The organism is Arcicella rosea, assembly GCF_014204325.1.
Classification (GTDB): Bacteria; Bacteroidota; Bacteroidia; order Cytophagales; family Spirosomataceae; genus Arcicella; species Arcicella rosea_A.
In genome coordinates, this window is sequence record NZ_JACHKT010000007.1 from 1 (window position 1) to 57,671 (window position 57,671).

The window sequence follows — 57,671 nt, forward strand, 5'->3', positions numbered from 1 at the left end:
AAGGCAAAAAGTAAGGACGAGAACCAATCCAAAAAACATTGAAATCTTTTAAAATTCACTTTTTCAAGAGAAAATTCGGGATGACTCATGTTTTTGTTGTATTTACTTTGCAGTTTTTCTGATTTGAATCACATTCACTAAAAACGAAAATGCCATTGAGAAATAAATATACTGTTTAGGAATATGGAAAGCTAAACCTTCTGCGATGAGCGTAATACCAATCATCATCAAAAAACAAAGTGCTAGAATTTTTAAAGATGGATGTTTACTGATAAAATCACTGATTGCACCTGCAACCATCATCATGATTGAAATCGACACAATTACTGCCGTGTACATTACCCAAAGTTCATCGACTAAACCAACCGCAGTGATGATACTATCAATGGAAAAAACTAAATCTAAGATGATAATTTGCCCAATAATTTTTGAAAAAGATTTATAAATAAAAGGCTTTTCAGGGTGTTCATCTTCAGTCTTTTCGAAAATCTCTTTGTTACTCTTGTACAATAAAAATAAGCCTCCAACAATCAGAATCAAGTCTTTTCCTGAAAAATCAATTCCTGAAACTGTAAATAGTGTTTTGTCGAGTTTCATAATCCAACTGATTCCAGCTAATAAAATTAAGCGAGTAACCAGTGCTAAACTTAGTCCAACTAAACGGGCTTTTTTACGTTTCTCTGCTGGTAATTTGTCAGATAGAATAGAAATAAAAATGATGTTGTCGATACCTAAAACGATTTCGAGAACGATAAGCGTGATGAGTGAAATTAGAATTTCTGTTGTCATGTTTTAATCTTTAATTGAGTTTTTAGGCTAAACCTACTTTTTGTTGAAATATTGTACCAGTCAACATATTTGTTTCTTTTCAATGAAAAATTCTATTTAATTCCGCATAAAAAAAGCCCAAGCTTCCAAATATACGTCTATATCATTTGGATAATCATGTTTTCCGCCGATTACTTTCAATAATGTAACTTCTGGTTTTTTCTTTGCTTTGAAAGTATATTTCTCAATGGTTTTATGGTCGTTCGGATCATTATCTGGCAGTTTTTCTAAAGTTGGCTCGCCTTTATAACCTGCAAGACTTGCCCAATAATCAAAAGTACGGTCGGTTGAACGAACGAAACCTAAATTGACGGTCGGACCCAGTTTTACTTCTCCGCCTTGATAGGGATTAATCGGATCTAAAGTACCGTTAATAATCATAACGGGTTTAGCGACGTGCTTTTCAGCACAATCAAGATTGTTAGTATCAGGTAAATTAGCAATGATTGCTGTGATGGCTCTAAACTTTTCGGGCATCGTTAGGGCTAATTTGTACGCCATGTGTCCACCGCCAGAAGTACCAACAGCGAATACTTTCTTTTCGTCAATTTGGTATTTTTCTTTAAAGTAAGTAATCATTTGTCCGAAAAAAGCTTCTTCGTTGATATTTTCTTGATTAGCAGCCGAATTCGCTGTTTTTCTGCATTCATTCCAATAGCGTTTGTAGCCATTAGGGTACACCAGAAGTACATTTTCTTTTTTTGCCAATTCCTCAATTCTTTTTGTATCCTTACCATTACCACTATTTCGAGTCATCAATCCATCGCCTTGCGAGCCATGTAAAATAAAAACTAAAGCGGCTTTTGGCTTCGTGGAAGGTATATAATGGTAACTTCGAGCATGGTTTTCAATCGTCAGCGAATCTGTAAGGATTTGTGCTGATGCTAGTTGAAAGGTACAGATAAAAAATAGCAGTGTAAGTGTTTTTTTCATAGTAAATGGAGATGTTTTGGATTGGGTAATAATATTTAGTGTTTGAAATTATTGATTTTCTTCAGAGAACTCCTGCTTCAAGCTCATCCAAATAAATAAATTCAGGGGATTTTACGCCTGCTTCTTTTCTAATCTGCACTAATTTTGGCGACTCAAAGAAGTTTTTGGCATTCTCAATAGAAGTCCAAACCGAAAAGTGTACGATTTTATTGGGTTCTTGCTCATATTTTAGAACTTGATATGAGATTTCTCCCGCCTCTTTTCTGATGCCAGCGGCATTGTCAAATACTTTTTTCCAAGCGGGATAATCCGCTACCTCATGAATAATTAAAACGTGTTTCATCGTTATTTAAGTTTTTTATCTATGTTCTAATTTTGCCAAAAGTAAACCAACCACCGCACCAGATAAAAACACAAAAAGAAGATACACCAAACCTAAATAGATATAAGATAAAATAATTTTTAGTATTCTTGATTTTAGCGGTAAGTAGTCGAAAAGCTGAATAAGTACCCAGAAAGTATATGCAATACCAATAACATCTGGAATCGTTAAAATGCCTAAGCCATTTTTTCTATCAAATATTAATACAAGAGGGAAAAAAAATAATCTCAAAGCAATATGAAAACCCGAAATAAAGGCATTAATAACAATATGTTGAATAAAATTATAGCGTTCCTTTTTGAAAGCCCAATATGTACTTAGCGAAGAAATTGGAATCAAAATTAAAGTTGATAAAGCATAATTAGCACTTATCCAGTCGATAATTTTGGAGACATCTACTACCTTTTTTGTATCAACATCAGGAATCGCTTTGAAAAACGAAGTAATATCAAAGTAATGAATAACAAAGCCGTAAATCCCAGCAACTACCAGCACAAATGAAATCGGCTTGAAATGCTGTACTCTTCGTCCAGCAATAAATTCTTTGATAGAATAGCCAGGACGAGTAGATAACTCTTTGAGTGTAAATAGAATACCTTTATCTAAATTCAAAAGACCTTGTTGGATATCATGCCAAAGAAAATGCGAATTAATCTCGTGTGTATCAGCAGCTTGTCCACATTCATTACAAAAATTTCCTTCAAAATGGCTATTACAGTTCTTACAGTTAGTCATAAATTAATGAGTTGATACTGAAAGATATGAATTTTACATTGATTTTGTAAAATAGGAAGTATAAGATTTGTGAGAAAAACCAAATACTCCGAAGGAGTTCAATATTTGTAAGTATGTATTATGATTTTCTAATGATATACTGTCTCTATCAGGATTTACGCACTACTTTAGATGAAATTTGGTTTTTGATGATTGGTGCGTTGCTTTCGCTCGTTTTGTTGGAGAACAAACTCCAACAGTGAAATTATCATCAATAAATGTCAAACCATATTTCTAATTCTAGTTCCGCAAGTTTTGAGAGTTGTTGTGGTGAAAGTGTTGGACCACCTTGTCCACTTTCTGACATCCAAACACAGCTAATATCAATTTCGACATCTTGTCTGGTAAGGTTTTTTATTTTTTCTTTAATTGGCAACAATTTGTCTGCGATATAATCAATGTGTCGTCTGCTGTCTTTTGAAGATATTATGTTCTTAGAAGTTAAGAACCAAGCATTAAAAGTTATATTTTCACCCATCAAAATATCTTTCTCTATGCTTTTGTCAATAATTTCAGATGGCTCTATTTCTAAATATTTGGTTATATCCTGAGGAGATAAACTCTCAGAGTATATTCTTAGGGTTGTATATGTAGTGTTACAAGTGTTGTAGTCGTCTTGATACATTGTTTTGTTTGTTTAATCAAAGTGGTTGCCAACTTCTAAATATTTAAGGCTGTTAGAGTGTTTAAACCTCCCAATCCCCTAAAGTATCACAATAACCTTAAACATAAAAATCCAAAACATCTTTCTGTTTAGAATTTATTATATGCTAATTCCTTTCCCACACCTTCCAAAACAAACCCTAATAAACCCAATAAAACTAAGACAGAATGTATAGAAGCTATTTTTTCCAGTTTAGATTTACGATATTGTAAGAAAATTCTTCAACAAATAATCCTTATAATTATGTTTCAGAAAATTTTATGTATCATCTTATTTTGTACTAGTTTTACCTATGCTCAAGAACATTTAATCGTCATCGGTGGTGGAAAGCGTCCAGCGGATGCCCTCAATAAACTGATTGAATTAAGTGGTAAAGAGCAAGGTGAAATCTTAATTATTCCTTGGGCAAGTGGCGAACAAGAAGTTGGTTTTGAATCTATCAAAAAAGATATTTCAGCGTTGTCGCCTATAAAAGTTGTTTCCGCACCTTTTGCTCCGCTGACTGCTGAATCGAAAATAGTACTTTTGAATCAACTAAAAACAGCCAAAGGTGTTTTCTTTACAGGTGGCGACCAAGTTAGAATCATGAAAGTGTTGGAAGATGAAACGATTTTTAAAGCTATGCACGAAAGGTATCATCACAATGTTGTTTTTTCGGGAACAAGTGCTGGAACAGCGATTATGTCTGAAAAAATGATTACTGGTAATGGAAAGCTAGACGTTATTGATGGCACGCAAGTTGAAACAAAAAAAGGTTTGGGTTTACTGCCTAATGTGATTGTAGATCAGCACTTTATCAAACGACAAAGGGAAAACCGTTTAATGGGTTTGATTCTCCAATATCCAACTTTGTTGGGTATTGGGATTGATGAAAATACTGCCGTTTATGTTCAAAATAATAAATCCGCTGAGGTTTTGGGAGAAAGCCAAGTCCTGATTTTTGATGCAGAGCAAAGTAAAGAAGCCATGAAACTTTATTTCTTGAAAAAAGGAGATAAATTTGATTTAGTTAAAAAGAAGAAAATAAAAATATAATATTTTTTCTGCTGATTCGCCTTTGAAAATGATTATTGGAATTTTCAAAGGCGTTATTTTGTAAAGTAATAGCAACACATTGAAATCATACATCTTTGTGTAATTAAAAGCATTCAATAATCTTAATTTCATGGGTAAAGCCGCTGCAACTCGATTAACAATACTTCAAAAAGCTTTTGAATTGATTTATATTAATGGTTATCAATCGACCAGTATTGACGATATTATTGCTACTACCAAAGTAACCAAAGGAGCTTTTTTCTATCATTTCAAAAATAAAGAAGAAATGGGTTTGGCTGTAATTAATGAAATGATGGAGCAGACAATGGGAAAAATGTTGCTTGAACCACTTTTATCTTCAGAAAATCCGCTCAATGCTATTTATGAAATGATGGAATATTTATTGATTCAAGATCCATATTTACAGATAAAATACGGTTGTCCAACCAATAATTTGATTCAAGAAATGGCTCCTTTAAATGAAAAATTTAGTGAAGCACTTTCTAAAATCATGAATCAAATGCTTTTGGCAATAGAAAATGCGATAGAAAGAGCAAAAAATTTAGGCTTAGTAAAAGCAGCAGTTAATAGTAAAGAAGTAGCCATTTTTGTTACTTCGGGCTACGGCGGAATCAGAAATCTTGGAAAATTGTATGGAACAAACGACTATTATCAAGCTTATTTAAAGGCTTTAAAGTCATATTTTGAAAGTTTAGAATAATTTTTTCTTCAAAAACATACTATTCGGTATGTTTTTGAAGTATCTTTGCATCATTAACATTCAAAAATAGATGCAGATACTTTTATTCATTCATTCACTGATGAGATGGTTTGTCTTAGTCAGTATTATTTATTCGCTTTTTAGGGCTTTCAGGGGTTTAAAAAATCAAACTTTTTTTAGTAAAACAGACAATGCTGTACGACATTGGACGGCAACGATTGCTCATATTCAATTGGCAGTTGGTATTAATCTTTACTTCAAAAGTCCGACGGTTCAATATTTTTTGAGTAATTTTAAAGAGGCTAGTAAAAACTTAGAATTTACTTTTTTCGGTTTGATACACATTTTTTTGATGTCGATTGCCATTATTGTTTTAACAATTGGCTCAGCTTTAGCAAAAAGAAGAAAAACAGATGAAGAAAAATTCAAAACGATTTTTGTTTGGTTTTCTTTAGCTTTCTTTATCATTTTTATTGCTATTCCTTGGCCATTTTCTCCTTTTGCACACAGAGTTTTATTTAGACATTTTTAAGATGAAAACATTATTTTCTACCAATATTGGGCGTTTACGCATCATTGCTTTTTTAGAAGGAGTATCGTTTATCCTTTTACTTTTTATCGCTACGCCAATGAAATATTATATGGATAGTCCGGCAGGAACAAAAATATTAGGACCAATTCACGGTGCATTATTCATTCTTTTTATCCTGAATGCTTTGAGTGTGAGCGTTGAAGAAAACTGGAAATTTACAAAGACAACTTGGAAAGTATTGTTAGCCAGTATTTTACCTTTTGGCACTTTTTATATTGACCATACAATTTTGAAGGAAATACAGAAAAGTAAAGAAGCTAATTAAATTATTAACTTTATTCATAAGATGAGCTTACTCTGTGTAGAAATAGCCTAAGCTCATTTCATTCTACCCATTTTCTGTCGGACAAATTAGTTTATATACAGTACTTTTTACCGATTATGACCAGTTTTTCAGTTTCATCGAATTTTTAGTTTGCACTATATGAAAATATTATCATATATTTGTATTGTAATTAATCAGAAGAAAATGGAAGTTTTAGAAAATAACCTCAAAGAAAGATTTCAAGAAAGCAGAAAGAAAATGGAGAAAGCTGCTTATATCCTGAAAACTGTTGCACATCCTGTTCGTTTGGCGATTATTGATTTATTGAGCCAAGAAGGACAAATGGGCGTAAATGACATTTGCAAAGTACTTGAATGTGAGCAATCCTTGGTTTCACATCATTTAATCAACATGAAATTAAGAGGAATTTTGAAATCTCAGAAAGATGGTCTGAATGTCTATTATGAATTAAAAGAAAAAGAAATCACTAAGCTTTTAGCTTGTATAGAAAACTGTGATTGCAACATGTAGTTTTTTTAGATTCACTATATGAAAAAAACAACATATATTAATTTTAAATTTATTCATAAATGATTACTAGGAAAACATATATTTCTTCATTCTCCTTTTCATTTGTTTCGGGAATCATCAATGTATTGGGAATTGTCCTTCTTGGCTTAGTCGTAACAAACGTAACGGGTCATTATAGTTCAAGTATCGTATCAAGTGGAACACTAACTACGAAGAATATACTGCTTACTTGTTCTTATATTTTTATGTATTGGATTGGTTCTTTTTGGGCTTCATCCTGTTTTTATTACGGGAAAAAAATAGATAAAGTATATGTAAAAGCTTTACCAGTTTTGTTGAACTTAATGATTCTATTGCTTGCTGTTTGGTCACAACATTTAATTGTTTGGTTACTCTTTTTTGTATCAAGTACACAAAATGCTTTTGGGGCGAATCATAGCGAAAACCAAGTTAGAGCTTCACAAATTACTGGGGTTGTTATGGCTTCTGGATTAGACATTGCCAAGTATTTTTTTGGTAATTTTTCAAGTGAATGTAAGCAGGATTTCTTGAAAGCCTTCGTAGTTAAAATGCTAAACATTGCAGGATTTATTGTAGGTGGAGTAACAGCCTTTTTTTACAGTACAATCAATATTTTATGGTTGCCAATTATATTTTATAGCGTTGTTTTAGTCCTTATTTTGAATAAAAAATTATAAGAATTTATATTTAACCCATTTAAAATCAATAAACTAAATCATTAAAACAGTTAGTTAAATTTTATCTTAAAATGATTGTAGAACAAATTTATACAGGATGTTTAGCACAAGGTGCTTATTATATCCAATCAGCAGGAGAAGTAGCTATTATTGATCCACTTCGTGAAGTACAACCTTATATTGCTAAGGCTGAAAGAAATGGAGCGAAAATTAAATATATTTTTGAAACCCATTTTCATGCAGATTTTGTTTCGGGACATTTAGATTTATCTCGTCAAACAGACGCAAAAATTGTTTATGGACCAAATGCCAATCCAAGTTTTGATTGTATCATCGCAACAGATAACCAAGTATTTCAAGTAGGTAAAGTAAGTATAAAAGTACTTCACACGCCAGGGCATACGATGGAATCTTCTTGTTACTTATTAATCGACGAAAATGGTCATGAACATTGTTTATTTTCTGGAGATACACTTTTTATTGGAGATGTTGGTCGTCCAGATTTAGCCCAAAAATTAGGAAGTATCACTACGAAAGATTTAGCAGGCTTTTTGTACGATTCGCTCAGAAATAAAATCATGACTTTGTCGGATGATTTAATTATTTATCCTGCTCATGGTGCTGGTTCAGCTTGTGGGAAAAACATGAGTAAAGAAACGTTTGATACTTTGGGTAATCAGAAAGCGACAAATTATGCTTTGAAAGAACAAACCAAAGAGGATTTCATTGCTGCCGTTACGGATGGACTTTTACCGCCACCTTATTATTTCCCGAAAAATGTAATGATGAATAAAACGGGCATTAAGAGTATTGACGACATTGTAAACAACGTTCAGGCATTATCGCCAGAGGCTTTTGAGGCGGCAGCGAATGAAACTGGAGCGTTGGTAATTGATACTCGCACAGCTCAAGTTTTCAAAGATGCTTTCATTCCGAATGCTATCAATATTGGTATCAAAGGCGATTTCGCTCCTTGGATTGGTACTTTAGTTACAGACATTGAACAAGAAATTCTTTTCGTGGCTGAGGAAGAAAACATTGATGAAGTAATCACTCGTTTATCTCGTGTTGGTTACGACAATGTGATTGGCTATTTGTCTGGTGGAATAAAAGCTTGGATTGAAGCAGGAAAAGAAACGGATAGTATTGAATCTATTTCAGCAACAGCATTTGCTAAAAGATTTGAAGAAGCTGAAGGGAAACTTGTTGTAAAAGACGTTCGCAAACAAACGGAATATACTGCCGAACACGTAGATGAAGCCATGAATATTCCTTTAGCAGTTTTGAGTGATAATATGGCAGAGTTTTCTAAAACAGAAACCAATTATATTCATTGTGCTGGCGGTTATCGTTCGATGATGGCAAGTTCAATTCTGAAAGCTCGTGGTTTTGATAATGTAGTTGATATTGCTGGTGGCTTCGCTGAAATCGCTAAAACTTCCGTACCAAAAACAGATTTTGTTTGTCCTTCTAAATTAAAATAAAGACATAATGTTAGAATTAATTCGTCAACCTTGGCACTGGGCAGTGGCAGGAGTATTGATTGGGCTGACCGTTCCAACTTTACTGATTATTGGGAATAAATCATTCGGGATTTCTTCATCCCTTCGTCATATTTGTGCAGCTTGTTTTCCTGCGGATATTCCATTTTTTAATTATAATTGGAAAAAGGAAATCTGGAATCTTTTCTTTGTGGCTGGTGTGTTGATAGGTGGTTTTATCGCTGGTCAGTTTTTATCGAACCCAAATATAATCGTCATCAGCGAAAGTACGATTACTGATTTAAAAGCTTTAGGCATTACCGATTTCTCAAATTTAATGCCTGCTGATTTATTCAGTGTCGATAATATTTTCACGCTTAAAGGTTTATTCTTTTTTGTAATTGGTGGATTTATGGTAGGTTTTGGTACTCGTTATGCGGGCGGTTGTACGTCAGGACATGCCATTATGGGTTTGTCAACTTTACAGTTACCTTCATTAATTGCTACAATTTCCTTCATGGTTGGTGGCTTTTTGATGACCCAATTACTTTTACCTTTAATCTTTAAACTGTTCTAAGAAAATGCAAAAATCAGAAGTTTTAATCAATGAAGAGTTTGTGTGTGATGCACCAAACGACCAAAAAAAGAAAGAACCTTTAGCGGGGAATTTTAAATATATGTTGATTGGGATAATTTTTGGAATTGTTTTTACGAAAGCTGAGATTATTTCATGGTTTAGAATTCAAGAAATGTTTCGATTACAATCATTTTTTATGTACGGCGTAATTGGTACGGCGGTTGTGGTAGGAATGATTTCAGTTTTTTTGATTAAAAAATTCAATATCAAAACCATTTCAGGAGAAAAAATCGTTTTTCACGATAAAGTATTTAACAAAGGACAAATCTATGGTGGTTTAATCTTTGGCTTAGGTTGGGCAATGACTGGTGCTTGTCCTGGTCCATTGTTTGCTCAAATTGGAAACGGATTTATCGTTGTTACCATTACTTTAGCAAGTGCCATCGCTGGTACTTGGACTTATGGCTATTTAAAAGATAAATTGCCGAGTTAAGATTTTTTATGGATTAAAGAAGCAAGAGGCAAGAAGCAAGACTTAATATTCAAGATACAAATTGTGTTGTTTCTAAGTCTTTTGTCTTGGGTCTTGTTTCTTTCATCTTATCTCTTTTGTCTAACATGAAAAAACCAATTCCCATCATCACCATCGAGCAACTTAATTGTTGCGACAAACATATTCTGATGACTATGGACATCAGGCGTTTGGAAATTCATGCCAAGACTTTAACGCCTGCTGATTTCCCTCATCGTCATGATTTCTACAATTTGATTTATATAAAAAGTGGCTCAGGAACACATGACATTGACTTTAGACATTATGAAGTAGTGCCGAATCAGCTTTTTATGATGAACGAAGGACAAGTACACGAATGGGAATTGAGCGACGATATTGAAGGATATTCTTTTTTCTTTAGGAAAGAATTTTACGAAACAGATGAAAAAAGCCTTGCTTTGAATGCTTTACCTTTTTTCAATAATAGCCCAAACGATGAGCCAATGGTTATTTTTGATGAAGCTCAGGGAAAAGCAATAGTAAACCTTTTTGAGGAAATCATTGAAGAGTATTCAAGGAAAAAAATAAATTATGAAGCCTATATCAAAACTATTTTAAAGCAAATTCTGATTCAAGCACTTCGGGTTTATCGACCTAATTATCGAGACGAAACTGCGATAGCAAGTATTTCTAAAATCAAAAATTTTGAAAATTTGATTGAAGAACAGCATCGAAATTATAAATCTGTGAAAGATTATGCCGACCAATTGAATATTACAGCTAATTATTTGAATGCCATTTGTAATAAAATTGTGGGAAGAACGGCTGGAGAATTGATTCGTGACCGCATTGTGCTAGAGGCAAAAAGGCTTTTATTGCACTCAAGTATGTCGATTTGCGAAATCGCCTATCATCTTGGTTATGAAGATTGTTCGTACTTCATCAGAGTTTTTAAGAAAGACGTTCATCAAACTCCTGAACAATTTCGGCTAATGAATCGGTAATTTTAATGGCTTCACTTATTCCATTAGCTAAACTATATTTCGAAAAGTTTAAACTGGTTTTGTGTAAATAATCTTAAAAATTATCAATAATTTTATAAAATTAAGATTTTTTTAATGGATTTAATCACAAACCGTTTAAGCATTCAATGGATAGACCAGAACTAATACCTATTCTTAGACCAGAAGATTTAAACGATTTTCATTACAAAACAATCGAATGGCAACCAACTGTTTCTGAAACAAAACATAAGTATTATCATGTAAACCGTATTGAAGATTTCTTTCAAAAATTATCTTTCCCATTGCCACCGCATCGCAAAACGGTACACGATATTATTTACCTCAAGAAAGGTTTTTCAAGAAGAAGTAAAGGATTGAATAAATATGATTTTCAAGCATCTCAGCTATTTTTCCTCCCAGCCTTTCAGATAACTGAACACGAAGTGATGTCTGAAGATGTGGAAGGTTACTTTTTGCATTTTGATGATCAATTATTCCCTTTTCTACCCAAAAATTATTTGAACGAAACCTTTCAATTTTTTCAACTTCAGTCAAATCCCGTCATCTCAATTAGTGAAAAAAGTAAAGTTTATATTGAGTACCTTTTAGAGCGCCTACTTGGTTTGTATGAAGATGAAAAGGAACTAAATCTGAATTTAGTAGCCACTTATCTTTTAACGCTTTTTGAAGAAATTAAGAAAGAGCTTCCAGCCGAGAGAAAGAAAACCAAAAATGCCTATTTCCAGATTACAGAACAATTCAAAAATGCTTTAGCACAGCACATTTACCAAAAACAACATGTAGCAGACTATTCTAAAATTTTAAATATAAGTCCCAATTACTTGAATAAATGTGTGAAAAATAGCACGAACAGAACCGCTCAAGACTTATTGAATGAAATGCTTACTTTAGAAGCCAAAACACTTCTAAAATTTTCTAACCTACAAATTTCAGAAATTGCTGTTAAGCTATTCGACCAAACGCCCAGTAATTTTTCCAGATTTTTTAAAAGTCAAACAGGCTTTACTCCGAAGCAATACTTAGAAATGTATTGATTTTGAATGTTATTAAATTGTTTTTGAATCACAGAAGGGTTTCTTTGCTGTTAAATTTGTAATGTTTTTTATTTGAATATTACAAAAATGGACATATTCAAATTATTGAAAATTTATAGATTGAATAACACTGTTCATGACAATTTCATCCTAACTTTTAAAATGAAAATATCTTTTTTTACTTCGGCAGTATTGCTTTGTGCTTCATTGTCCGTTTCTGCTCAGAAGAAGTGGAACGAAACATCTAAAGGCACGTTTAATCTTATTCAAAATCAAGGCGGACAAACGTTGGGTTATTCGCCTGTTTCTGGTGTTAAAATACTTACAGTCAATGGTTTGGCTTTTAAGGATTTAAACAAAAATGGAAAATTAGACAAGTTTGAAGACTGGCGTTTGCCTTATGATCCCAGAGCCAAAGATTTGGCAAGCAAGCTAAGTATTGAAGAAATTGCTGGCTTGATGTTGTATTCAGCTCATCAGTCGATTCCTGCTCGTGCTGGTGGTTATTTTGCGGGTACTTATAATGGTAAGCCTTTCAAAGAAGGCGAAGTAGATCCAAGTGATTTAACAGACCAACAAAAGAAATTTTTAAGAGAAGATAATCTTCGCCACGTGTTGATTACGACCGTGCAAAGTCCTGAAATTGCAGCACAGTGGAACAATAAATTACAAGCTTATTGCGAAAGTGTTGGTGCAGGGATTCCTGCCAACAACAGTACTGACCCTCGTCACGGAACAAAGGCAAGAGCAGAATATGATGCGGCATCAGGCGGTGAAATTTCGATGTGGCCAAGTTCATTGGGTTTGGCGGCTACTTTTGACCCTTCGGTAGTGCAGAAATTCGGTGAAGTGGCAGCAGCAGAGTATCGTGCTTTGGGTATCACTACGGCTCTTTCGCCACAAGTAGATATTGCTACTGAGCCACGTTGGGCAAGATTCAGCGGTACTTTTGGAGAAAGTCCTTTGTTATCAGCAGCAATGGCACAGGCTTATTGTGATGGATTCCAAACTTCACTGGGAAATAAATCAACCAGCAGTGGTTGGGGTTTAGGTAGCGTAAATGCGATGGTAAAACACTGGCCGGGCGGTGGCTCTGGCGAAGCAGGACGTGATGCACACTATGCAAACGGAAAGTTTGCGGTTTATCCGGGCAATAATTTTGACGCTCATTTGATTCCATTTATCAACGGAGCTTTCAAATTAAAAGGTAAAACTCAGATGGCTTCGGCTGTAATGCCCTATTATACCATTTCTTGGAATCAAGATAAAAAGAATGGTGAAAACGTAGCGAATAATTATAACAAGTATATTATCAACGATTTATTGAGAACAAAATATAAATACGATGGCGTTGTGTGTACTGACTGGTTGGTTACTGGCGACCACAAAGCGATGGATGTTTTTATTGATGGAAAATCGTGGGGAGTAGAAAACCTTACAATCGCTGAACGTCACTATAAAATTTTGATGGCTGGCGTTGACCAATTCGGAGGAAACAACGATGCGAAACCTGTGATTGAAGCTTATAAAATGGGCGTAAAAGAACATGGCGAAGCAAAAATGAGAGCAAGAATGGAACAATCTGCCGTTCGTTTGTTGCGTAATATTTTCAGAGTAGGTGTTTTTGAAAATCCATATTTAGCACCAGCAGAAACTAAAGCGATTGTTGGAAAGCCTGAATTTATGAAAGCTGGTTACGAAACACAATTGAAGTCGGTGGTTTTAGTAAAAAACCAAACACAAACTTTGCCCATTACTGCTAAAAAGACAGTGTATATTCCTAAGCGTTTTGTTCCTGCAAGTAGAAATTTCTTGGGTATGGAAAGTCCAGCTTCAAACGATTATCCTGTAAGTTTAGAGATGGTGAAAAAGTACTTTAATGTAACTGATAACGCTGACGAAGCAGATTTTGCCGTAGTATTTATTCTAAATCCAACAGCAAGTATTGGTTACGATAAAGAAGATTTGAAAAAAGGAGGTAATGGTTATGTACCAATAAGTTTGCAGTATAACGATTACACAGCAACTGAAGCTCGTGAAACAAGTATTGCTGGTGGTGACCCAATGGAAAATTTTACCAACCGTACTTATAAAAATAAAACGGCTAAAACGCCTAATATTACAGACGCTCAATTGGTAGTAGATACAAAAGCTAAAATGAAAAATAAGCCTGTGATTGTATCTGTAAATACTTCAAATCCAATGATTTTCTCTGAAATTGAATCATCAGCTTCGGCTATTTTGGTGAATTTTGGCGTACAAGACCAAGCAATTTTAGACATTATTTCGGGCAAATTTGAGCCTTCGGCATTATTGCCAATGCAGATGCCAGCCGACATGATAACGGTAGAAAAACAAGCAGAAGACGTTCCTTATGATATGAAACCACACAAAGATTCAGCAGGAAATTTGTATGATTTTGGCTTTGGATTGAACTGGAAAGGAGTGATTAAAGACGCTAGAACTACTAAGTTCAAATAGATTTCTTTTAAATATAAATAGAGGTCAGCAGCTTGTAGATTATACATATCCGTAAGCGATTGATTTTAAAATATGATTATTTATAGATAAAATAAGTATAAATTTATTTCATTAAGCTTTATAGACTAATCCTTCACGGATGAATCTCCTAGATTTCAGGAAGTTATATTCAAATAAGTATGTTGGTATAATCAGTTATTTTAAAATAATATTAAAATATGAGAGCTTGTTTACGATACGCCACGCACATACTCTTTCAAGCAGTATTTGCACTGAGTTTGAATGCTCAAAAAATAGTTCAGCCAGACCTCGGCAAGCGTAGTGTGGCTTTGCTTAAAGAAAAGAATTTTGAATTTAAAGATTTAAATAAAAACGGTAAATTAGACCAGTATGAAGATTGGCGTTTACCAATTGATGTAAGAGTAAAGGATTTGGTGAATCAAATGACTTTAGAGGAAAAAATCGGCTTTATGGTGATTAGTACTACTCGTTTGGCAGGTGATTATTCTTTCCAACCAAATGCACCGAAAGCTGAAATTTCAAGTGGTTTCAACGAGGAAGATTTGATGCAACCCATCAATATGTTTACTCGTAAACCTTTGCCAGTGCCAACGATGTCGGCGGCAGGAACTACTAAAGGAGTAATGAATTTTCAGTTGCGTCACTTTATTTTAAGAGCCAACACCAGTGCAAAAATCATGGCTGAATGGTCGAATAATTTACAGGCTTTGTGCGAAAGTTCTCGTTTGGGCATTCCTGCGGTTATCGCTTCTAATCCACGAAACCACGTAACGATTGATGCTTCTATTGGCTTGAGTGTTGGGACAACGGTTTTCTCGAAATGGCCCGGAGAATTAGGTTTAGCCGCCATGCGTGATTTAAAACTTACTCGTGAATTTGCTGAAATTGCTGGGAAAGAGTGGTCGGCAGTTGGCTTACGCAAAGGCTATATGTACATGGCAGATTTATCGACCGAACCACGTTGGCAACGCATTGAAGGTACTTTTGGCGAAAATGCAGATTTAACTTCTGACATGATTCGTGAAATTGTACTGGGTTTTCAAGGTACAAAATTGGGTAAAAACTCAGTGGCAATGACGACCAAGCACTTTCCGGGTGGCGGGCCACAAGTAGGAGGACAGGATTCACACTTCGATTGGGGAAAAAATGCTCATTATCCGGGTGGAATGTTTGAATATCATTTAAAACCTTTCAAAGCAGCAATTGCAGCGGGTACTTCTTCCATCATGCCTTATTATTCTGCTCCAAAAGGCAAAGAATTTGAAGAAGTGGGTTTTTCTTATAACAAAGCCATTATTCAAGATTTGTTAAGAAAACAATTAGGATTTAAAGGCATCATCAATTCTGATACGGGCCCAATTGACATGATGCCTTGGGGCGTTGAAAACCTTACGATTTTGGAACGTTATCAAAAAGCAATTAATGCAGGAGTAGATATTTTCTCTGGAGGGGCCGACCCTTCTTTATTGTTGGAGACAGTGAAAAAAGGCTTGGTTTCGGAAGAGAGAATCAATGAATCAATTACTCGTTTACTTCGTGAAAAATTTCAATTGGGTCTTTTTGAAAACCCTTATGTGGACGTAGAGGCTGCTGTAAAAACCGTTGGCAATGCTGATTTTCAGAAAAAAGGCGATTTAGCATTAAGAAAATCAATTGTATTGTTGCGTAATGATGATAAACTTTTACCAATTGCGAAAAAGACCAAAGTTTATTTTGAAACGTATTACGATAATGGGAGAACCAAAAATCCTATTACTGTCAATAAACCCAATATTCAGCATACCAATATTGAATTTGTTGGAAGTAAAGAAGAAGCGGATGTGGTGTTACTTTGGTTGATTCCGAATGGTGGAAGTTTGTTTAGTTCACAAGGCAAACCGATTGAATTGAGTTTATCAAAAAATAAAATTGATGTTGCTCATGTCAACGAAATCATTCAAGTAAAACCAACGATTGTAGCCATCAATTTTACAAATCCGTGGGTGATTGACGAAATAGGAGGGGGCAATCTAAAATCAGTTTTAGCCACTTTTGGCACAACAAGCGAAGCTTTAATCGACGTAGTGACTGGAGCTTTCAATCCAACAGGCAAAATGCCTTTTACAACGCCTGTTTCTGAAAAAGTAGTTTCAGAAAATCAATCAGATGTACCGGGTTATTTGAAACCCCAAGGCTACGCTTTATTTAAGTTTGGCGAAGGCATTAGTTATTAATTGAAATTTATTTATATGGATTTATGACGGGGCAATATTATTGTGGATGGAGGAACAACGTTTAGCGATGGAAATTAAGCTTATATATTGCTAAAAATTTCGTTTAAATCCACAAAAAGATTTGGGAAGATGACGCTTTCAAAAGTATCATCACTGGCATAAATCGAAGCGGGACTGTACAGCCCATTTTCTAATAAATGGAATTGAAAAGCAGTTTCGTGTTCAGGGTCGATAATCCAGTACTCTCTGATGCCATTTTCTTCGTAAAGAGCCTTTTTTAGTTTCATTTCTTTAGAAGAATTACCCGGAGAAAGAATCTCAACGACCAAATCAGGTGAACCCAAACAGCCTTTGTCGTCCAATTTTTCAAGGTCGCAAATGATACAAATATCAGGTTGTACTACGGTCAAAACATCTTTGTTTACCAAAGCTGATTTTTGTTTATCGTACAAACGAACATCAAAAGGAGCGGCGTAAGCTTGACAAGCATGATGCTTAAAATGATTACCAAGCGTTAGCGTAAGTTGCCATGAGATACGTTGATGTTTTCTGCTTGGAGCAGACATCGGTAAAATTTTACCTTTTATCAACTCAACAGCTTGTTCAAACCGCCAACTTAAATAGTCGGCATACGAGTAAATACCATTAATCGTATCTAAATCAGAGTATTTTAATACAGCTTCCATAACATCATTTTTGACAAAAATAATGAAAAAAATCCAAAATAAAGTATGCTTAGTCACAGGAGCTTCTTCGGGTATTGGTAAAGCAAGGGCTGTGGCTTTTGCTAAATCAGTAGTAAAAGTGATTGTATCGGATGTCAATGAAACGGAAGGTATGGCTACTGTTTCTAAACTTGTAGCAATGTGAGCGGAAGCCATTTTGTAAAATGTAATATTAAAGAAAGAATAACAGAGCAGAAGTACAAAGCCTTATCAATCAGTCAATTGAAAAGTTCGGTTTAGTATTTAAAATACACAATAATTTAATAGTACTCAGACCGTAGCTATATTTGAGTAAGTGTTTGAAAGCCATAAAACAGTCGTTTGTATTTTACGAACGACTGTTTGTTTATAATCTGAGGAGTAAATAAAGGGTTATTGTTTGTTTTCAACGGCTTTCTTTAATAAATCTAAGCCTTGTTGATTCGTTTTTTCCATTTCAGCTTTTGCACCGAAGAGCCATAAAAAGAAAGCATCTACCAAACCAGATTCCAGTTTGAAATCCTGTGTTATTTCAATGCCATCAGGACTTTCTTTGAAAGAATAATCAAAAGTAGGTTCGGCACTGAATGGTTTCTGAATGTAGCATTTCATGCCAACAAATTGATAATTTTCAACTTTCATAATTTCTTGATAACCCAAGTCTTTCCCTTGATTTCCTTCCCAATGATATTGCGTTCCTACAATTCCATCATTCCCTTTTACTTCATATTTTAATGTTGGGTCTTGTGCTAAAAATGGCGACCATTTCGGGAAGTTTTTTAAGTATCGTACCATATCAAAAGCTTCTTCTTTTGAAGCCTTCACTGTTACTGATTTTACAATTTGAATGTTTTTAAGTCCGCTGGCTTTGTAAAACCCAAAGCTTAAAAATGCAACTAATGCGATGGCTGTAATTGATAATATCATTTTCATTGGATGTTTTGAATTAAGTATTTAATAAAGTTATTTTATTGTAAATGAATGGTTTATCCTTTTTAATAGGAAATGAAATCGCTTTGTTGATTAATCACTTCCAAATTACATCGGCTGAATATTTCTTACTTCAACCGTGCCTCCCATCGATAAAATAGGGCAGTCTTTGGCAATCTCAACGGCTTCGTCGAGGCTATTAGCTTTCACAATCATATTACCAGCAAGTATCTGTTTTTCTGAAATATAGATACCAGAAATTACAGAATGGTCGGCTGAAATTTGTTTTCCTTCAAAACCCAATTGATGAGTACTGACTAATTTTTCTTGAATGGCAATGTTTCCGATAAAAGCACCCCATTGTTGGTGCATTTCATCCATTTCGGCAGCTGTTGGTTGGTAGTCGAAGCTTGGTTCATATCTGAACATTAGCATAAATTCTTTTTTCTGTTCCATCGTTTTTTTTGTTATGTTTTAATGATGAAACAAAGGTATAGTGTCGAAATATGCTTTGTCTTGCCATAGGACAAGAAGTGAATTTATGTTGATTTTTTTTGTAATTTTTTGAAAATAGACCAATGCAAAAACAAAATAGTAGGAGGGGCAAAAGCAGGAATAATGCAAAATGGAAACACAGCCAAAGTATCAACACCCATTGAACCAGTTTCTATTGAGATTTTGGTGAGTACGTTGGCAGCGATGGCAGTAAATAAAATATCTATTGTGCCAAAGATATTCCAGAAGTAAGTTAATTTTTTAGCATAACTTTTTTTAGTTTGAATTGCTTTTACCACAAAAATACTGCTAATGGCGGTAATTATATCACCAAAACCAGCCACGTAAGCAAAGGCTTTGGGCAAGGCATCATAAAAAGCAAGTAATACAAAAAACACACCAATAAGCCTAAAAATATGAAGTTTAACAAGGTCTTCCAGATTCGTTTTTTCTAGAATATTTTGATAGATTTTTAGGTTAGAGATTACGCCAAAAAGTAAAAAAGCATAAGGGAAAGTGGTATATAAAAGTACTGCTGGGGGAAAAGATACTTTATCAAACCAACCACTAAAACTTGCGAGGCTTATGTACAACAAGTACACGATATAAAAGATGGCTACCGCTTTGTAAGTAAAATGCCTATGTTGAGTAAAAGTTACTTTTCGTACCCACAAAACAATCATGATAAAAGGAATACATATAGCAATTAGGAATAAGGGCGAAAGCCATTCTGGTACGGAATAGTGCATTAGTTTGTTCATTTGTTATCTGCAATTTCTTTTCTAATTCTGCTTAAAGAAGTATCGGTAATACCCAAATAAGTGGCAATTTGTTTTAATGGAACGTTCTGAACAATATCAGGTTTGGTTTTTAATAAATTCAAGTAGCGTTCTTTTGCGGGGTCGGCAATGACAGAAACTGAATGGGTTTTTAGTTCAAAATAATTGTTCACTAAACGGGTACGCCCTACTTCTCGGAAAGATTCAATATGAAATAATTTCATGAAATTTTCAAAAGAAATTTTCCATGCCTTGCAAGCACTTATCGCTTGTACATTCTCACGACATTTTGTTTTTAAAAAGTAAGAGTGCCAATCAATGACTATATCGGTTGAACTAAAAAATTTGGTGCTAATATCATTTCCATCTAAATCAATTACATAAGATCTGGCAAAACCAGCCTCCATAAAATAATAATAATTGGCAGTTGTTCCTTCTTTGATTAGGTAATCGTTTTTTGCAAATTCAATTTTTTGGTATTGACTAAAAATGGTTTTTAAATCTCCTTCCTTGAAATTTTGTGGATTAAAAATCTTATTCAAAAAATGATTGTCGTTCATAAGGCAAGTTTTAGCGTAATTACTAAAGATAATATTAATCAACAATTTACAGCGAATTAGCTGAAAAGAGCCTTTCCTTTTCTAAAGTATCACATTATTTTTTTATTTCTAAATTAAATAATTAATCCTTGCTTGTAGATTGCATTTATAGATTCAATCCTCGGGGTTTTGACTTTTAGATATTGGTGTTTTAAAAGAAGTATCTTATTATGGGAATGCGTGAAGCTTTATAGACAGTGTCTCCAATTTATTGCTATACCGATACAAAAGCTACTCATGGTATGACTAATAAAGATTCACTTTTTTTCAAAATTTAATGAAAGTCATGCCATGAGTATTTTATCTATTACTTTGCACATTTTGTTGAGGCAAGAAGGTTAAAAAAAGATTTACCAAGTTTAAATCAATTTTAAAAAATATCGGGCTAATCTCATAGATTTTAATCCCCTAAAACTCCTCATTAATTAATTCATGGTTAATCAATGCACCTGCTTTATTGCCTGCTCCGATGGCATTACTTACCGACCTAAACATCGTTGTATTATCACCTGCGGCAAAGATTCCTGCAATACTTGTTCTTTGAAAATCATCTACTTGTATATGACCTTGTTCTGTTAAAGTACAACCCAATGTTGCTGGGATTTTACAATGTTGCTCGAATGGGATTCTGGCATAAAGTGCGGCTAAACTTTGTTTCGTACCATTTTTAAAAACAACCTGTTTAATTATTCCTTTTTCATGTTCAACACTTTCGATTTCATCTTCAACAATACTAATGCGATGTGCCAAAAGTTTTTGATTTTGTTCTTTGGTCAGCGTAGATTTACCATTTGTAAAAAGCGTTAATTGTTTTGTCCAGTTGCTAATAAGCTTGCTAAATTCAAAACCCATTTCACCATTGCCCAATATACCAGTGTTTTGTTCTTTTACTTCATAACCATGACAGTACGGACAATGTAAAATAGAAATACCCCAGCACTCCGAAAAGCCTTTTATATCAGGCATGATGTCCGAAACACCTGTGGCAAACAAAAGCTTTTTAGCGACAAAAATCTCTCCATCAGCAGTTTGAACTTCAAAATTTTCATCATTCGCTTTACTTGCTTTCGTTGCCAATCCATTTAAAAAAGTAACAGTATCGTAGGCTAATACTTGGTTTTTAGCTTTTTGGGTAATGGCACTTGGGCTTTCTCCATCCAGCGTGATGACATTATGAGAATGTGGTGTTTGGATATTACAAGGCTTTCCGCCATCAATGATAAGTACTTTTCTAAGTGATCGTCCCAAAGCCATTCCTGCCGAAAGCCCCGCATAACTACCTCCAATAATAATTACGTCAAATAGATTTTCCTTTGTCATATAAGTGTGTTTTATCTTTTATGAAACAAAAATAAGTTATTTATGCAACACTGTTGCATAATAAGATAAATATATGATTGTTTTTTGGAAAAAAGAGTATAAAAAATCCTGTAAGATTTTTAAAACCTTACAGGATTAAACGTTATTGGAATGGCTATACCAACTTAAAAATTCTGTCCATCAAAAGCCATTTTTCTCCTTCTTTGGCGATAGGTAATGCCGATTGATATTTCCACATTAGGGTTTCCCATTCTTGTACTTTTGGATTGCTGGCATCCATTTCTCCTTTTTTAGTGAATGAAAAATCGTCTTCGGTTTCCATAATCATAAACAGTCGATTCATGATTCTATAGATTTCCATGTCTATAATTCCAGCACCTAAAATACTCGCTTTAATTTCTTCCCAAACATTTTGATGATAGGCTTCATATTCTGCGATTAGGTTGGGGTCATTTACTAGGTCAAGTGCAAGGCAAAATCTTTTCATTGTTTATTTAATATTTTTTAGATGAATTTAACCAATAAGTAAAAAAAGTATTGGAATACTCTTTTTGCTGGCTAAATCTTACTCATTCCAAGCATTACCGACTTCACTCAAAGGCATACACGCAATGAATGCTCCCGGAACGGGGTCGTAAGAAAGGATTTCTTTACCAACTTTTTCAGAAGTATAATAGCCCAAAAGCGTCAGACTTTTTACTCTTCTAAAAAATGCCACGGGATCTGGTTTGGCTACCAAAGTAATTCCCCAAGCCGAAGGTGGCAATTTGCCTGCTTCTTTGTCGGCTTTCAGTAAAAAGGCTTCTCTTTCTTGTTCATTGCACTCTATAAAAGGCTTTTTATTGGCTTCCTCACAAGTTTCGTCAAATTTTTCTAAGTCTTCTACAAAGGCTTTTTGGTCTGCTTCCGAAAGCATTTCTTTTAACATTTTATCGATAAACTGAGGCACACCCAATTCTTTTGCTCCGGGCGTTTCGGTTTTAGGTAAAATTGTTTCAGCAATTTCAGCAATCAAATTTGCTTGATTATTGGATAGAAAAACTGGTTGCCAATTCAATTGAGCTTCTTTTTGACAAGCGATAAAAAGCTCCGACAATGCTCCAGCCGAAAGGCTATAACCCAAGAATAAAGTGGTATTTTTAAGGACTTCTCTGCGGTTCATAAGGCTATAAATTTTTACGGTTCAACTCACTCACGGCAAAATCAACCGCTCTCGCCGTCAATGCCATATAAGTAATAGAAGGATTTACACAAGAAGAGGAAGTCATACAAGCACCATCCGTAACAAAAACATTGGGTACTGCATGAATTTGGTTATTGCCATTGAGTACCGAAGTTTTTGGGTCACGACCCATGCGGGCAGTTCCCATTTCGTGTACGCCAACGCCCAAACTGCCTGCATTATCAAAGGTTTTTACATCTTTGAAACCTGCTTTTTCTAACATTTCTGCAGCATCAATTCTGATTTGTTCACGCATTTTCATTTCGTTTTCTTTCAAACCTGCGTCAAAAATCAATTGCGGAATGCCCCATTTATCTGTTTTTTCGGGGTCTAAGCTTACTTTATTTTCGTGGTAAGGCAATACTTCGCCAAAACCCATTAAAGTCATTCCCCAACCGCCCGGTTTGAAAAGTGATTCTTTAAATGCTGCTCCAACGCCTTCGCCACTTACGCCTCTTCCCCAGTTACTTCTGCCGCCGCCAGCTCCTTGGTAATCGTAACCACGCACAAAATTTGGATTTTTAGAAGCTGCATCCAAATTCACAAATCTTGGAATAAATAAGCCCGTCGGTTTGCGTCCTTTGTAATATTGGTCTTCAAAACCATCATGCGAACCCATCGCACCTGTTCTGTAATGATGATCCATCAAATTATGACCTAATTCTCCGCTATCATTTCCCATTCCATTGGGGAAACGATTGGATTTAGAATTCATCAAAATTTGGGTTGTTGCCAAAGTGGAAGCACAGCTAAAAATGATTTTTGCTTTGAAAATAATTTCTTCTTTTGTTTCGCTGTCGATTACTCTTACACCTGTGGCTCTTTGAGTTTTTTCATCATAAATGATTGAATGAACAATAGAATTGGGGCGAATAGCGAAGTTTCCTGTATTGTTTGCCGCTGGCAAAGTAGCGGAATTACTGCTAAAGTATGCTCCATAAGGACAGCCTCTTGAGCAACGATTGCGGTTTTGGCACTTTCCACGACCTAAGGCAAGGTGTTGTGGTTGTGGTTCGGTGAGGTGAGCTACTCGTCCTGTAGTGACTGGGCGACCGTTGAATTTTTTAGCTACTTCTTGGCGAAAATGTTTTTCTAAACAATTCAGTTCGATAGGAGGGAGGAACTCGCCGTCGGGCAGATGGTCTAAACCTAATTTTTCACCACTTACGCCTACAAATTTTTCAACATAAGAGTACCACGGAGCTAAATCTTTGTAGCGAATGGGCCAGTCGATACCGATGCCTTCTTTGGCATTGGCTTCAAAATCTAAATCACTCCAGCGATATACGTGCTTTCCCCAAGTAAGTGTGCGACCGCCTACATGATTCCCACGAATCCAGTCAAAACGCTGTTTTTCTTGATAAGGATTATCAATATCGTTCGTAAAAAAATGCTTTACAGATTCTCCGACAAAGCCACTTCTGATTTGAATATGATGTTTTTGTTGGTCTTCAAAACTAAGTCCGCCACGATGAGGCATATCCCAATGCTCTTGCATCATGGTTGGATAATCTTCGATATGATTGACCATTCTTCCTTTTTCAAGTACCAAAGTTTTCAAACCTTTTTCACAAAGTTCCTTGGCAGCCCAACCACCACTCATGCCAGAGCCAATTACGATGGCATCATAGCTATTTTCCTTGTTAATTTTAATGTTTAGATTTGACATAAATTTTATATAAAATTGTATTCCTCTAAGGTCGAAGATATTTCTTGAAAATGCAATCCGACTTATGCTGAATGCTCAATAATTCTACTTGATTCACGCACAATCAACTCCGAACGTAAGGTAATGGCGTTGGTTTTATCTAAATTCATTGTTCCTTTCAAATGATTAATCATACTTTTCACAGCGATTTCGCCCATTTCCTTGGCTGGATAATGAATCGTGGTAAGTTTCGGAGCAATTACTTGAGCAACAGGGTCATTATTAAAACCCACCACAGAAATATCATTCGGTACATCAATTCCCATTTCTTTTAATGCCGAAATACAAGCAACGGCACATAAATCGCTGGCAATAAAAAGAGCATCAGGACGATTAGGCATCGCTTTAATTCTTTGAGCCACCTCTTTGCCTGCTTCCAAATTCAGAGCTGTTTCCCACAAAAATTCTTTTTGAAAAGGTATTTCGTTTTCCAACAATGCTTGCTGATAGCCTTTTAGTCGGTCGGCATACACATTTCTTTGAAGATTTCCTGTGATGTGCAATATATTACTTCTTCCTTGTTGAATTAAATGATTGGTTGCTTCGTAGCCTGCTTTTGTGTTATCTATTACAATACTTGGGCAATTGTTGTTTTCTAAAATTCGGTCGAAGAAAATGAGGGGAATTTTCTTTTTTAAGAAAGGCTGAAAATGCTCGAAAGAATCAGTATCAAAAGCCACCGAAACCAACAAGCCATCTACACGACTATTGAACATGGTTTGGGCATTGGCAATTTCCTTTTTTTGCGACTCAAGCGACTGACTGATAATCAAATTAAAGCCTTCTTCGTTAGCAATTTTTTCCATACCCGCCAACACGGTGGACATGATATAACTATTCAATCTCGGCACAATAACGCCAATTGTACTGGTACTTTGCTTGCGTAAATTACTGGCAAATTTATTAGAACGATAGCCCAATTCTTCGGCTTTGGCGTTTACTAAAACCTTTGTTTTTTCATTAATGGCAGGATGATTATTCAAGGCTCTACTGACAGTAGCAGGTGAGATTTGTAGCTGATTTGCAATATCATAAATCGTGATTTCTTTTGCCATGATGAAAATAGTATTACTGTTTTTTGCCTTGTCTGAGGTATTTAGTTAAAAAATATTTACTCAAAATATAAATGCAATGATAAAACAATTTTATGCAATATTTTAATTTGTTGCAAAATAGTCAATGTTTTTCTTTAACCTTTTCTAACCTGATTTTTGTAAAATATTGTTCATAAATAATTCAAAGAGCTTTTTTAAAAATTGACAAGTACTTTAAAATGTGATATAGTAAGAATTATTGTAAAAAATTTAATGCAACCGATTGCATAATAAAAATTAATTTTCATCTTTACGATGACATTCGGAAACATTTAAAATTGTAAACAAGTAGAAAAGTAGCTACATGGTTCTTTTAAAAAATGAATGTTTGAAAAACTATGAAAAGATAAATACTATGTCACAAGAACAGAAAAACAACCTCTCACGCAGACAGTTCCTTGACCTAAGTATCAAAGGAACTTTGGCAAGTACAGTCATTGCTGGTTTTCCGACGATTGTTCCCGCTTCGGTATTTGGAAAAAATGCTCCGAGTAATAGAATCAATATTGGAGCGATTGGAACTGGAAGAATTTCAAGAGGACATGATATTCCGGGTGTTTGGAAGTACGATAATGCCCAAATCATAGCAGTTTGCGATGTGGATAGTAACCGTGCTGACTTAGCGAAAAAATTAGTGAATGAGTATTATACCAAAAAATCAGGAAAAGATTTTGACGGCGTAAATACTTATACCGATTACCGTGAATTGTTGTTGAATAAAGATATTGATGCCGTTTTGGTCAGTACGCCCGACCATTGGCACGCTCCGATTGTGATTCATGCGGTTGGTGCAAAAAAGGATGTATATATGCAAAAACCTGCTTCCTTGACGATTTCGGAAGGAAGAATGATGGCAGATGCTGTAAAAAAATCGGGAAGAATCGTACAAGTTGGTTCGCAACAGCGTTCGTCTAATCAATTTAGATATGCTGCCGAATTGGTCAGAAATGGCAGAATCGGTACTTTGAAAACGGTTTATGTAGGTTTGCCGGGCGACCCTTCGGGCGATGAAGAAGTAGCAATGCCAATTCCGAAAAACTTAAATTATGATATGTGGCTCGGCACAACGCCCGAAGTATATTATACCGAAAAAAGAGTACATCCACAAGTTGGTTTCGACCGTCCGGGTTGGTTGCGTTGCGAACAATTTGGAGCGGGCATGATTACGGGTTGGGGTTCACATCATATAGACTGTGCTCACTGGGCAATGAATACAGAATATACTGGGCCAATCGAAATTTGGGGAAAAGCAGATTTTCCTAAAAAAGGACTTTGGAATGTTCATGGTATTTTCACGACGGAAGCTTTGTATGAAAATGGTGTAAGAATGGTAGTAAGTAATGAATTACCGAATGGAATAAAATTTGAAGGAACAGAAGGCTGGATTTTTGTTTCGAGAGGTGATTCATCTGTTACAGCCAGCGACCCAATTGCCAAACAAATGGCTGCAAAAGCTCTTGATGCCAGCGACCCGAAAATCATTACTTCGGTGATTGGTGAAAACGAAATTCATTTGCCAATGAGTAAAGACCATCATGGCAACTGGTTGGAAAGTATTGTTTCCAGAAAAGAACCCATTGCACCTGCCGAAGTTGGGCATCGTTCATGTTCTGCTTGTTTGTTGCATCATGCAGCGATGAAACTGAATCGCAAATTATATTGGAATCCGAAAAAAGAACGCTTCGTTAATGACCCAGAAGCAAATTTATTATTGGCAAGAGAACAAAGAAAACCTTATGCGATAAAAATATAGCTTTCGGATTTCGGGTGTTGGATTTCAGATTTCGGGTATCGGATTTCTGAATGAGACACAGAGAAACTCAGAGCATACACAGAGTTTCACAGAGATTAGCGAAAATACTCTGTGAAACTCTTTAAAAACTCTGTTAAACTCTGTGTATAATTGACCCAAAATCAATTAATAAAGCAAATAAAAAAAGCTCAAAGCTCACAGCTATAAAAAAACATGAAATTTACTCATTTCAATACAACACTTCTTAGTATAAGTTTAGGTTTGTCTTCGCTTGCTTTTGCTCAGAAGCCTAAGCAGACTGTAAAACTTATCACACTTGACCCTGGTCATTTTCATGCGGCTTTGGTGCAGAAAAATATGTATCCAGAAGTAAGTCCAACTGTGCAAGTATATGCTCCCGTGGGCAATGATTTGCATTATCATTTAGACAGAATCAATTCTTATAATTCAAGAGCTGAAAATCCGACTTCATGGCACGAGAAAATTTATGCAGGCAATGATTATCTCGAAAAAATGTTGGCTGAAAAAGCAGGAAATGTAGTCGTGATTGCTGGAAATAATAGAATCAAAGCAGATTATTTGGCAAAATCGGTCGGAGCAGGCTTTAATGTACTTTCCGATAAACCGATGATTATTGATGCCAAAGATTTTCCGAAACTTCAAGCGACCTTTAAAAAAGCTGCTGAAAACAAAGTACTGCTTTATGATATTATGACCGAGCGTTATGAAATCAGTACGATGTTGCAAAGAGCTTTTGCGTTGATTCCTTCGGTTTTTGGAAAACTTGAAAAAGGTACGCCCGAAAACCCAGCCGTTACCAAAGAAAGCGTTCATCATTTTTATAAATATGTTTCTGGAAGTGTACTCACAAGACCTACTTGGTTTATGGACGTAGCCCAACAAGGAGAAGGAATTGTAGATGTAACTACGCATTTAGTTGATTTGATTCAGTGGGAGTGTTTTCCAGCACAAGTAATTGATTATAAAAAAGACATCAAAATCACCAATGCCAAGCGATGGACGACTGAAATGACTTTAAATCAGTTTAAAACCATCACGAAAACAGAAGGATTTCCAGCATTTTTAAAGAAAGATTTAGCCAATGATACTACTTTGAAAATTTATGCCAATGGCGAAATCAACTATCAATTGAAAGGCGTTCATGCCAAAGCTTCTGTGATTTGGGCTTATAAAGCACCCGAAGGCGGGGGCGATACGCATTACTCCATTATGCGTGGCACAAAAGCCAATCTGATTATTCGTCAAGGAGCAGAGCAAGCTTACAAACCCACTTTATACATTGAGCCTGTGAATGTTTCGGGAAATTATGAAGCAGAAATTCAAAAAGCAGTAGCTGAATTACAAAAGGATTTTGCAGGGATTTCAGTGAAAAAAAATGCCAAAGGTTGGGAAGTAATTATCCCAGAAAAGTACAAAGAAGGACATGAAGCACATTTTGGAAGAGTAACAGAAAAATACTTAGCATTTTTGAAAGAAGGTAAATTACCCAATTGGGAAGTACCGAACATGATTTCAAAGTATTATATCACTACCAAAGCTTTAGAAATTGCCAAAAAGACTAAGTCAGCTAAATAAAACCGTATTGAAACCATGAAAAACGAACAAAATAAACGTAGAGATTTTCTTAAAAATGCCCTTGCTTCGGCGACTGGTTTGGTATTATTACCCAGTATTTCACAAGAAGTAGTGGCAAATTCAACACAGAGTAAAACAATCGTATCGCCTTATATTCACAAAAATATTGCTCCAAAAATCAAATTTTCCGTGATTGGAATGAATCATGGACATATTTATGGACAAGTAGAGGCTGTCATTCGTGGCGGTGGTGAATTGGTTTCATACTTTGCGAAAGAAGCAGATTTGTTGAGCAATTTTGCTAAAAGATACCCTAATGCCAAACAGGCATCAAGCGAAGCAGAAATTTTGGAAGATAAATCTATTCACTTGGTTTTAAGTTCATCCATTGCCAGTGAAAGAGCTCCTTTGGGTATTAGAGTAATGAAACACGGAAAAGATTTTATGTCGGATAAACCGGGTATTACTACACTTGAACAATTAGCAGAAGTAAGAAAAGTACAAAAAGAGACTAAGCGAATATATTCAATTATGTTCAGTGAACGCTTTGAAAATAAGGCTACAGTAAAGGCTGGAGAATTGGTAAAAGCAGGAGCGATTGGCAAAGTAATTCAAACGATTGGTATGGGCCCGCATAGAATCAATCTTGCTTCAAGACCCGCTTGGTTTTTTGATAAAAAACAATTTGGTGGCATCCTTTGTGACATTGGTTCTCATCAATGTGACCAGTTTTTATTCTTTACAGGTTCGACCAAAGCGGAAGTAGTAAGTTCGCAAGTAGCGAATTATACCCACAAACAATATCCTCAGTTTGAAGATTTTGGCGATATGGTTTTGCGTGGAAACGAAGGAACAGGCTATGTAAGAGTCGATTGGTTTTCACCTGATGGTTTAAAAACGTGGGGGGATGGTCGCTTGACGATTCTTGGTACAGAAGGTTATATCGAAATTCGTAAAAATATAGATATTGCCCTTCGTGATAGTGGTAATAATTTATACTTGGTAAACAACAAAGAAACGAAGTACATCGACTGTAACAATGAAGTATTACCTTATGGCGAGCAATTGGTAAATGATATTGTGAATCGTACAGAAACAGCCATGAGCCAAGAACACTGCTTTTTAGCCACAGAATTGTCGATAAAAGCACAAAAATTTGCTCGAAATGTGGTGGTTTAGCTATCAGCTTTGAGCTTTTTTATTAAAATCTATGATGCTGATTAATGGACGTTTTATGAAAGCCACAGAGAGCCACAGAGAATAAAAGAGTTTCACAGAGATTATTATAATGACTCTGTGAAACTAAATAGAACCTCTGCTAAACACTGTGTAAGAAAATTGTCCAGCAATCAGATTAAAATAATTCATCATTCAAAACTCAAAACTCACAACTCAGATGATGCACACAATGCGTTGGTTTGGTCCCAACGACCCAGTTTCTTTGATGCACATTCGCCAAGCAGGTTGTACGGGCGTAGTTTCTGCTTTGCACCAAATACCTGTTGGAGAAGTTTGGACGATTGAAAAAATTAAGGAGAGAATCCAAATAATTGAAGCGGATAATGATAAATATTCGCCTCTTACTTGGGCGGTTGTAGAAAGTTTGCCAGTCCACGAAGACATTAAAAAAGGCTTGCCTTCGAGGGAAATTTATATTGAAAATTATAAGATTTCACTCCGAAATTTAGCGGCTTGTGGCATCAAAACGGTATGTTATAATTTTATGCCCGTATTGGATTGGTCACGAACAAACCTAAATTATGAAATGCCTGATGGCTCAAAAGCTCTACGTTTTGTTTGGGAGGATTTTGCTCTTTTTGATTTGTACATTCTGAAAAGAGCAAAAGCTCCTTTAGATTACACGGAAGAAGTACAAGCTTCAGCTTTGGAAAAGTTTCAGAAAATGACTGCCGAAGAAATCGCTTTGCTGACCAATACCGTTTTATTGGGTTTACCCGGTTCGGAAGAAGCATTTGAGCTTAGTAATTTTGAAGCTTTATTGGATAATTACAAACATATTGGCGATGCAGAACTGCGAGCGAATTTGTATTATTTCGTGCAACAAATTGCTCCATTGGCTCAGGAATTAGGTGTGAATTTATGTATTCATCCCGACGACCCACCAAAATCTTTGTTAGGTTTGCCCAGAGTCGTAAGTACTGAAAATGACTTAGCCCAATTGATGGACGCTTGCGATGTGGTAGCAAATGGTATTACTTTTTGTACAGGTTCTTTAGGCGTGCGAGAAGACAATGACTTACCAAAAATGATTCAACGCTTTGGTGAACGCATTCATTTTTTACATTTGAGAACGACCAAAAGAGAAGAAAATCCACTCAATTTTCACGAAGCCGCTCATTTAGCTGGCGATGTCGATATGTACGAAGTGGTAAAAGCGATTGTGTTGGAACAAAATCGTAGAAAAGCAGCCAATGAAGGTGTTTTTGCTATTCCTATGCGACCAGACCACGGACATTTAATGTTAGATGATTTGGATAAAACAGGAAAGAGTAAGTCATATCCCGGTTACGCTGCCATTGGTCGATTGAAAGGTTTAGCAGAATTAAGAGGTTTACAATTGGGGATTGAGCGTAGTTTGGAGTAAGTGTATATGCCATCATTGTTTAAGAAAATTTATCTAGAATGTTCAAAAAAATACTTTACCTTTTATTGCTTTGCCTAAGTACAAAAACTTTCGCAGATGATGGCTATCGTTTGTGGCTGAAATATGATTTAATCAAGAAGCAGCAAGAGCGAGAAAGTTATGCTCGTCTAACAAAATTCATAGTTGTCAATTCTCAACTTGACATCATAAAAACGGCTTCCATTGAATTTCAATCGGGTTTAAAAGGCTTGTTAGGAAAATCCGTTCCAGTTGTTACTTCTTCAAAAAGTACTGGAGGAATTGTCTTTCAATTGTCTCTCAACAAAGATTTGAATGAAGAAGGTTACTCAATTACAAGCCAAAATGGTAATATCGTCATCAATGCCAATACTGAAAAAGGCATTTTGTACGGTACTTTTGAATTACTCAGAAATATTCAAACGGGAAAATCTTTGGCGAACATTTCGATAGTAAGTAATCCTAAAATTCAATACAGAATGTTGAATCATTGGGACAATCCACTCGGAACAATCGAAAGAGGTTACGCAGGTTCTTCTTTGTGGAAATGGTACGAATTGCCTGAAAATATCGACCCACGTTATAAAGATTATGCCCGTGCGAATGCCTCAATTGGCATCAACGCAACGGTGGTAAATAATGTAAATGCCAGTGCAAGATTTATGACAAAAGAGTACTTGTTGAAAGTAAAAGCTTTGGCAGATGTATTTCGTCCTTACGGCATTAAAGTATTTTTATCTATCAATTTTGCGGCCCCGAAAATTCTCAAAGGAACAAAAACTTCCGACCCACTCGACCCACAAGTACGTGCTTGGTGGCAAGCTAAAACACAAGAGATTTACAGCATCATTCCAGATTTTGGAGGATACTTGGTAAAAGCTAACTCAGAAGGCGAACCCGGCCCACAAGATTTTGGCAGAACCCATGCCGACGGAGCGAATATGTTGGCAGAAGCATTGAAACCCTACACTGGCGTAGTAATTTGGAGAGCATTTGTGTATAAACCAAGTTCAAAAGACGACCAAAAAGGCGACCGCTACAAAGAAGCTTACAAGGATTTTAAACCTTTGGATGGACAATTTGATAAAAAAGTAATCGTACAAGTAAAAAATGGGCCGATAGATTTTCAGCCACGTGAGCCATTTCATCCACTTTTTGGAGCAATGCCCAAAACGCCTTTGGCAATGGAATTTCAGATTACACAAGAATACTTAGGTTTCACTACTAATTTGGTTTATTTAGCACCATTGTTTAAAGAGTGCTTAGAATCAGACACTTATGTAAATGGAAAAGGTTCAACGGTGGCAAAGGTGATAGATGGTTCTCTTCACGATTATCAATTAACAGCTATTGCAGGCGTAGCTAATACGGGTTCGGATAGAAACTGGACAGGGCATTTTATGTCGCAAGCCAATTGGTATGCTTTTGGTCGTTTGGCTTGGAATCATGAATTATCATCTGAGCAAATTGCTGATGAATGGGTGAAAATGACATTGAGTCACGAGCCAAAAACGGTTAAAACTGTCACCAAACTTTTAATAGAATCTCGTGAAAATTATGTGAATTTCACTACTCCTTTGGGTTTGCATCATATCATGGGACAAGGCATTCACTTTGGGCCAGAGCCTTGGTTGATGAAAAGCGACCGTCCCGATTGGGCTTCGGCATATTATCATCGTGCTGATACTTTAGGGATTGGTTTCGACAGAACAAAAAATGGCTCGGAAGCACTTTTACTTTACACGTCCGAAGTGCAAAATCAATGGAACGACCCAGCCAAAACGCCATTACCTTATTTATTGTGGTTTCATCATGTTGGCTGGAAAACAAAATTATCAACAGGCAACACCCTTTGGGATGAACTCTGTACTCGCTATTACACAGGTTTAGCCTCTGTAAAAGATATGCGTAAGCAATGGGATTCTGTAAAACCCAACATTGATAAAGAAATTTTTGAAGACGTAGCAGGGCGTTTGGCAGTACAAGAAAGAGAAGCCATATGGTGGCGTGATGCTTGCGTTTTGTACTTCCAACAATATTCAAAAATGCCAATTCCTGCCCAATTCCCGAAGCCTGAAAGGAGTTTAGAAGAAGTAAAAAAATTGGTGGAGATTTATCAGCTTAGATAGCTTTCGGCTGTGAGCTTTGAGCTGAGAGTTCGACACAGAGTAACACAGAGAATATAAAGAGTTTCACAGAGAAATATTACCATACAACACTCTGTGAAACTCTTAAAACTCCGCTAAACTCAGTGTCACAAATGCGTTCTTAAATACTTTAAATTAAAAAGCTGATGGCTCATAGCTCACAGCTAAAATAACTTATGTTTTCATTACAAGGAAAAATTGCCCTAATTACTGGGGGCGGAAGTGGAATTGGCTTTGCCATTGCTCAGTGCATGATTCAAGCAGGAGCGAAAGTAGTCATTACGGGCAGACGTGAACAAATGTTAAAAGATGCTGTGGCTGAATTAGGCGAAAGTGCTTTTTATTTCGTCAACGACGTAACAGCTTTAGAGCATTTAGAAGATTTAGTGGAGCAAATTGAAACACAAATTGGAGCGATTGATATTTTGGTCAACAATGCGGGAATCAATATGAAAAAATTTGCGGTAGAAGTAACAGACGAAGAATTTAGCAGAATTGTCAATACCAATTTGAATGCCGTTTTCGCCCTAACTCGTGCTTGTGCCAAAAAAATGCTTCCACGCAAAAGCGGTTCAATTTTGATGATTTCTTCAATGGCTGCCTATTATGGTATCGACAGAGTAGTGGCTTATACGGCTTCAAAATGTGGGGTTGAAGGCATGGTAAAAGCTTTAGCCATGGAATTTTCTACCGAAAATGTTCGTGTAAATGCGATTGCTCCAGGTTTTATCGAAACGGCAATGTCAAAAACCGCTATGAATTCCGACCCAGCCCGAAAACACAAAGCCCTCGACAGAACGCCAATGGGCTATTTCGGTCAGCCCGAAGATATTGGCATGGCGGCAGTATTTTTATCGTCTGATGAGGCAAAGTATATTACTGGTGCTTCACTTCCTGTGGATGGCGGAAATTCAATTGGGTTTTAATATTGTTTTAGGCGGTAAGCTACAGGCTTTAGGCGTTAAATTTTTGAAGCAAACAGCCTATTGCCTAAAGCCAATGCTTAAAGCAAACCAAGTGTTCTTATCTGTTCTATGTTATTATTGTAATAATCTTGAAAAAGATAGATATTGTCATAAATTTGTCTTCAATCATATTAAGACAATTTAAACGATTTACAACTCAAAGCTCAGGCTTCATTTCAAAATTTATTATCCATGAAAAAACAATTTTTAACTGCTTTTTTCCTTGCCACTTCGATGGCTGTTTTTGGTCAATCAAAAAAGCCTATTTCCCAACCTTTGGTTTCACATATTTTTACCGCCGACCCTTCGGCTCATGTGTTTAACGGAAAAATCTATATTTATCCATCACATGATATTGAATCTGATACCAAACGAAATGATGATGGAGGAAGTTTTGATATGAAAGATTATCGTATTCTATCAATGGATAAAATCGGAGGAAAAGTAACAGACCACGGCGTAGCTTTAGACATTAAAGATATTCCTTGGGTTGGTCGCCAGTTGTGGGCTCCTGATGCAGCTTTTAAAAATGGTACTTACTATTTATACTTTCCTGCAAAAGACAAAGATGATATTTTCAGAATGGGTGTAGCCACCAGTAAAAGTCCTGTTGGACCATTCAAAGCTGAACCAGCACCTATCAAAGGAAGTTTTAGTATCGACCCATGCGTTTTTAAAGATACGGACGGAAGCTTTTATATGTATTTCGGGGGAATTTGGGGCGGACAATTGCAACGTTGGAAAACAGGAACTTATGAGCAAAATGGAAAATTGCAAGAAGATAATCAGCCAGCTTTAGCTCCTAAAATTGCGAAGTTAAGTAAAGATATGTTGAGCTTTTCCGAAGAAGCAAAAGATGTAAAAATTCTTGATAAAAATGGAATAGAATTATTAGCAGGCGATAATAACAAACGTTTTTTTGAAGCTTCTTGGTTACACAAGTACAAAGGGAAATATTATTTTTCTTATTCTACAGGCGATACACACTTAATCGCCTATGCTACTGGTGATAATCCTTATGGGCCTTTTACTTATCAAGGTGTAGTCTTGAATCCTGTTGATGGCTGGACAAACCACCATTCAATTGTTGAAGTAAAAGGCAAATGGTACTTGTTCTATCATGATGTACAACTTTCTGGAAAAACACATTTGAGAAATGTAAAAGTGACTGAACTGAAGCATAATCCAGACGGAAGTATCCATACAATCACCGCTTATAAATGATTCTTTAACAATTAACTATGAAAAAATCAGGTACTTACCGTTGGACGATTGTCGCCTTACTATTTTTTGCCACAACCATCAATTATCTTGACCGTCAAGTAATTGGTTTGTTGAAACCAACACTCGAAAAAGAATTATCTTGGACAGAAAGTGATTATTCTAAAGTAGTAATGGCTTTTACAGCAGCCTATGCCATCGGCTTATTAATATTCGGAAGAATTATTGATAAAATCGGGACTAAATTGGGGTACACGATTTCCATTATTATTTGGAGTATCGCTGCTATTTTTCATGCCGCTGCCAAAACTACTTTAGGCTTTAGCATTGCCCGTGCGTCTTTGGGTTTTGGTGAAGCCGGAAATTTTCCTGCCGCAATCAAATCGGTAGCGGAATGGTTTCCTAAAAAAGAAAGAGCTTTAGCCACAGGTATTTTCAATTCAGGAGCAAACATTGGGGCAGTTGTTGCCCCCATTATGGTTCCGTGGATTTTAGGAGCTTATGGTTGGGAAGAAGCCTTTATCATCACAGGAGCAATTGGTTTTGTTTGGTTGATATTTTGGTGGCTTATTTACGAATTGCCTGCTCGCAAAAAAAATCTTTCAGCCGAAGAATTTCAGCATATCCATAGCGATAACGAAGAAGAAATTACGGGAGATTCTGTGCCGTGGCTTCAATTATTTAAGTATAAACAAACGTGGGCTTTTGTAGCTGGTAAATTCCTGACTGACCCTATTTGGTGGTTTTTCTTGTTCTGGTTGCCTTCGTATTTTTCTTCGACATTTGCTTTAGATTTGAAAAAACCAAGCCTTCATCTTGCCGTTTTATATACTTGTACAACCATTGGAAGTATCGGAGGCGGTTATTTGTCGGGTTATTTTATCAAAAAAGGCTGGACGGTTTTTAAAGCTAGAAAAACAGCGATGTTAATTTTTGCAGTATTGGTAACGCCAATTATGCTGGCTCGTTACGCTTCTGATATTTGGGTTGCAGTGTTTTTAATAAGCTTGGCGGCTTCGGCTCATCAGGCTTGGAGTGCCAATATTTTTACCATTGTTTCAGATATGTTTCCGAAAAAAGCCATTAGTTCAGTCGTAGGCATTGGTGGCATGGCTGGTTCTTTGGGAGGAGTGTTGTTTCCTTACTTTATTGGAATTATTTTGGATAAATACAAATTATTAGGTGACCTTAACGGTGGCTATAATATCATCTTCTTAGTTTGCGGATTTGCTTATTTGTTAGCTTGGGGAATTATTCATTTACTTACCCCAAAAATGCAGAAGGTAGATTTGTAAGTAAGGTTTAATATAAAAAGAAAATCCCCCAGTTGGTAATTGCTGATTGGGGTATTTTTTGTTTTTTTTGTAACTTTATCTGGTTGTATGAATGCTTAGTTTAACCAACGACCAGATAGAGGTAAAGCTTATAAAATTTCTCAAAAACAATGATAACACTTAATGATATACATTTTCCTGTCTTTGCAATCGCTATAAATCATACAGTATCTTCCATTCCTAATATGTCAAGATTACAAAGATGTACATTGGCAACGTTTAAAAGCGGATGGTACGAAGACTTAAAATTATATGATTCAGTAGGTAATTTATTTATTGTTGAAAAAGTAGAAAGAGTTAAAATATACTTTTCTATTGACCTTCTTTTCCTTAATCCTTTTATTCAGATATCGCTACTGTTATCTAATAAACTGCATACTTATGATTTTGATGATTTAAAAAAAATAATTCAAGATGATATTAGAAATTATCCTGAATATTGGGATAATATAAATTATAAGAAGGGAATAATGAATGAAATCAGGAACTCAAGCAATATGGAGAATTTATATAAAGCATATAGTAAATAGCAATGTCCCCGCCCCTGGTCGTAGGAACGCTTCGCTTAACTAACTACCAGATAGAGGCTTGCATAGTATAAAGAATATAAAATAATTAAATAAAAAATCAACCCTTTAAAGTACATCTAAAATGACCATCGGAATCTCAGTTTTTGTCCTATTACTCATTGTAGTCATTATTTATCTAACATATCTAATAATTACAAATAATAAAAGCCTCAATTCTCTTAAAGTGACTTTATTCCACTTGCAAGATGTTAATGCCCAAAACACAGAGTTAAAAACCAAAATAGAAGCTCTGTCTAAATTTGAAAAAATTCTGGATGTAGAAGCAGAAGCACAGAAAATCATGGAAAATACAATCCATGAATCTCAAAATATATTAGATGAAGCTAACCAAAAAAGTATTGAAGCTACCAATAGAGCTGAAAGAATAATCGATTTAGCAAAAATTGAAGCTAACAATATAAATCAAGAAGCAAAAGTTACGCTTTCAGAAGCTAAAAATAAAGCTACCGAAATTAAAAAAGAAGCCGAACTCAATGCTGAATCAATAAAAACACAGGCTCAAAATCTCTTGTTGAAAGTAAATTCTGAGTACAATCAAACTATTGCAAATGCCAGAGTTGAAGCTAACAGAATTTCAAATGGAGCATTGGCAGCAATGGAAAAAGCCAAAGAATTAGAGAATACAATTAAAGCTTTAAAGAATATAATAGAAGGATATGGTGACAGTTACATTATTCCTACTTTCGGCTTATTAGATGAGTTAGCCCTTGCTTGGCGTTGTGTTTTCCCTCGCTTGGCGTAGTGTTGTTCACTACGTCAGTGCGTCAGGCGTTCTTAGAACGCAACCGAGTCCGTTTACACACTTCGCCAACTAGCGAAAGTATTAAGCAAAGCGTTACTTGTGCTAAACTTTAATTCAGTTTCAACCTAAATTAAAACAAACGTCCAATACACAGTCTTGAACGAGATGAGCGTCCCCATCTGGTCGTTGGTTAAGCGAAGCGTTCCTACGACCTAAAACAGAGAAGAGCGTCTCGCTCGCAATTGGCTACAAGGAGTGAGTGAGTTATTGACAAATTTAAAATAAAGTGCTGAGTTAATTAATTTTCCAAATATTACTAAATTATGGTTGAACGGGACGCTCTTTTTACTTTAGGGTCGTAGGAACGCTTCGCTAAACCTAACGACCAGACCGAACTCCATTGAAGCGAGCTGTTACTCGGATTTTCAGTGTTGGAACTCCATTGAAGCGAGCTGTTACTCGGATTTTCAGTGTTGGAACTCCATTGAAGCGAGCTGTTACTCGGATTTTCGGTGTTGGAACTCCATTGAAGCGAGCTGTTACTCGGATTTTCGGTGTTGGAACTCCATTGAAGCGAGCTATTACTCGGATTTTCAGTGTTGGAACTCCATTGAAGCGAGCTGTTACTCGGATTTTCGGTGTTGGAACTCCATTGAAGCGAGTTGATACTCAGATTTTCTGTATTGGAACTCAATTGAAGCGAGCTGTTACTCGGATTTTCGGTGTTGGAACTCCATTGAAGCGAGCTATTACTCAAATTTCCCTCACTTGGACTTGTGTATTCAAAACTCCAAGTGAGGGAATAATTATCCAGATAAAATGCTGTTACAAAGGCATCACTTACATACTCCCAAAAATCTCTTTTGATAGCTTTTTGTCTAAATCGTATAAATCTTTTCTGAAATTAATTTGTCCAGCACTATCAACCCATGTAGTAAAATAGACAATATAAACGGGAACGGTTGGACGCACACGTATGCCATATTCTTTATCAGTACTTAGAATTTTGTTGACTCTATTTTCATTCCAAGTAGAATCTTTTCTTAATAAATAAAGGGCTAATCGGTTGGGTTCGGCAACTCTTATACAGCCGTGGCTGAAAGCTCGTTTTGATTCATTGAACAATCCTTTTGATGGCGTGTCGTGTAGATAAATACTGAAATTGTTCGGGAACAAAAACTTAATTTTTCCTAGTGCATTGTCGTCGCCTGGTTTCTGTCGGAAAGTAAAAGGCACATTAGTATTGTCTTTATATTTTTTCCAATTGATTTTGTTCGGATTAACCACCGTATTGCCTGAAAGTACTTCCATATTATTGTTAGCCAAATAATTAGGATTTCTTTTTAGTTTTGATAAGATTTCATGGCGAACAATACTCGTCGGAATGCCCCAATAAGGATTCAAGACAATCGTTGATAAATTTCCTTTGAAAATACTGGTTTGGGTAGCAGCTTTTCCCACTACTACGTTCATCGCCCAAGCTTTTTTACCATTTTCAAAAATGTGCAATCTAAATTCTGGTATGTTTACCAGTAAATAATCTTTTTCAATTTCAACAGGAACCCATCTGAGGCGTTCCATATTAATCATAATTTGTTTGATTCTGGCTTCAATCGGAAGATTCAATTCTTTGATGGTGGCGGCATCTAAATTCCCGTTTTGAGCTAAGCCCATTCTTGATTGATACTTTTTTAGGGCTTCTCCTAACGAATCCGTAAAAGCAATACTTCCGTCATTTTCACGGAGGTCGCCAGTCAAGAGTAAGTGTTTTTTTACATGAACAACGCATGAATCACTATCGCCAACGGCTATTCGTTTTTTATCGGTAATTACTTCCTGCCAAGCACCTTTTCGCTGAATACTTCTGTATTCACGGAGTTTGTCTTTTAATCTAATATAAAATTGATTGACAGGTTCTTGTACTTTTTCTCCTTTAGAAAGTGAAACTAAAGAATCTAATAAAGCTTGGTAGTTTTTCTTTTTTCTAGGAATAAACCATTCTAAGTCAAAAGTATTTTTCGCAATTCCACCATAAGCTTTTTCAGCATATTTAAAAAAAGTGCTAGTAAGCAAAAGCTCTAATTCTTGTGCTTGTGCTTTTTGCTTAACAAATTTTTTCTCGTCGTTTTGGGCAAGTGCCACTAAATCTTCAAGGCGACTATTGTGTAAACTACTATCGGCAAAATCTTTTTGGAAGGTAGATAATTGATGGTAAAAGTCAGTTACAGAGTGCGTTAAGCCATTTTGACTAAGCCATGCAAATTGGAAGTTTCTTCTTGAATAAAATGCTTTTACTTCATTTTGTATCGTATCAGAGTATTGATTTTTACTGAGGAAAGTATTCACAATGGAACTATCCATTACTAAATCTGTGAAATTTTGTGGTGTATAAATACTTGAATCAGGCAATACTCCACCTCTTTTCTTTTGTTCTTTATCACAACTAGCAATCATCAAAAGCACAAAAACAAAAGTAAATAGCTTAAAGTAAACGTATTTTTTTTTCATGTAAAATAGTCAATTTAGAAATATTCGGGTAGCAAATCATTTAAAATTTAGCTATGAATATAGAGTAAACTACCGTTTGCTAATACTGGAATAACTTTAGGAATCAAATCATTTGGTAAAGCTGGACAACCATAACTTCTACCTAAACGACCAAACTTCTGAATAAACGTTGAACTTACATACGACGCTCCGTGAATAATTATCTCCCTACGACGAGCATTGTCGTTTACTCCTTTTTGCAAACCATATAAAAGTAATGCCAAGCCATGCTTTGGACTTGTAATTTTACTGCCAACCAAATAGAAGCCAAGACTGCTTTGATGGGAATCTATTTTATTAGAAAACGCATGAGCCCAATTTTCACCAGACTTTTTCCCATGAGCTACCAACGAAGAAAAGAGTAATTTCTTTTTAGAGATGTCAATCACAAAAAAGCGTTCTACATTGGATGGAAGAGAAAAATCTACAATGGTAACAATAGGCTTTGATGGATGAAAGGTTTGATAGCCTTCTACAGATTCCTTAAAAGCACTGTAGCTGACCAGACCGTTTAACTGGCAATCTGCATAAAGTATTTGGGTTTCATCAAGAACGACAGCAGTTTTTGGTGGAATTGGTTTTGCTAAACAAAGATTTAGCAAGAGTACAATTGCGTGGAAAGTGAAAGTCATATTATTTAATTTCCTTGTGTTTTGTTTCTATACTAACAGCATCGTGTCTATTTTCATTGCAAACCGACAAAAATATCTTTTCTCATAACTAGACTTCTTTATAAATCCTATTTAGCAAGATTAGCATAATGGCAATAATTAATACGAAATTATCATAAAATGATTCAAAATACACCTTTTTGTTAACAAACTGATATTGTTGGAATTATTTTCAGGTTAAACAGTCAATGTACTTTTGTATCAGAAAAACGCTTCAGCAAAGTTTAATTTTTCATGAACACCTTCCGAGTTGAAAATCAACTCAAAGATACAATCAGACAAGTCTATTAAAACAGACGCCTTCACTCACTAAACTTTTATCCAATTATGAATAGGTATGCTCTTTTGCAGAAGAAATACTTGTTTATAGAAAAAATAAATTGATGAAAAAAATATACTTTTTACTCCTTTTTTGGCTGACCTTATCGAGTTTTCATTACTCGCAAGCACAAAGTGCAAAAGCCAATTATGAACTGCTAAAAGGCAAAAGTTTTGTCCAGTCTAAAAATTATTATCTCCTTACTTTATTTCAAAACCTGCCAGAAGTCAAAAATTTTCTAAGTAATGATGCAGTGCTGAAAAACATCACAAAACAGAAAATAGAAGCCTTGAATAATGCCACCAATCAATGTCAAAGTAAAGTAAGTTGTATCGCTGAAAGTATGCAATTTTCTGAAGCTGAAATTCAGGAAATCAGTAAACGTTTGGGCGAACTTTATACCGAAACTAATGCTTTGGGCAAAATGGTTTCAGTACATTTAATTCCTTCAGGTACTTATATTTTATCGCAGAAACTACCTGCCAAAGAGCAATTAATCAAAGCTTGGGAACAAGATGCTCATGGCATTAATTTCACGATTGGTGTTTATGTAGCGGGACAAAAGCCAAATTATCCAAATATTGATTCTATCAGCTTTAAGGTTACGCACAAAAGCTATCCTCAACTGTTGGGCGATTTACACAAAACACTTCTTGAAGAAACAAAAAATGACAATTTGTTTTTTGAGCCATCGCTTACTGCGGCTTTGTTGGCTTTAGAAATTAACGAACGAGAACAAGTGGCTGATTATGAGCCAATGGCTTCAACAGTAAATAAATTAGCATTCGATAGAATTAAAACGATTAACTGGAAAGCTTTTCCATACGCAGTAATTCTTGTACCAGGTGCTGGGCCAGAAGAGCCAGAAGTAGCTTTAAGTGCCGAAGGAATGTTGCGTTGCAGAGTTGCTGCTTTGCGTTATTTTGAAGGATTAGCCCCATTTGTGGTGGTTTCGGGTGGAAATGTTCATCCTTATAAAACTAAATTTAATGAAGCCATAGAAATGAAAAAATTTATGGTTGAAAAACTTAAAGTACCAGCAAATGCCATTATTGTAGAACCACACGCTCGCCACACCACAACCAATATGCGTAATACAGCTCGTTTGATTTTCCGTTATGGAATGCCTTTCGACAAAGCTTGTATTACTTCTACTTCAAAATCACAAAGTATGTATATCCAAGAATTGAATTTGGATAAACGTTGCGAAAAAGAATTGAATCATGTGCCTTACCGAAAAGGCAAACGCTTGTCGGAAACTGAAGCCGAATTTTATCCGCTTATCGAAGCACTCCAAATCAACGCACTTGAACCACTTGATCCATAAAATAATGAGTGATTGAGTGATTTAAAAAAGTACTATTTTATTTAATCACTCAATCACAAATCACTCATTCACAATTAGAAATTCACAACTAACAACTTACTCATGAAAAAAACTATCATAGAAATGAGTGGACTTTTCCTCTCTGGTATTTTGAGTTTTTGTTTTTTAGCACAAAAAGTTACTGTAAAAGACCTTGAGCTAACGCTTAAAAATGAGTTTTCGATTGATTCTCTTGGAGCTGGGCAAGGCATCAGTATTCAAGATGAAAAAGCATTTATTTATGGCGATCGAGAAGTAGGAATGATTCGTGAATATGTATTGAACGATGATTCTTTAACTTATACAGGCAAAGAAATACAATTGAGTTTGGCGGGAAAAGATGTGATAAATCATCCTACGGGCATCGCATTTCATAAAAATCAACCAACTTTTATCGGGAACAGTATTCGATTAAATCCAGAAGGAACACTTTGGAAAGCCATGATTTATTTGGTTGACTGGAATGGTTTACAAAAAACAAAAACGCTTGATGGTAATTTGTTGAATACGATTGAAGATGATGCCTGTATTCAAGGCACTCGTCCAGAATATGTACAGTATAAAAACAAATGGTTTGTAGCAACAGCCGATTATGGTAACAAGAAAAACGAAGTACGTTTATACAATACGTTAGCACTGAAAACTGCTAAAAAAACTTCAGAAGCAGGAGTACTTTATAAGAAATTTACTTGTAGTGCTTTTGTACAAAACTTACTTTGGGTTCCTGAGAAAAAAGTATTGGTGTTAATCCAGAACCAAATTGAAGGACGCAGATGGCGATTTACTTTCTTGGATTTTGAAAAATCTTTAGAGACAGGACACGAAGTAGTTCTAAAAACAATGGACTTTGATAAAACCGATGAATTAGAAGGTTTTGCACTAACCAAAAACATTCAAAAAGGTATTGCGGTAACGTCTGCTCGCAAGGCAAATGTGCATCTCGTAAGTTTAAAATGGTGAAAATATAATCCAAATTTCAATAAATAATCAACAAAAAAATGCAAAAACAAGTACAAAAACAGCTTTGGCTAAGAGCCCTGCTGTTAATTGTAATGGCTGGTACCCAGACAATCGGTACAGTAAAAGCAACTGCTTTTACACAGCAAAAACAAGTGGCAAACACAATAACAGGTACGGTAACGAATGAGGCGGGTGAGTCAATGCCAGGGGTAAACGTTTTTGACAAAACGGCGAAAAAAGGAACGGTAACAGATTCAAAAGGTAAATATTCAATTGTTTCTAACGAAGGAAATACCTTGGTTTTCAGTTTTGTAGGCTATGAATCGAAAGAAGTATTGGTAGGGAAATCTTCACAAATCAACGTACTGCTTTTTGAAAATTCACAAGAATTGCAAGAAGTAGTAGCCATTGGTTATTCTACAGTACGTAAAAGTGACGTAACTGGGGCGATTTCTAGCGTAAAAGCAAAAGAATTAAACCTTACAACACCCACTGTTGGACAAGCCTTAGTCGGAAAAGTAGCAGGTGTACAAATATCACAAGTAAGTGGTGCACCTTATGTAGGCACAAAAATTCGTGTGCGTGGTGTTGGTTCAATCAATGCCAGTTCAGACCCACTTTATGTTGTGGATGGCTATCCTGTTGGTAATGATGTATTTATCAACCCAAACGATATTGAATCTATCGACATCTTGAAAGATGCTGCTTCGGCGGCGATTTATGGTTCAAGAGCTTCGGGTGGTGTTGTTTTGATTACTACTAAAAGAGGAAAAGAAGGAACTGGTCAATTTCAATACGATGTTCAATATGGTTTGAATCAGTTGAGTAAAAAAGTAGCGTTGTTAAATTCTGAGCAATTTGCACAATTATTAATCGATGGTCATAATAATTCATATCGTGATTTAATTGTGAATTCAGGGAAAACTTGGAATGATGCCATGTTTTCGGACGACAATGCGACCAGAGTTTCAAAAGTTGGTAATGCTTCATCTGTAAGTATTCCTTCTGAATTTTACGATTTTGCTTCACAAAAATTAATTAAACCAACTATTAATACCGACTGGCAAGATGAATTATATCAAACTTCTTTAGCACAACGCCATAATTTATCTTTTTCTGGTGGAAATTCTTCTACTCGTTATGCCATCAGTGGTGGATATTTGAATCAGCCAGGTATTATTAAAAGTACTAAACAAGAGCGTATTAATTTTCGTGCAAATATTGATGGTCAGGTAAGTAAAAAACTCAGGGTTTCAGGAAACTTAGCCATGACGACCAACGAAAACCGTGAAGTACAAGAAGGACGTTTTAACCAAGGTCCAATTCTTGGTGCTTTGATTTATATGCCATTTTTTGCTGCATATAACGAAGATGGAAGTTTAAAGAAAAACGAAGCGGCTGCAAAGTCATCTTTATACGCTTATCAAACCCTTGAAAACCCAGTTGCTTTAGCAACCGAAACACATATTTCAAGAAAAGGCGTTCGTGGTACTTTTAGTGGAAATGCTACTTATCAAATTTTGCCAAGTTTGGCAGCTAAAGTGAATGTTGGTTTACAAACATATAACGAAAAGTATGAGTTTTATTTACCAACTTCATTGAGTAATGGAGCAAACCCTCCGGGTTCACCGCAGTCAATTGCGGCAGCAAATGCTGTAGCTCAAACAAGATCAGAAATGGATAAATTGGCTGAGTTTACGTTGAATTATAATGAAAAATTCAGCGAGCACAGTATCAATGCTTTGGCAGGTTACACGGCACAACAATTAGATATTGATGTAATTAGCGTAACGGCAAAAGGTTTCCAAAACGATAGAATTGAAGAAATTACAGCAAAAGGTGCAGATGCAACTTTATTTACATTGAATGGTGCTACAGGGAAATCTACAGCTACTTTACTTTCTTACTTGGCTCGTTTGGGGTATAATTATAAAGAAAGATATTTCTTAACGGCTTCGTACAGACGTGATGCTTCTTCTCGTTTTGGCCCTTTGAATCGTTGGGGGGATTTTCCTTCTGTTTCTGCTAGTTGGAATCTTTCGCAAGAACCATTCTATACAGAAAAATTTGGCGAGCAAACTTCTATCAAATTACGTGCAAGCTGGGGTTTAAGCGGTAATAATAACATCGGTAATTATAATTATTTACAGACGATGTCAAGCCCCACAGGAGTCGTTTTTGGCAATGGAACAATTCAATCTGCGGTATATCCAAACGATATTCGTGACCAGCGTTTAGGATGGGAATCTACTTCTCAAGTCAACTTTGGTACAGACATTGGTTTGTTCAACAACCGTGTTTTTGTAATGGCGAATTATTACGTTTCTGAATCTTCAGATTTATTATTTAATCAACCAGTTTCGGCTGTTGCTGGTGCGTCTTCCATCTTAACAAACCTTAGAAATTCTAAAGTACAAAACAAAGGTTGGGATTTCCAGATTGATACTCGTTTGATTCAGACTGGCGACTTGAAAGTAAATTTAAGTGGTAATATTTCAATCAACCGCAACAAAGTGTTAGACCTTGGCGGTGCTAATGCCATTTTCAGTGCAGGTGCTGAACGTTCGTATATCACACACACGACGCAAGAAGGTCAGCCAATTGGTATGTTCTATGGTTTCAAAGTAAAAGGAATGGTTCGCCAGTCGGACATGGATAATTTAGCGGCAGACAATTTGGTTTATAATGCAGCAACGCAATCTTTTCCAAAAGATTATAAAATCAAAGGTCCAGCACGTTCTACTGCTTCAAGTAACCCTTTGAAACCGGGAGACTTCTATTTTGAAGACGTAAATGGCGACGGCGTAGTAAACGATTTAGACAAAACCGTAATCGGAACTCCTTACGCTAAGTTTACTTATGGTTTTGCTCTTTCTGCTACGTATAAAAACTTCGATTTAAGTTCTTCTTTCAATGGTTCTTATGGCAACCAAGTACTCGACGGACAAGATTATTATGTTTATAACATGGAAGGTTCTGGAAATCAGTATGCTTCGGTTGTAAATCGTTATCGCTCAGAAGCAGAACCTGGCGACGGAACCGTTTATCGTGCATCTCGTGGTGGTACGCAAAGTAACAGTACTCGTCTTTCAAGTTTCTATTTGCAAGATGGTTCATTCTTACGTTGTACAAATCTAACCATGGGCTTTACTGTTCCAACAAAATGGTTAGGCAAGCAAAAATCAGTTTCCAATGCTAGAATTTATATAGGAATTGATAACGCTTTCACCATTTCAAAATACAAAGGCTACAACCCAGAAGTAGATTATAACAATGGTGCAAACCTTACTCCGGGTGTTGATTACGGGAAATATCCTTTGATGAGAGCTTATAACATTGGTGCAAAATTGACATTCTAAATGAATTTTTCAGGAATTAGTCAACATAAAATCCTGAAATTCAATTAAATAATATTCAAAAAAATGATAAAGAAATTAATAACATTACTTGTTTTGGCGACAGCCCTTGCAAGCTGTAGCGATGATTTTGTGCTACAAACAGACCCAAATTCAGTAGCCGCTTCAGATTATTTCCGTACAGATAACGACGTACTTCAAGCGGTAAATGGCGTGTATCAATCGCTTCGTGGTGGAAATAATATTGGCGAAAATAGCGGACTTTATACCGACGAACGTTCTGACGATGCAGGTAGAAATGATAACCAGTCGAATGCTGGTGAGCCTTTTCAATTCAATGATTTTGCGATTTTACCAAGTAATACAAATTTAAAAAGTCATTGGCTTTCGTTGTATCAAACTATCGCTCGTTGTAATCAAGTTACTTCAAACATTGATAAAGTAACATTTACTACGCCAGCTAATAAGGATATTTATAATGCTGAAGTGAAATTCGTTCGTGGTTTGATTTACTTTCATTTGGTAAGAAAATGGGGCGATGTGCCATTGGTAACGAAGCAATTAAATACAACTGATGATATAATTGCAAATACTTTTCGTGAGAAAAAAGAGAAAGTTTACGAACAAATTATTACTGATTTAAAAGAAGCAGTAGCAAGTGGCTTACCGAACCATCAACCTGTTTCTGAAAAAGGAAGAGTTTCAAAAGCGGCAGCTAATGCTTTGTTGGGACAAGTATATTTAACAATGGCAACTACATTAGACCAAGCGAATCGTGCCAGTAATTTAGCCAATGCAAAAACATATTTGACAGCGGCTTATAACATGAAAACCTTTACAGCTTTAAAGGATATTCCTTATGTAGATGTATTTGATGTGACTAAAAAATCGACAAATGCTGAAATCATTTTCCAGATTGTTAACAAACAAGGCGATATCACGTATTCATCTTCAATCGCTGCGAATAACCAAGCAAAAGGTGAAACAACGAATTCGCTAAAACCAAGTAATGGCGTAGGCGGAAATGTAAAACAAGATTTAGTGAAAGAATACGAAATCAATGATTTACGTAAAGATTTCTCGATAAAATATGCAAATGATGCTACCGTAAAAGATTGGTACATTACTAAATTCAGAGATGTAAGTGCTTTGGCTGGAGCTACGGGTTATGGCGGAAACGACTGGCCTTTAATTAGATACGCTGATGTGATTTTGATGTTGGCAGAAGTAAATATGTACTTAGGCGATGAAGCAACTGCAATTCAATTCTTGAACCAAGTGCGTGAAAGAGCCAAATTATCTACTTATGAAGTAATGAAAAACAATGCTGAATATGCAGCAAAGTATCCAACTTTGAAATTGGCAATTCTTCACGAACGTAGAGTTGAGTTAGCTTTTGAACACCACCGTTGGTTTGATTTACTTCGTTTCTTTACGCCAACAGAATTGGTTACTTATATTCAAAGTAAACCACAAGCAGATTACGGAACGGCTAAAGTATCAAACTTTGGTTTGAAAGATTATCTATTCCCAATTCCATTTGATGAATACAAATTGAATCCAACAAAAATGTATCAGAATACAGGATATTAAAATAATTAGTTTCAACAAAAAAGGAGATTGACAATTTGCGTCAATCTCCTTTTTTGTTTTAGGCTATACCTTAGTGTTAACCCAAATTTCGTTAGGGAAATATCGCTAATAATTCCAATGATTTAGGATTCTCCCTTGACAGTGTTTAGCTCTTGTTAGATGATAAATATCAACAACATTAGTGTTTCTAACCTTTAAAGCAATGATATTTGTCTTCATCAACTATTTCTAAAAATTCATCTAACGTTGAAACCTCAGGATTCGGTTCGTATGATTGCCATTTAAGACTTGCTCTTAGCCAAAATATTTTCCAAACATTTTTACTTTTAATAAATGTTGCTTTTGCAAAACCACGTTCTGCATACTCAGTCGGATTATCCCAAAAGGGGCGAATCTCAGTAAGTATTACACTTTGGTCTTCTATTTGGTAACCAAAATCCAACTGCTTTCTTATCTCTTCTGGAGGGCGAACTTCTTCCAAATAGTTCACCATAATCTCTATTATGTCAACGGTCTTTAAAATGTCTATAGCCATTATTAATTATTTTTTGTTTACGAATATACTAATGCTTATTCCGTAGGCGAGCACAATCTAGTCATTTAGATTATTTTGTATTTTTGATGTCGCCACTTACTGGTTCAATCCTGTGATTTGAACTTTTCAATCATTTTAGTTTCAAAAGTAATATTTTTATAAGTAAAGTGATGCTTTGTTTAACACTTGTACTATTAGGTTAATAACGAATAAACCAAAATACTCCGTAGGAGTAAAATATCAGTAGAAATGTTTTGCTAAAGATACGAATAGTTCCGTAAGAACGGTATATTACGTTCCTACGGAACTATGATTGGGAGATGGGTTTTGTGGTTCTCTACCGATATGTTATCCCTATCGGGACTTTTGTTCTTGGTGGTATTTCATCAATCAATAGGGTTGAAATTAATCCAAATACTATTGATTGACAAGCATTTAGTGGGTTTATCTCTCCTTCATAATCTCCGATGAAACTAACACAAAATCATACTTTTCAATTAAACGATACGTATCCATTGTTAGCGAACCGTCATAGACAATTTTCCGTCTGATACTTCTTATATCTACCAAAACCCATTTTTCTTTATCATATAATTTTGAAAATACTTTGGGATTTTCATTGTCATCACTTTCAAAATCATCAATGATTTTGCCTTTTTCAGTGGTATATCTTACCATGCAATACACATTGGCAAAATTAGTTTTGTTATGTTCTGCTATTTCAAAAATAGCATTTCCAATATCGTAAACTTTTGTTATCAAATTCATTCCTTTGGCTAAATGATTACTTCCCATTTTGAAGAATATTTTTTCATCTTTAGTCTTCAAGGCATCATAATATTGATAGAAATTACTTTTCATCAGGCTTGCTCTTTTGGCATTGTCACCTTCATAATAAATCTCTTTTGAAATTTTAATTTCATTGGCTAATTGTTTTAAACTTGGTGACTTCACTACTTTCGCTAAACTATCCAAGAGCTTGCCTTTAGGCATCCACCATTTAGCCAATAGACTGTCGGCAACGGGTTTGTACTGTTGTTTCAACGAACTCGGAACGCCACTATACAGTTGGTTAATACAATACGGAAATGTCATTTGAAATTCTTGGTCGATTCCCCAAATTGTATAATTCAATTTGCTGGCAGTTTGTAGCATTTGGATGTCTTCCTTACTTTCAAAAAAAGGAAAAGTAGGTCTGATATGATTCTCTTTTGAAAAACTTAAAATTGTTTCCAAAGGATTACTGGTTTTAGCAATTTTCATTAATTCTGATGCTGCAAAGGGACTTGTTTCAACACACCAAGTTTTATAGCCATTTTTTGAAGCACTTTCCAAAGCAAAGCTTGTCAGCTGAGAAAGCATTGGCGAATTATGATACTCTCCCCAAGCAACAAATTGATTTTCTGCAAAAAGATTTTCAAGAATTGTCCATCCTTTTCCATCAGGTTTTTGTCCGTCGAAAGTAAAGTGATTGGTATTTTCAGCGATACATTTGTTGAGTCTTTGTTCGTCCGTAAGGGCTTGTTTGCTTTGTCCAAAAGTACAATTGACAATCAATAAGGAAAGGATTAAAAGGTATTTTTTCATTGTGATGGTTGTTTATGTGTGTTTAGAATAATTTGAAGGCTGACTTTGAAACCGAAAGTAAGTAAGGTTTGAAACAGCGTGGTTAATTTTTTATGTTTGTTCATCAAATATAAGTAATTATGAGAAGAAAAATAGCGATGGTTTTTAACCAAACTGATTTGAAAAATAGTAATCAGTCTCTTGAAGATTTTAGCTTTTGGCTGAGCAAGACACCTCAAGAACGTTTAGCTGCGGTTACGTTTTTGGTGAATCGAAATCTAAAAACCTTTCAAAGAATGGATAAAACTATTTCTTCTCAAAAAATAATGAAGTAATGCCCCTTGAACCAGACTTTGAAGATTTTATATCTCTATTGAATCAACACCTAATAGAGTACTTAGCCGTTGGAGGATACGCAATGGCATTTCACGGCTAACTAAGCTATACAGGAGATTTAGATATTTGGATTAACATTTCAGAAATTAATGCCAATAAAATGTTGATAGTTTTGACAGAATTTGACTTTTCATTACTACGATTTCAGAAAGAAGACTTCCTCAAAGAAAATATTATCAATCAAATTTGTTACCCTCCTTTAAGAATTGATATTCTTACTTTAGAAGATTTATAGATATATCTTATTGGCTAAAGCCTCACTTGAACTAGTAGGGGGAATTTAGAATTTATCACGTGATTTAATGAAAATCAAGCCGCATATCTTGTTTTAAAGGCAGGAATTGCAGGAGTGTCATTGCCTTCAATAGTAACAACCCTAACAAAAAGACTTAACAACAAGCTTGCTACAAAAAATCTGATCACATATTATACACTATTTTTATTTGAAATTATTCTAAATAAAAATAACATACTTATAATTCCTTACTTAACTTTGCATCAGCAAGTATCATAAAAGGCAAAGTTGTAGTTTTTTATCTTATCTATAAAGCTATCTTTTTCTTTTAATGTATTAACAATCAATTTTTTACTTGTTTTGAAACTTCTTTTACTTAAAACAATTCTTTAAAACATGAAACTTCTTAATACGATTGCGGTATTATTGATTATTCAAACTTCTCTATTTAGTCAAAAAAAATCTAGTCTTACTGGAAAAATTACAGATGAGCATCACAATCCTTTAGCTGGTGTAAGTGTAGTATTGAAAGGAACTGTCCGTGGTGTGCAATCGAATACCAATGGAGTATATGCCATCAATTCTTTAAACCCTGGAGTTTATACCGTTGTGGTTTCGAGTGTGGGCTATAAAACCCAAGAGAAAACCCTTAATACAGCTACTGAACAAGAGGCAAGTTTTGTATTAAACGAGTTTAGCGAAACGTTACAAGATGTAGCTGTAACAGCTAATGGAATGCTCAAAGGTAACGAGCATTTGGCTGAGGTAGATGGGTTTAGCATTAATGCGGCTAAAAAAAATGAGGTGATACAATTGGCTCACTTGAATGCTAATTTAGCGATGAACAACAGCCGACAAATATTTAGTCGCACGCCTGGGATTTCGATTTGGGAAAACGATGGTTCAGGGGTGCAGTTAGGTATAGCATCGAGAGGACTTAGCCCTAACAGGTCTTGGGAGTTTAATATCCGTATGAATGGCTATGACATTACGCCTGACCCAATGGGCTATCCAGAGGCATATTATACACCACCGATGGAGGTTGTCGAGAAAATAGAACTTGTGCGAGGGGCTTCTTCGCTACAATATGGCTCACAATTTGGAGGATTACTCAATTTTGTGCTTCGTAAACCCGATATTTCAACCCGTATCACAGTAGAATCACAAAATACAGTAGGTAGTAATGGCTTATTTAGTAGCTTCAATTACGTAGGCGGCACAGAAGGTCGATTGAGCTATACTGCCTATTACCAAAAACGCCTTGGCAATGGCTGGCGAGAAAATAGCCAATTTAATACAGACCACGCTCATATAGAACTCAGCTATGCTCTTAGCAACAAACTTAAAATAGGGTTTGATGCCACTTACATGAACACAGCCCTTCAGCAGGCAGGTGGGCTAACCGATGTACAGTTTGCACAAGATCCAAGACAAAGTCTAAGAAGCCGCAATTGGTTCAGTACGCCATGGTTTATTCCGTCGATACACGCCGAATATGTGTTTAATAGCAAAACAAAATTAAGCTGGAAAGTTTTTTCTACCATAGCCGAACGTAACAGTGTGGGTAATGTAGCAGCTATTAATACAACCGACAATCTAAGTAGCAATCGACAAGTGGATCGTGATTTTTACACAACCCTCGGAACAGAATTACGCTTACTGACCGACTATAAAATATGGGGGTTCAACAATACATTGGCTACTGGTTTACGCTATTTTAGGGGACATATTGACCGTAAGCAACTCGGTAAAGGTACGGCTAATAGCCAGATGGATTTTAATTTGGCAGAAGGTGATTTTTCTCGAAATCTTGATTTTACAAATACAAATCAGGCAGCTTTTGTTGAAAATATCATACGGTTTAGTCCAAAATTCTTGATAACGGCTGGTGCAAGAATAGAACATATTGAGTCGAAAATGGAAGGACAACTCAATAGTACCAATGCAATTTTAAGCCCTATTACTCGTACCCGTACTTTCTTTTTGTTGGGAGCAGGAGCAGAATACCATGTGAGTCCGCAAACAGAGTTTTATACCAATATTTCGCAGGCATATCGCCCTGTGCTTATTTCTGACCTAACGCCTCCAGCCACGACAGACGTAATCGACGAAAATTTGCAAGATGCACGAGGCTATAATTTCGACTTGGGATACAGAGGTAAGGTGAAAAATTTCTTGCGATTCGACCTCGACTATTTCTACTTGAGTTATAACAACCGCATCGGTACAATTAGCAGAACTAATGCCACTGGAGGCACTTATCAGTTTCGCAGTAATTTAGGACGCTCAGTAAGCCAAGGCTTTGAGGGCTACATCGAATTTGACCCAATTACGGCCATTTTCAAACAATCGGCTTTCGGTCGATTATCCTTTTTTGCTTCTATTGCTTACATAGACGCTACTTACCAAGATTTTAAAACGACATCGGTAGTAAATGGACAAATCGTAGAAGGAAATTTAGCTGGAAAACAGGTAGAAAATGCACCAAGGCATATCAACCGTTGGGGAGTTACTTACGCTAAAAAAGGTTTTTCTATCACTTGGCAATTGAGCGACATCGGGCAAGCTTATGCTGATGCCAGCAATACAACCGTACCTAATGCCACAGCTACCACAGGTTTGATACCAGCCTATCAAGTACAAGATGTGTCGGCAAGTTTTAAATTCTTGAAATTTTATAACCTAAAAGCAGGAATCAATAACCTCAGCGATGCCCGTTACTTTACTCGCAGAGCAGGCGGATACCCTGGTCCTGGACTGTTACCTGCCGATGGACGAACACTTTATGTGAGTGCTGGTTTTAAATTCTAAATAAAATTCAGTCAGAAATAATTTCATTAGAAAGCAAAAAGCTCAGAAATTCGTTTCTGAGCTTTTTTGCTTCTATATCCTTACTCAACTACAATTCCGCTTTGTTGAGATGATGAATTTTAAATGCCCAAGAAAGGCTACATTTTTTGCTCATAGTTCCGTAGGAACGAAATATACCGTTCCTACGGAACTATGCTTGGAAAATGGTCTTGTGGTTTTCTACCGATATATTGTCCCTATTGATTGTCAATGATTTAATTCCCTTACTTGCTCAAGTTTGTGGCTTGGACTTTTCAATCATTTCAGTTTCAAAAGAAATATTTCATACAAAGTACAAGCGATGCTTTACTTATTAATTATGGGACTGATGAATTAATTTAATAAACCTTCGTTTCTTAGGTATTGCCATACCGTTGAAATATTACAAACTCTTAGGTTTGAACGATACCAATAGTCATCTGCTTGAGGAGTAACTATCAAATTTATTTTTGCTCCAAGGTCTTCTATTGCCAGTGTATTGCCTTTGCTAATGTTGGGCGAATTTCCATATTTAATCTCTATCGTAACTTTTACATGAGTATTTTGCACCAGAACCAAATCCAGTTCGGCTTTGTCTTTTGTTCTGTAAAAAAAAGGCTCAACATCACTTTTTAGATTAGCGATAATTTGTTGAATAACATAGCCTTCCCAAGAATTCCCAATGCCAATATTACCATGCAGCCCTTCAAGATTTTGAATACCCATTAAATGATGCAAAATACCTGTATCTCTGAAAAAAAACTTAGGAGATTTCACCAATCGTTTACTGATATTTGTAAAATATGGTTTCAAAGTACGTATCAAAAAAGCTGATTCCAGAAAATTAATATAGCTTTTTACTGTCGGCTGAGAAATATTAAGTGAGTCTGATAGATTCGTATAATTCACTATTCCTCCTTGCAGATTTGTAAGCATACGAAGCATATTTCTCATTAATTCAGGCGAAGCAGCCAAACCCAAATTAGGTAAATCTCGTTCGATATAAGTTTGGACAAAACCTCTGAACCAAAAATCCGCCATTTTATCGTTCGGAGCTAATAAAGCATCAGGAAATCCACCTCTTAACCAATGTTGTTGATAAGAAATATTAGGAGCAATTTCCTGATAATGAAGTCCTTGCATTTCTATATAAATAATTCTTCCTGCTAAAGTTTCAGAGCTTTGTCGCAACAAAGACGGTGATGCCGAACCCAACAAAATAAAACGACCCGCCTGCCGATTTTTGTCAATCATCGAACGGAGTAAAGGAAACAATTCTGGCATCCTTTGAATCTCATCTAAAATGACAATCTCGTTTTCATGTTCTTGAAAATACAAATCTGGGGCAACTTTAAGCTTATCTTGGTCAACATAATATTCTAAATCAAGATAAACTGAGGGTTTATTTAATTTAGTCATTAAACTTTTTACTAAGGTCGTCTTACCAACTTGCCTTGGTCCTAAAATAGCAACAGCAGGTAAGTAAGATAAACTTTCTAATATCTCTGTTTGAATACTTCTCGTAATCATATTTTTATATTATTCGTACAAATCTAAAAATTAAATTTAGATTTGTACGAATAATTGCCAAAAATTTCTTGTAATTCCAAAAGTGTGAAAAACAAGATAAAAATCCTTTGCCAACAGCATTGGTTGGTCTTTGTAAGCTCAATAAGATTTGATAAGTAGGAAAATTCAATACTCCGTCGGAACGGTATATTTCGTTCCTACGGAACTATGTTTTGGAAATGGTCTTGTGGTTTTCTACCGATATATTGTCCCTATCGGGACTTTTGTTCTTGGTGTTGTTTCCCTTAACAATTACTCGCTTTGCAGACAGCGTCTGCATTTTATTTATCGTTCAATTCTAAAGAAGACTTTGAACAGCGAAGGGGATTAACTTACAATCATAATTATTCACCTTTATTTTGAATTTGTTTTCTCACGTGTTCAATAGATTCTACAAAATCATTGTCAACTTCAATATCTTGTATTAACTTATCTACCCACATTAATTGCTTTTTTACAATGTCTTTTTGATCTTCAGGAATTTTAAAGAAGTTTCTTAACGTTTCAACTACAACAACTTTCTTAAAGTCCTGCTCCTTATTAAAAACTGTTTTTTTTAAAATTAAGTCTAACCATAGCCCTAAACTCATACACAAAAAGGAAAAGCATACAGATAACTTTACCTCTTCTTCAACTTCATCTCCAATATTTCCACCGAATGTTTTAATAAATTTATTTTTCTTATCTGCAAGAATTTCAAAGCACTTTACAAATGAGTCTACACTTTGAACATGTGCAAATTTATTCCGAATTTCAGCAAACGTCTGAAATTGCCATATAATTTCTTTGGGTACAAATTTTAAATCACTTAGCAAGTTTACTTTAGCGTTTAGACTTAAAGAGGTATTTTTACTACCTAATGAGAGAGAATTCTCTACATCTATGTCCAAAAGCATTCCAATAAGTCCTGAAATTCCTGCTTCTAAGGATACTCCTTTTTCAATTACTTCTCCACGTGTGGTTTGATATTCAAGCATATTTAAATATAGCTACATTTATCTCTCTATTTAGCAAAATTTTGTAGCATCTTTTGTATTGTAAAATAGTTAAACTTTCCTCTAAAAGTATCACATTAACCCTAAACATAAAAATCCAAAGCATCTTTATTACTTAGAATTTATTATACGGTAATTCCTTCCTGCAAGTTGTAGGAGCAAAA

At 35.6% G+C, this 57,671-nt stretch carries 52 protein-coding genes; 30 read left to right on the forward strand and 22 right to left on the reverse strand.

The window, feature by feature from the left end; all coding sequences use genetic code 11:
- Positions 1 to 102: 102 nt before the first annotated feature.
- From HNP25_RS06325 to HNP25_RS06345, 5 genes are all read right to left on the reverse strand, one after another.
- A complete protein-coding gene (locus HNP25_RS06325; protein ID WP_184132053.1) occupies positions 103 to 789 on the reverse strand; it encodes a TerC family protein in 687 nt (228 codons plus the stop codon).
- A 96-nt stretch (positions 790 to 885) separates the two neighbouring features.
- Positions 886 to 1,761 carry a CE1 family esterase gene (locus HNP25_RS06330; protein WP_184132056.1) on the reverse strand — a complete coding sequence of 292 codons (876 nt, stop codon included), beginning with the start codon at positions 1,759 to 1,761 and terminating at the stop codon, positions 886 to 888.
- A 61-nt stretch (positions 1,762 to 1,822) separates the two neighbouring features.
- Entirely contained in the window at positions 1,823 to 2,104 is a 282-nt protein-coding gene (locus HNP25_RS06335; RefSeq protein WP_184132059.1) for a putative quinol monooxygenase, read from the reverse strand.
- Between the two features lie 15 nt (positions 2,105 to 2,119).
- Positions 2,120 to 2,878 carry a DUF3667 domain-containing protein gene (locus HNP25_RS06340; RefSeq protein WP_184132062.1) on the reverse strand — a complete coding sequence of 253 codons (759 nt, stop codon included), beginning with the start codon at positions 2,876 to 2,878 and terminating at the stop codon, positions 2,120 to 2,122.
- A 250-nt stretch (positions 2,879 to 3,128) separates the two neighbouring features.
- Complete coding sequence (locus tag HNP25_RS06345; protein ID WP_184132065.1) at positions 3,129 to 3,542, reverse strand: DUF4279 domain-containing protein; 414 nt, start codon at positions 3,540 to 3,542, stop codon at positions 3,129 to 3,131.
- A gap of 282 nt (positions 3,543 to 3,824) precedes the next feature.
- Here HNP25_RS06345 and HNP25_RS06350 point away from each other — a divergent pair, with 282 nt between their 5' ends.
- The 13 genes from HNP25_RS06350 to HNP25_RS06410 all read left to right on the forward strand — a co-directional run bounded on the left by HNP25_RS06350 (position 3,825) and on the right by HNP25_RS06410 (position 16,748).
- Positions 3,825 to 4,616 carry a cyanophycinase gene (locus tag HNP25_RS06350; protein ID WP_184132070.1) on the forward strand — a complete coding sequence of 264 codons (792 nt, stop codon included), beginning with the start codon at positions 3,825 to 3,827 and terminating at the stop codon, positions 4,614 to 4,616.
- 130 nt (positions 4,617 to 4,746) lie between these two features.
- Positions 4,747 to 5,337, forward strand: coding sequence for a TetR/AcrR family transcriptional regulator (locus HNP25_RS06355; protein ID WP_184132072.1), 591 nt, complete (start codon positions 4,747 to 4,749; stop codon positions 5,335 to 5,337).
- A 70-nt stretch (positions 5,338 to 5,407) separates the two neighbouring features.
- The gene (locus tag HNP25_RS06360; protein WP_184132075.1) at positions 5,408 to 5,869 is read left to right on the forward strand and encodes a hypothetical protein; all 462 of its coding nucleotides are present in this window, start codon (positions 5,408 to 5,410) and stop codon (positions 5,867 to 5,869) included.
- Position 5,870: 1 nt separating this feature from the next.
- On the forward strand, positions 5,871 to 6,194 hold the full coding sequence (locus tag HNP25_RS06365) for a DUF3817 domain-containing protein (protein ID WP_184132078.1): 324 nt from the start codon (positions 5,871 to 5,873) through the stop codon (positions 6,192 to 6,194).
- A 159-nt stretch (positions 6,195 to 6,353) separates the two neighbouring features.
- Complete coding sequence (locus HNP25_RS06370) at positions 6,354 to 6,725, forward strand: ArsR/SmtB family transcription factor (protein WP_229202804.1); 372 nt, start codon at positions 6,354 to 6,356, stop codon at positions 6,723 to 6,725.
- Positions 6,726 to 6,784: 59 nt separating this feature from the next.
- Positions 6,785 to 7,423 (forward strand): DUF1275 family protein, encoded by a 639-nt coding sequence (locus HNP25_RS06375; RefSeq protein ID WP_184132085.1) that lies wholly within the window; start codon positions 6,785 to 6,787, stop codon positions 7,421 to 7,423.
- Positions 7,424 to 7,494: 71 nt separating this feature from the next.
- Positions 7,495 to 8,907 carry an MBL fold metallo-hydrolase gene (locus HNP25_RS06380; RefSeq protein ID WP_184132089.1) on the forward strand — a complete coding sequence of 471 codons (1,413 nt, stop codon included), beginning with the start codon at positions 7,495 to 7,497 and terminating at the stop codon, positions 8,905 to 8,907.
- A gap of 7 nt (positions 8,908 to 8,914) precedes the next feature.
- Positions 8,915 to 9,481: a YeeE/YedE family protein gene (locus HNP25_RS06385; RefSeq protein ID WP_184132092.1), complete on the forward strand. Its 567-nt coding sequence runs from the start codon at positions 8,915 to 8,917 to the stop codon at positions 9,479 to 9,481.
- Positions 9,482 to 9,485: 4 nt separating this feature from the next.
- Positions 9,486 to 9,974: a DUF6691 family protein gene (locus tag HNP25_RS06390; RefSeq protein ID WP_184132095.1), complete on the forward strand. Its 489-nt coding sequence runs from the start codon at positions 9,486 to 9,488 to the stop codon at positions 9,972 to 9,974.
- 125 nt (positions 9,975 to 10,099) lie between these two features.
- Entirely contained in the window at positions 10,100 to 10,978 is an 879-nt protein-coding gene (locus HNP25_RS06395) for an AraC family transcriptional regulator (RefSeq protein WP_184132098.1), read from the forward strand.
- A 146-nt stretch (positions 10,979 to 11,124) separates the two neighbouring features.
- Positions 11,125 to 12,033 (forward strand): helix-turn-helix domain-containing protein, encoded by a 909-nt coding sequence (locus HNP25_RS06400; protein WP_184132100.1) that lies wholly within the window; start codon positions 11,125 to 11,127, stop codon positions 12,031 to 12,033.
- Positions 12,034 to 12,195: 162 nt separating this feature from the next.
- Positions 12,196 to 14,514 (forward strand): glycoside hydrolase family 3 protein, encoded by a 2,319-nt coding sequence (locus HNP25_RS06405; protein ID WP_184132103.1) that lies wholly within the window; start codon positions 12,196 to 12,198, stop codon positions 14,512 to 14,514.
- Between the two features lie 218 nt (positions 14,515 to 14,732).
- Positions 14,733 to 16,748 carry a glycoside hydrolase family 3 protein gene (locus HNP25_RS06410; RefSeq protein WP_184132106.1) on the forward strand — a complete coding sequence of 672 codons (2,016 nt, stop codon included), beginning with the start codon at positions 14,733 to 14,735 and terminating at the stop codon, positions 16,746 to 16,748.
- Positions 16,749 to 16,828: 80 nt separating this feature from the next.
- Here the strand turns inward: HNP25_RS06410 and HNP25_RS06415 are convergent, their stop codons facing one another.
- On the reverse strand, positions 16,829 to 17,434 hold the full coding sequence (locus tag HNP25_RS06415) for a Uma2 family endonuclease (RefSeq protein WP_184132109.1): 606 nt from the start codon (positions 17,432 to 17,434) through the stop codon (positions 16,829 to 16,831).
- Between the two features lie 22 nt (positions 17,435 to 17,456).
- Here HNP25_RS06415 and HNP25_RS06420 point away from each other — a divergent pair, with 22 nt between their 5' ends.
- Positions 17,457 to 17,618, forward strand: coding sequence for an SDR family NAD(P)-dependent oxidoreductase (locus HNP25_RS06420; protein ID WP_184132114.1), 162 nt, complete (start codon positions 17,457 to 17,459; stop codon positions 17,616 to 17,618).
- A 227-nt stretch (positions 17,619 to 17,845) separates the two neighbouring features.
- On the opposite strand, the gene HNP25_RS06425 is transcribed toward HNP25_RS06420, so the two are convergent.
- From HNP25_RS06425 to HNP25_RS06465, 9 genes are all read right to left on the reverse strand, one after another.
- Complete coding sequence (locus HNP25_RS06425) at positions 17,846 to 18,379, reverse strand: SRPBCC family protein (RefSeq protein WP_184132117.1); 534 nt, start codon at positions 18,377 to 18,379, stop codon at positions 17,846 to 17,848.
- A 111-nt stretch (positions 18,380 to 18,490) separates the two neighbouring features.
- Positions 18,491 to 18,838: a YciI family protein gene (locus HNP25_RS06430; protein ID WP_184132120.1), complete on the reverse strand. Its 348-nt coding sequence runs from the start codon at positions 18,836 to 18,838 to the stop codon at positions 18,491 to 18,493.
- An 83-nt stretch (positions 18,839 to 18,921) separates the two neighbouring features.
- Complete coding sequence (locus HNP25_RS06435) at positions 18,922 to 19,626, reverse strand: hypothetical protein (protein WP_184132123.1); 705 nt, start codon at positions 19,624 to 19,626, stop codon at positions 18,922 to 18,924.
- A gap of 8 nt (positions 19,627 to 19,634) precedes the next feature.
- Positions 19,635 to 20,216: a Crp/Fnr family transcriptional regulator gene (locus tag HNP25_RS06440; RefSeq protein WP_184132125.1), complete on the reverse strand. Its 582-nt coding sequence runs from the start codon at positions 20,214 to 20,216 to the stop codon at positions 19,635 to 19,637.
- Positions 20,217 to 20,663: 447 nt separating this feature from the next.
- Positions 20,664 to 21,575 carry an NAD(P)/FAD-dependent oxidoreductase gene (locus HNP25_RS06445; protein ID WP_184132128.1) on the reverse strand — a complete coding sequence of 304 codons (912 nt, stop codon included), beginning with the start codon at positions 21,573 to 21,575 and terminating at the stop codon, positions 20,664 to 20,666.
- A gap of 154 nt (positions 21,576 to 21,729) precedes the next feature.
- Positions 21,730 to 22,062 carry an L-rhamnose mutarotase gene (locus HNP25_RS06450; protein ID WP_184132131.1) on the reverse strand — a complete coding sequence of 111 codons (333 nt, stop codon included), beginning with the start codon at positions 22,060 to 22,062 and terminating at the stop codon, positions 21,730 to 21,732.
- 78 nt (positions 22,063 to 22,140) lie between these two features.
- The gene (locus HNP25_RS06455; RefSeq protein WP_184132134.1) at positions 22,141 to 22,737 is read right to left on the reverse strand and encodes a gluconate 2-dehydrogenase subunit 3 family protein; all 597 of its coding nucleotides are present in this window, start codon (positions 22,735 to 22,737) and stop codon (positions 22,141 to 22,143) included.
- Positions 22,738 to 22,741: 4 nt separating this feature from the next.
- Positions 22,742 to 24,466: a GMC oxidoreductase gene (locus tag HNP25_RS06460; RefSeq protein WP_184132137.1), complete on the reverse strand. Its 1,725-nt coding sequence runs from the start codon at positions 24,464 to 24,466 to the stop codon at positions 22,742 to 22,744.
- Positions 24,467 to 24,528: 62 nt separating this feature from the next.
- The gene (locus HNP25_RS06465) at positions 24,529 to 25,560 is read right to left on the reverse strand and encodes a LacI family DNA-binding transcriptional regulator (RefSeq protein WP_184132140.1); all 1,032 of its coding nucleotides are present in this window, start codon (positions 25,558 to 25,560) and stop codon (positions 24,529 to 24,531) included.
- A 394-nt stretch (positions 25,561 to 25,954) separates the two neighbouring features.
- Between HNP25_RS06465 and HNP25_RS06470 the strand changes: the two genes are divergently transcribed.
- From HNP25_RS06470 to HNP25_RS06515, 10 genes are all read left to right on the forward strand, one after another.
- On the forward strand, positions 25,955 to 27,352 hold the full coding sequence (locus HNP25_RS06470) for a Gfo/Idh/MocA family protein (protein ID WP_184132143.1): 1,398 nt from the start codon (positions 25,955 to 25,957) through the stop codon (positions 27,350 to 27,352).
- Positions 27,353 to 27,565: 213 nt separating this feature from the next.
- On the forward strand, positions 27,566 to 28,948 hold the full coding sequence (locus HNP25_RS06475; protein WP_184132146.1) for a putative oxidoreductase C-terminal domain-containing protein: 1,383 nt from the start codon (positions 27,566 to 27,568) through the stop codon (positions 28,946 to 28,948).
- A 15-nt stretch (positions 28,949 to 28,963) separates the two neighbouring features.
- The gene (locus HNP25_RS06480; RefSeq protein WP_184132149.1) at positions 28,964 to 30,127 is read left to right on the forward strand and encodes a Gfo/Idh/MocA family protein; all 1,164 of its coding nucleotides are present in this window, start codon (positions 28,964 to 28,966) and stop codon (positions 30,125 to 30,127) included.
- 217 nt (positions 30,128 to 30,344) lie between these two features.
- Positions 30,345 to 31,553 carry a mannonate dehydratase gene (gene uxuA / locus HNP25_RS06485; RefSeq protein ID WP_229202805.1) on the forward strand — a complete coding sequence of 403 codons (1,209 nt, stop codon included), beginning with the start codon at positions 30,345 to 30,347 and terminating at the stop codon, positions 31,551 to 31,553.
- 38 nt (positions 31,554 to 31,591) lie between these two features.
- Complete coding sequence (locus tag HNP25_RS06490) at positions 31,592 to 33,700, forward strand: alpha-glucuronidase family glycosyl hydrolase (protein WP_184132153.1); 2,109 nt, start codon at positions 31,592 to 31,594, stop codon at positions 33,698 to 33,700.
- Between the two features lie 194 nt (positions 33,701 to 33,894).
- Complete coding sequence (locus tag HNP25_RS06495) at positions 33,895 to 34,644, forward strand: SDR family NAD(P)-dependent oxidoreductase (RefSeq protein ID WP_184132156.1); 750 nt, start codon at positions 33,895 to 33,897, stop codon at positions 34,642 to 34,644.
- 273 nt (positions 34,645 to 34,917) lie between these two features.
- The gene (locus HNP25_RS06500) at positions 34,918 to 35,907 is read left to right on the forward strand and encodes a glycoside hydrolase family 43 protein (RefSeq protein ID WP_229202809.1); all 990 of its coding nucleotides are present in this window, start codon (positions 34,918 to 34,920) and stop codon (positions 35,905 to 35,907) included.
- Positions 35,908 to 35,924: 17 nt separating this feature from the next.
- Positions 35,925 to 37,199 carry an MFS transporter gene (locus HNP25_RS06505; protein WP_184132162.1) on the forward strand — a complete coding sequence of 425 codons (1,275 nt, stop codon included), beginning with the start codon at positions 35,925 to 35,927 and terminating at the stop codon, positions 37,197 to 37,199.
- A 149-nt stretch (positions 37,200 to 37,348) separates the two neighbouring features.
- On the forward strand, positions 37,349 to 37,768 hold the full coding sequence (locus HNP25_RS06510; RefSeq protein ID WP_184132165.1) for a hypothetical protein: 420 nt from the start codon (positions 37,349 to 37,351) through the stop codon (positions 37,766 to 37,768).
- Positions 37,769 to 37,991: 223 nt separating this feature from the next.
- Positions 37,992 to 38,570: a hypothetical protein gene (locus tag HNP25_RS06515; RefSeq protein ID WP_184132168.1), complete on the forward strand. Its 579-nt coding sequence runs from the start codon at positions 37,992 to 37,994 to the stop codon at positions 38,568 to 38,570.
- A gap of 316 nt (positions 38,571 to 38,886) precedes the next feature.
- On the opposite strand, the gene HNP25_RS06520 is transcribed toward HNP25_RS06515, so the two are convergent.
- From HNP25_RS06520 to HNP25_RS06530, 3 genes are all read right to left on the reverse strand, one after another.
- Positions 38,887 to 39,327, reverse strand: coding sequence for a hypothetical protein (locus HNP25_RS06520; protein ID WP_184132171.1), 441 nt, complete (start codon positions 39,325 to 39,327; stop codon positions 38,887 to 38,889).
- An 83-nt stretch (positions 39,328 to 39,410) separates the two neighbouring features.
- Positions 39,411 to 41,078 (reverse strand): L,D-transpeptidase family protein, encoded by a 1,668-nt coding sequence (locus tag HNP25_RS06525; RefSeq protein ID WP_184132173.1) that lies wholly within the window; start codon positions 41,076 to 41,078, stop codon positions 39,411 to 39,413.
- 47 nt (positions 41,079 to 41,125) lie between these two features.
- Entirely contained in the window at positions 41,126 to 41,749 is a 624-nt protein-coding gene (locus tag HNP25_RS06530; RefSeq protein ID WP_184132176.1) for a murein L,D-transpeptidase catalytic domain family protein, read from the reverse strand.
- A gap of 422 nt (positions 41,750 to 42,171) precedes the next feature.
- On the opposite strand from HNP25_RS06530, the gene HNP25_RS06535 reads away from it, so the two are divergent.
- From HNP25_RS06535 to HNP25_RS06550, 4 genes are all read left to right on the forward strand, one after another.
- Positions 42,172 to 43,434 carry a YdcF family protein gene (locus HNP25_RS06535; protein WP_184132179.1) on the forward strand — a complete coding sequence of 421 codons (1,263 nt, stop codon included), beginning with the start codon at positions 42,172 to 42,174 and terminating at the stop codon, positions 43,432 to 43,434.
- Positions 43,435 to 43,536: 102 nt separating this feature from the next.
- On the forward strand, positions 43,537 to 44,433 hold the full coding sequence (locus HNP25_RS06540) for a hypothetical protein (RefSeq protein ID WP_229202806.1): 897 nt from the start codon (positions 43,537 to 43,539) through the stop codon (positions 44,431 to 44,433).
- 38 nt (positions 44,434 to 44,471) lie between these two features.
- Positions 44,472 to 47,792, forward strand: coding sequence for a SusC/RagA family TonB-linked outer membrane protein (locus tag HNP25_RS06545; RefSeq protein WP_184132182.1), 3,321 nt, complete (start codon positions 44,472 to 44,474; stop codon positions 47,790 to 47,792).
- Positions 47,793 to 47,855: 63 nt separating this feature from the next.
- A complete protein-coding gene (locus tag HNP25_RS06550; protein WP_184132185.1) occupies positions 47,856 to 49,382 on the forward strand; it encodes a RagB/SusD family nutrient uptake outer membrane protein in 1,527 nt (508 codons plus the stop codon).
- Between the two features lie 187 nt (positions 49,383 to 49,569).
- Here HNP25_RS06550 and HNP25_RS06555 read toward each other — a convergent pair whose 3' ends face one another.
- Together HNP25_RS06555 and HNP25_RS06560 are read right to left on the reverse strand one after the other, a co-directional pair.
- A complete protein-coding gene (locus tag HNP25_RS06555) occupies positions 49,570 to 49,917 on the reverse strand; it encodes a DUF3024 domain-containing protein (protein ID WP_184132188.1) in 348 nt (115 codons plus the stop codon).
- 444 nt (positions 49,918 to 50,361) lie between these two features.
- Positions 50,362 to 51,504: a hypothetical protein gene (locus tag HNP25_RS06560; RefSeq protein ID WP_184132191.1), complete on the reverse strand. Its 1,143-nt coding sequence runs from the start codon at positions 51,502 to 51,504 to the stop codon at positions 50,362 to 50,364.
- 119 nt (positions 51,505 to 51,623) lie between these two features.
- On the opposite strand from HNP25_RS06560, the gene HNP25_RS06565 reads away from it, so the two are divergent.
- Entirely contained in the window at positions 51,624 to 51,818 is a 195-nt protein-coding gene (locus HNP25_RS06565; protein ID WP_184132194.1) for a hypothetical protein, read from the forward strand.
- Positions 51,819 to 52,510: 692 nt separating this feature from the next.
- Positions 52,511 to 54,925: a TonB-dependent receptor gene (locus HNP25_RS06570; RefSeq protein WP_184132196.1), complete on the forward strand. Its 2,415-nt coding sequence runs from the start codon at positions 52,511 to 52,513 to the stop codon at positions 54,923 to 54,925.
- A gap of 372 nt (positions 54,926 to 55,297) precedes the next feature.
- On the opposite strand, the gene HNP25_RS06575 is transcribed toward HNP25_RS06570, so the two are convergent.
- Together HNP25_RS06575 and HNP25_RS06580 are read right to left on the reverse strand one after the other, a co-directional pair.
- Positions 55,298 to 56,473: an ATP-binding protein gene (locus HNP25_RS06575; protein WP_184132198.1), complete on the reverse strand. Its 1,176-nt coding sequence runs from the start codon at positions 56,471 to 56,473 to the stop codon at positions 55,298 to 55,300.
- 383 nt (positions 56,474 to 56,856) lie between these two features.
- Positions 56,857 to 57,489, reverse strand: coding sequence for a hypothetical protein (locus tag HNP25_RS06580; protein ID WP_184132201.1), 633 nt, complete (start codon positions 57,487 to 57,489; stop codon positions 56,857 to 56,859).
- Positions 57,490 to 57,671 lie beyond the last annotated feature (182 nt).

Coding starts and splice junctions, on each gene's coding strand:
- HNP25_RS06545 (WP_184132182.1), top strand. CDS start 44,472: ATGCAAAAACAAGTACAAAAACAGCTTTGGCTAAGAGCCCTGCTGTTA.
- HNP25_RS06475 (WP_184132146.1), top strand. CDS start 27,566: ATGAAATTTACTCATTTCAATACAACACTTCTTAGTATAAGTTTAGGT.
- HNP25_RS06550 (WP_184132185.1), top strand. CDS start 47,856: ATGATAAAGAAATTAATAACATTACTTGTTTTGGCGACAGCCCTTGCA.
- HNP25_RS06580 (WP_184132201.1), bottom strand. CDS start 57,489: ATGCTTGAATATCAAACCACACGTGGAGAAGTAATTGAAAAAGGAGTA.
- HNP25_RS06510 (WP_184132165.1), top strand. CDS start 37,349: ATGATAACACTTAATGATATACATTTTCCTGTCTTTGCAATCGCTATA.
- HNP25_RS06385 (WP_184132092.1), top strand. CDS start 8,915: ATGTTAGAATTAATTCGTCAACCTTGGCACTGGGCAGTGGCAGGAGTA.
- HNP25_RS06535 (WP_184132179.1), top strand. CDS start 42,172: ATGAAAAAAATATACTTTTTACTCCTTTTTTGGCTGACCTTATCGAGT.
- HNP25_RS06495 (WP_184132156.1), top strand. CDS start 33,895: ATGTTTTCATTACAAGGAAAAATTGCCCTAATTACTGGGGGCGGAAGT.
- HNP25_RS06450 (WP_184132131.1), bottom strand. CDS start 22,062: ATGAAAAGATTTTGCCTTGCACTTGACCTAGTAAATGACCCCAACCTA.
- HNP25_RS06565 (WP_184132194.1), top strand. CDS start 51,624: ATGAGAAGAAAAATAGCGATGGTTTTTAACCAAACTGATTTGAAAAAT.
- HNP25_RS06460 (WP_184132137.1), bottom strand. CDS start 24,466: ATGTCAAATCTAAACATTAAAATTAACAAGGAAAATAGCTATGATGCC.
- HNP25_RS06505 (WP_184132162.1), top strand. CDS start 35,925: ATGAAAAAATCAGGTACTTACCGTTGGACGATTGTCGCCTTACTATTT.
- HNP25_RS06425 (WP_184132117.1), bottom strand. CDS start 18,379: ATGATATTATCAATTACAGCCATCGCATTAGTTGCATTTTTAAGCTTT.
- HNP25_RS06490 (WP_184132153.1), top strand. CDS start 31,592: ATGTTCAAAAAAATACTTTACCTTTTATTGCTTTGCCTAAGTACAAAA.
- HNP25_RS06345 (WP_184132065.1), bottom strand. CDS start 3,542: ATGTATCAAGACGACTACAACACTTGTAACACTACATATACAACCCTA.
- HNP25_RS06365 (WP_184132078.1), top strand. CDS start 5,871: ATGAAAACATTATTTTCTACCAATATTGGGCGTTTACGCATCATTGCT.
- HNP25_RS06540 (WP_229202806.1), top strand. CDS start 43,537: ATGAAAAAAACTATCATAGAAATGAGTGGACTTTTCCTCTCTGGTATT.
- HNP25_RS06415 (WP_184132109.1), bottom strand. CDS start 17,434: ATGGAAGCTGTATTAAAATACTCTGATTTAGATACGATTAATGGTATT.
- HNP25_RS06435 (WP_184132123.1), bottom strand. CDS start 19,626: ATGCACTATTCCGTACCAGAATGGCTTTCGCCCTTATTCCTAATTGCT.
- HNP25_RS06570 (WP_184132196.1), top strand. CDS start 52,511: ATGAAACTTCTTAATACGATTGCGGTATTATTGATTATTCAAACTTCT.
- HNP25_RS06470 (WP_184132143.1), top strand. CDS start 25,955: ATGTCACAAGAACAGAAAAACAACCTCTCACGCAGACAGTTCCTTGAC.
- HNP25_RS06375 (WP_184132085.1), top strand. CDS start 6,785: ATGATTACTAGGAAAACATATATTTCTTCATTCTCCTTTTCATTTGTT.
- HNP25_RS06530 (WP_184132176.1), bottom strand. CDS start 41,749: ATGACTTTCACTTTCCACGCAATTGTACTCTTGCTAAATCTTTGTTTA.
- HNP25_RS06360 (WP_184132075.1), top strand. CDS start 5,408: ATGCAGATACTTTTATTCATTCATTCACTGATGAGATGGTTTGTCTTA.
- HNP25_RS06350 (WP_184132070.1), top strand. CDS start 3,825: ATGTTTCAGAAAATTTTATGTATCATCTTATTTTGTACTAGTTTTACC.
- HNP25_RS06370 (WP_229202804.1), top strand. CDS start 6,354: ATGAAAATATTATCATATATTTGTATTGTAATTAATCAGAAGAAAATG.
- HNP25_RS06555 (WP_184132188.1), bottom strand. CDS start 49,917: ATGGCTATAGACATTTTAAAGACCGTTGACATAATAGAGATTATGGTG.
- HNP25_RS06335 (WP_184132059.1), bottom strand. CDS start 2,104: ATGAAACACGTTTTAATTATTCATGAGGTAGCGGATTATCCCGCTTGG.
- HNP25_RS06430 (WP_184132120.1), bottom strand. CDS start 18,838: ATGGAACAGAAAAAAGAATTTATGCTAATGTTCAGATATGAACCAAGC.
- HNP25_RS06420 (WP_184132114.1), top strand. CDS start 17,457: ATGAAAAAAATCCAAAATAAAGTATGCTTAGTCACAGGAGCTTCTTCG.
- HNP25_RS06465 (WP_184132140.1), bottom strand. CDS start 25,560: ATGGCAAAAGAAATCACGATTTATGATATTGCAAATCAGCTACAAATC.
- HNP25_RS06395 (WP_184132098.1), top strand. CDS start 10,100: ATGAAAAAACCAATTCCCATCATCACCATCGAGCAACTTAATTGTTGC.
- HNP25_RS06560 (WP_184132191.1), bottom strand. CDS start 51,504: ATGAAAAAATACCTTTTAATCCTTTCCTTATTGATTGTCAATTGTACT.
- HNP25_RS06330 (WP_184132056.1), bottom strand. CDS start 1,761: ATGAAAAAAACACTTACACTGCTATTTTTTATCTGTACCTTTCAACTA.
- HNP25_RS06440 (WP_184132125.1), bottom strand. CDS start 20,216: ATGAACGACAATCATTTTTTGAATAAGATTTTTAATCCACAAAATTTC.
- HNP25_RS06575 (WP_184132198.1), bottom strand. CDS start 56,473: ATGATTACGAGAAGTATTCAAACAGAGATATTAGAAAGTTTATCTTAC.
- uxuA (WP_229202805.1), top strand. CDS start 30,345: ATGATGCACACAATGCGTTGGTTTGGTCCCAACGACCCAGTTTCTTTG.
- HNP25_RS06525 (WP_184132173.1), bottom strand. CDS start 41,078: ATGAAAAAAAAATACGTTTACTTTAAGCTATTTACTTTTGTTTTTGTG.
- HNP25_RS06455 (WP_184132134.1), bottom strand. CDS start 22,737: ATGAACCGCAGAGAAGTCCTTAAAAATACCACTTTATTCTTGGGTTAT.
- HNP25_RS06380 (WP_184132089.1), top strand. CDS start 7,495: ATGATTGTAGAACAAATTTATACAGGATGTTTAGCACAAGGTGCTTAT.
- HNP25_RS06445 (WP_184132128.1), bottom strand. CDS start 21,575: ATGACAAAGGAAAATCTATTTGACGTAATTATTATTGGAGGTAGTTAT.
- HNP25_RS06325 (WP_184132053.1), bottom strand. CDS start 789: ATGACAACAGAAATTCTAATTTCACTCATCACGCTTATCGTTCTCGAA.
- HNP25_RS06390 (WP_184132095.1), top strand. CDS start 9,486: ATGCAAAAATCAGAAGTTTTAATCAATGAAGAGTTTGTGTGTGATGCA.
- HNP25_RS06410 (WP_184132106.1), top strand. CDS start 14,733: ATGAGAGCTTGTTTACGATACGCCACGCACATACTCTTTCAAGCAGTA.
- HNP25_RS06340 (WP_184132062.1), bottom strand. CDS start 2,878: ATGACTAACTGTAAGAACTGTAATAGCCATTTTGAAGGAAATTTTTGT.
- HNP25_RS06400 (WP_184132100.1), top strand. CDS start 11,125: ATGGATAGACCAGAACTAATACCTATTCTTAGACCAGAAGATTTAAAC.
- HNP25_RS06405 (WP_184132103.1), top strand. CDS start 12,196: ATGAAAATATCTTTTTTTACTTCGGCAGTATTGCTTTGTGCTTCATTG.
- HNP25_RS06480 (WP_184132149.1), top strand. CDS start 28,964: ATGAAAAACGAACAAAATAAACGTAGAGATTTTCTTAAAAATGCCCTT.
- HNP25_RS06355 (WP_184132072.1), top strand. CDS start 4,747: ATGGGTAAAGCCGCTGCAACTCGATTAACAATACTTCAAAAAGCTTTT.
- HNP25_RS06500 (WP_229202809.1), top strand. CDS start 34,918: ATGGCTGTTTTTGGTCAATCAAAAAAGCCTATTTCCCAACCTTTGGTT.